Here is a 54,855-nt window from a genome sequence, read left to right on the forward strand (position 1 = left end):
ATTATGCAGTTACTTTAGCAACTACACCAGCACCAACTGTACGGCCACCTTCACGGATCGCAAAACGTAGACCTGGGTCCATTGCGATTGGGTGGATTAATTCTACTGACATTTCTACGTTGTCACCAGGCATAACCATTTCAACGCCATCTTGCAATTTGATCGCGCCAGTTACGTCAGTTGTACGGAAGTAGAACTGTGGACGGTAACCGTTAAGGAATGGAGTGTGACGACCACCTTCTTCTTTAGAAAGTACGTATACTTCTGCATCGAATTTAGTGTGCGGCTTGATTGCACCTGGTTTAGCAAGTACTTGACCACGTTGTACGTCTTCACGTTTAGTACCACGTAGAAGAACACCACAGTTCTCGCCCGCACGACCTTCGTCTAGAAGTTTACGGAACATTTCTACGCCAGTTACAGTTGTTTTAACTGTATCTTTGATACCAACGATTTCAACTTCTTCGCCTACTTTCACAATACCAGTTTCTACACGGCCAGTTACTACTGTACCACGACCAGAAATAGAGAATACGTCTTCGATTGGCATTAAGAATGCTTGGTCGATTGCACGTACTGGCTCTGGAATGTAAGTATCAAGTGCGTCAACAAGCGCAACAACTGCTTCTTCGCCATACTGACCAGCGTCACCGTTAAGTGCAAGAAGAGCTGAACCACGGATAACTGGAGTGTCATCACCTGGGAAGTCATAAGTAGAAAGAAGTTCACGAACTTCCATTTCTACTAATTCAAGAAGTTCTTCATCATCAACAAGGTCACACTTGTTAAGGAATACAAGAATGTAAGGTACACCAACCTGACGAGAAAGAAGGATGTGTTCACGAGTCTGTGGCATTGGACCATCAGTCGCTGCACATACAAGGATCGCGCCGTCCATCTGAGCAGCACCAGTAATCATGTTTTTAACATAATCGGCGTGGCCCGGGCAGTCTACGTGTGCGTAGTGACGAGTTGGAGAATCGTATTCTACGTGTGAAGTATTAATTGTAATACCACGTGCTTTTTCTTCTGGTGCAGAGTCAATTGCAGCGTAGTCTTTCGCTTCGCCACCGAATTTCTTCGCACATACAGTTGCAATTGCAGCTGTTAAAGTTGTTTTACCATGGTCAACGTGACCGATTGTGCCCACGTTAACGTGTGGCTTATTACGTTCAAACTTAGCCTTAGCCATGAGATCTTCCTTTTTAAACTACTCATGCAGGATCACTGCATGAGCACTTGGTTTTTAACTATGAATTAGTTTGGGCTTATAGTAATCGAAAGATTACTCGTCGTCACCTTTTTTACCGCCAGACTGGAATTTAGAAATGATGCCTTCAGCCACGTTACGTGGAGTTTCAGCATATTTAGCAAATTCCATAGAGTATGTTGCACGGCCTTGAGACATAGAACGCATTTGAGTCGCGTAACCAAACATCTCTGCAAGTGGAACTTCAGCTTTAATTGCTTTAGTACCGCCAGGCAAGTCATCCATACCTTGAACCATACCACGACGACGGTTTAAGTCACCCATGATATCGCCCATGTAGTCTTCTGGAGTTTCTACTTCAACTTTCATGATCGGTTCAAGCAAGATAGGATCTGCTTTCATGAAACCGTCACGGAATGCGTAAGAACCTGCCATCTTGAACGATAATTCGTCCGAATCGACATCGTGGTAAGAACCGTCAAACAATGTAGCTTTAATGCCAACAACTGGGTAACCAGCAAGGACACCATTCTTCATACGCTCTTGGATACCTTTATCCACAGCACCGAAGAATTCTTTAGGAACTACACCACCAACAACTTCTTCAGCGAACTCGTAGTCTTTACCAGCATCAGCATCCATTGGCTCTAAACGTACGTATACGTGACCAAATTTACCTTTACCACCAGTTTGACGAACGAATTTACCTTCTTGTTCAACTGACTTTTTGATCGTTTCACGGTAAGAAACCATTGGTTTACCAATGTTTGCTTCAACACCGAATTCACGCTTCATACGGTCAACAATAATGTCAAGGTGAAGTTCACCCATACCAGCGATGATTGTTTGACCTGACTCTTCATCAGTACGAACGCGGAATGATGGATCTTCCTTAGCCAAACGACCTAAAGCAATTGACATTTTTTCTTGGTCAGCTTTAGTTTTTGGTTCAACAGCCAATGCAATTACTGGCTCTGGGAATTCCATACGCTCAAGTGTGATGACATTTTTCTCATCACAAAGTGTATCACCTGTAGTTACGTCTTTAAGACCTACACACGCAGCGATATCACCCGCACGAATTTCTTCAACGTCTTGACGATCGTTCGCGTGCATTTGCACGATACGGCCGATACGTTCACGTTTAGATTTAACTGGGTTATAAACAGAATCACCTTGTTTAAGAACACCAGAGTAAACACGTACGAAAGTTAAGTTACCTACGAATTTGTCGTTCATGATTTTGAACGCAAGTGCAGAGAACGGAGCTTCGTCAGATGCTTCACGAATCGCTTTAGTTTCAGCTTTATCGTCAAGAACACCTTCAATCGCTTTAACTTCTGTAGGCGACGGTAAGAATTCAATTACTGCGTCCAACATACGTTGAACACCTTTGTTTTTGAATGCTGTACCACAAAGCATTGGTTGAATTTGACAAGCCAAAGTTTGAACACGTAGACCATTAACGATATCTTCTTTAGAAAGATCGCCTTCTTCTAGGTATTTGTCCATTAGCTCTTCAGAAGCTTCAGCAGCAGCTTCAACCATGTTTACACGCCATTCTTCAGCAGTAGCTTGAAGTTCAGCCGGGATTTCACCGTATTCAAACTTCATACCTTGTGAAGCTTCGTCCCAAATGATCGCTTTCATTTCGATCAAGTCGATTACGCCTTGGAAGTTTTCTTCAGCGCCAACAGGGATTACTACAGGTACTGGAGATGCACCTAAACGTGTCTTCATTTGTTCAACAACACGGAAGAAGTTGGCACCAGTACGGTCCATCTTGTTCACGAATGCTAAACGAGGCACTTGGTATTTGTTCGCTTGACGCCATACAGTTTCAGACTGAGGTTGTACACCACCTACAGCACAGTAAACCATACACGCACCATCAAGAACACGCATAGAACGTTCAACTTCAATTGTGAAGTCAACGTGTCCCGGTGTATCAATTACGTTGATACGGTGTTCAGGGAACTGTTTAGACATACCTGACCAGAATGTAGTCGTAGCAGCAGAAGTAATGGTAATACCACGTTCTTGCTCTTGCTCCATCCAGTCCATTGTTGCTGCACCATCGTGTACTTCACCAATTTTGTGAGATACACCTGTGTAGAACAAAATACGTTCTGTAGTCGTGGTTTTACCAGCATCAATGTGCGCAGAAATACCAATGTTACGATAACGAGAAATTGGGGTTTGACGAGCCATGATTTCTTGCATTCCTAAATTTTGTTGTTTAAAACAGGCGCTTTAAGCTGACGAACAGCTTAAAGCGATTCGATGACAGTTTGGCGTAAGCCAAGCTATCACCCTCCTGAATAGGGGCTGTTTTAGTCGCTTAGAAGCGGTAGTGAGAGAATGCTTTGTTGGCTTCAGCCATACGATGCACGTCATCACGTTTTTTAACCGCTGCGCCTTTACCTTCAGCTGCATCAAGCAACTCACCAGCAAGACGTAAAGCCATAGTTTTTTCAGAACGCTTAGCAGCAGCATCTACTAACCAACGCATAGCTAGAGCAGTACGACGGGATGGGCGTACTTCCATAGGTACTTGATAAGTAGCACCACCAACACGGCGTGCTTTTACTTCAACCATAGGACGAACTTTTTCAAGAGTAGTCTCGAAAAATTCAACTGGGTCTACTTTGTTTTTTTCTTGAACGCGGTCTAAAGCACCGTAAACGATACTTTCAGCAATAGATTTTTTACCATCTTGCATTACGTGGTTCATGAATTTAGCGATTGTTTGGCTGCTGAACTTAGGATCCGGAAGGATTTCACGAGCAGCAACTACGCGACGTCTTGGCATTTTAAACTACCTATATATATGACACTTCAGGTTAATCCAGCCGTAGCACAAAGTGTCATGTGCTTTCGCTGGCCTTACTACACGTCGCTTGAATTTCACAAAATTAATGCAGAAATCAGACAAGCGAGACGATAAAGGATTGCAGTTCTAGCGAACTAAGAAGTTAATCTCGAAAGATTATTTCTTAGGACGTTTAGTACCGTATTTAGAACGAGACTGGTTACGATCTTTCACACCAGCACAGTCTAAAGAACCACGAACGGTATGGTAACGTACACCTGGTAAGTCTTTAACACGACCACCACGGATAAGAACAACACTGTGCTCTTGTAGGTTGTGGCCTTCACCACCGATGTAGCTAGAAACTTCAAAGCCAGAAGTTAAACGCACACGGCAAACTTTACGCATTGCTGAGTTAGGTTTTTTAGGTGTAGTTGTGTAAACACGTGTACAAACACCACGACGTTGTGGACAAGCCTTCAACGCAGGAACTTTAGATTTTTCAACTAAAGTCGTACGACCCTTACGGATCAACTGATTTGTTGTTGCCATTTGGCAATTCTCCCGTTAATAAAAAACCCAAAAAAAGACGACTTTTTGAGGGCATGCAATTGTAAGCTAAGACGTAAAAATGGTCAACATTTCAAACTACATGTAATGTTGACCAAATCAGGGCTTTTACAAATTTCTATCTATTTTAAAGGGTTTATTTTTTACTTGGTGCATTTCGTCTTTTTGTAACCTTTTTTTCCGTCGGCTCTACCGCAGATTTTGCTGTGACTTTTGAAGCAGTATTAGGTTCATTTGGTGCTAAAGACTCATTATTATTCTGTGTAGCCTCCTCCACTGGATATAAATCTGCAAGATCTTCTTCCACGTGTAGGGCTGGTTGCTGCGGTGCGACAGCATCATGGGGTTCAACCATTTGATCTGCGAGCTGTTCCAGCCCTTGTTGAACACGTTCTTCGGTTGCGACAGGCGCTGTGACTTTGTCGGACTTTTTCTGAACTTTTACTTTAGCAATACTTTGATGACCATTTAACTCTACTTCAGCTCCAAGCTTCAAATCTGGGCTATCGGTCTCTGATGTACTGCGCTGTGACAATAGTCTTGGCGAGGCTTTCACCAAAAGCTCAAGTGAGCGTTCATATGCTGTTAAAGCACTCAGGCTGGTATCTTTTTGTTGAATGATATACTGGCGGGCTTGTGAAAAAACCAGTTGTGCTTTTTGATGTACATCATCAACAAGGCGCCAACTATAGGCTGCACTCACTCCTGCACTGGCAATTGGTGTGAGTTTTGCCAGCTTATTCAGTAGCGATAGATTGGCAATCGACTGTCCCCATTTCAGCTGACCATCGGCATTGGTCAACCATTTCTTTAAGGCTTCAATATCATTGCTTGAACCTAAAAGCTGTTGTAACTGAGAGACATCATGGGTTTGCAAGGTACTTGAAATGGCTTTTATCGCCATCAACAAAGTTTGTTTTTCCGCAATCAGCCCAAGATCAATCTGTTTAAAAATAAACTGGACGATGTCTTGATCAGATTCTTTAGTTAAATCAAAGCCATAAGAACGCCCCACCTGATAAATCATACGTAACGACATTACCAAGGAAGCGGGTACATCTACGGTTGAGCCCACAAAGCCCGTTGCTCCAGTCAGTGCACCTTGCAAGATAGCAATAATTTTATTTTGTTCGGACAATGCCTGACTAATCCGTTTTGAACGGTCGACATCTTGGGTCAGCATTTCTAAATCACGCACGCCTGCTTCATCTAAAACGGCATCAACCGAGCTCATACTCGAGCTAAATTGATTGAGCTGGCTAAAAAAATAATCTGCGGCTTTATCGGAAAGTTGTGGCGACACAAAATGTGCCACTCGATTTGCGTTGACATAATGACGTCCTAATAAATGACGTGATACTGTCGGCAGATGGTCTCTTAAGACTTGCTGCGGGTGTTCATAACGCTTATTTTTCGATTTTGTTTTTGTACTCGCACTATCACCAGTTGTAGCATTGGTCAGTGCTGAGGCCGTATCTGGGCTCACTTGGTTTAATATGTTTAAACCTGTATGGCTGAGCTTTTTAGCCACTCCGAAGGCATTTGAAAAGAAACCACTGCGCTGTTTATTGTTTGAATCCGCCATTCCGTACCCCGTACTTTATAATCTTACATTTCTAGCTAAATACTAGGTGTAGTACGCATTTATCTCAATAAGAATATGTGTCTTTTAGTAAAGTTGAAATGCCCTGCTCCCGATTTTAAGACAAGTCAAATTGGCATAGGATTTGCCATAAGAATTAAAAATTCTTTCTGCTATTATGATCTGCATTGAAAACATAAGAGTTGCAATTGGCTTAGAAATAAATTGTTGATTCATCTTTAAGCGCAACTCTGCAAAACCACCATATAAGGGATCTTTAAATGAAACGTGTAGTAATCACTGGCATGGGTATCAACTCATGTATCGGTAATACTTTGGAAGAAGTTACTCATGCATTACAAAACGGGATTTCTGGGACACGTTTTAACCCAACCTATGCTGAACTCAATTTTAAAAGCCATATCAGCGCTGCTGCTGAACAAGACTTTGATGGCATCGACCGTAAGCTAAAACGCTTTATGGGTGTTTGTGCCATGTATGCATACAATGCTGCGGTTGCTGCGGTTGAAAATGCAGGCTTAACAGCAGAGCAAATTGGTGGCAACCCACGCTATGGTATCGCGGGCGGTTCAGGTGGTGGTTCAACTGCGTCTGTAGTTGAAATGAAAGAATTGTTAGACACCAAAGGCGCACGTAAAGTTGGTCCGTTCTTCGTACCACGTAATATGTCGAACACAATTACGGCAAACGTTGGTGTTGCTTTTAAAATGCAAGGTGTTGCACACACCATTACCAGCGCATGCGCAACGTCTGCTGATGCAATTGGTTATGCCTATAACCTGATTCAATTGGGCAAGCAAGACCTCATGCTTGCAGGCGGTGGTGAAGAAGATCACTGGTCTCAAAGCCTGTTATTTGATGCAATGGGTGCACTGTGCTCAAAATACAATGACACGCCAGAAACAGCGTCTCGTCCTTACTCTGCTGACCGTGACGGTTTTGTGATTGCTGGCGGTGGCGGATTTGTAGTACTTGAGTCTTTAGAACATGCGCAAGCACGTGGTGCCAACATTTTGGCTGAAGTTGTAGGCTATGCGGCAAACTCTGACGGTGCAGACATGGTTGCGCCATCGGGTGAAGGTGCGACACGTTGTGTACTGATGGCACTTGAAGAAGCAAAACAACACGGCGTAAACAAAATTGACTATGTGAATACGCATGGTACGTCGACACCTGCTGGTGACATCACTGAATTAAAAGCAATGGAACGTGCATTTGGCGAAGGTCAAGTTCCTCCACTCAGCTCGACCAAGTCAATGACAGGTCATAGCTTAGGTGCTGCTGGCGTACAAGAAGCAATCTACTCTGTTCTAATGATGCAAAATGACTTTATTGCACCAAACATCAACGTGACTGAACTGGATGAAGGCGCAAAACCATTTGATATCGTGCTTGAAAAACGTGACGCAAAATTGAATACTGTGATGAGTAACAGTTTCGGTTTTGGCGGCGTAAATGCATGTCTCATTTTCAAAAAGTGGGAAGGCTAAGCCGCCCATTTTAGGGTGACTTGATGGATGCTCCTTCTGATGCTTTCTTGTGGGTAAAAGCATTACATATTATTGCCGTGGTGTGTTGGTTCGCTGCATTGTTCTACTTACCACGGCTCTATGTTTACCATGCCATGAGTGATGATGCCGTCAGTCATCAACGTTTTGAGGTCATGGAACGCAAGTTGTACCGTGGCATTATGTGGCCGTCGATGATTGCAACTCTGATCACGGCACACTTCTTGGTCGATTGGGGTGATGCAACGCGCCACTACCATGAAGCCCTGTGGTTCTACCTCAAAGTTGGTTTGGTTGGACTGTTAGTGATTTATCACTTTGTCTGCGGTTATTACCGTAAGAAATTGATTGGGCATGCGCACTACAAGTCACACAAGTTCTGGCGCTTCTTTAATGAAATGCCGACCCTCATTTTATTTGCTGTGGTGATTTTAGTCGTGGTTAAACCGACATTTTAAAATCCCACACTTAAAAAGCCCCGATTGATTCGGGGCTTTTTAATGTCTGTAAAAAAATCAACAGTACAACTCAAGATCCACGCTACGAGCGTATCCAAGATTGACGAATCTTCAAATTGAGCGGGGTCGAATAATATTTCTCAATCGCCCAACTCAAAATAAACACCGCGATAAAATAAACAGGCAACAACATCAACTTTTCAGCCGCTACAGTTTCTTTGGGGAAATACACCACTTTCATTAAGCCGAGAATAATCAAATGAAACAGATACATTTCATAGCTACGCTGTCCAATCCAAACCAAACTGCGGGCCGTGGATGAGGTAGGTTTAACTTTCGGGTCTTGGGTAAAACACAATATGAGTAACGCCGTAAGTAGCGCAAATGCACTGATGCCCCAAGTACTCACCTCTTTGATGGGTGCATAAAAATATAAAGCAGTCATCAGCAACACTGTCACAGCAACAATTACTTTTGGATTGTAAATAGCAGCTTTAAAATGTTGTGCATACATTGCGGTAAGGCAGCCAATGGCAATTCCATCGAAACTAGAAAAATAGTGATACAGATAAGCACCACTTTCCTCACCAAAATGGAGGGCACGAAAATATGGTGCATACGCGATGACAGCGAACAGAAAAACAATAAAGCCTTTACCTCGACCAAGCACTAAACACAGTATAGGAAATGCTAAATAGAAGACCTCTTCAACCGATAAAGACCACAATACGCCCAAGGCATAGTTCACCCAGCCGTATTCAATAATCAATAGATTCATCCAGAAACTCAAAGCTGAAAGAACAGTCACAGCATAGGACACCTCTTTGCCATTGGGCGACTGATTGATAAAGGGTTGCAATCCTAAGCTTCCGAGCACACTGACCATCGCGACCAATAACACCAGACACGGCATGATTCGGGCAATACGACGGATATAAAAATCTTTCAGCTTAATCTGCGCCAAAGACCCACTACGCTGTAAGGTATGCTGGGTAATCAAAAAACCTGAAATGACAAAAAACATGGTCACACCATAGTTGCCATTTCTTGCAATCAAGGTACTTAAGCTCTCACTCCCAATGGGGATGCCGAGAAAGGTATCATGTAATTTATACGGAATATTGAAATGGTGAATCAGCACCAATAGGATGGACACGCCACGTAGGATGTCGATTTTATAATTACGCATAAATCATTATTAAAATTTTAAAGTGCCTCATTTAAAGTGAAATCGCCTGATTTAGACAGCTTTTATATATAAAAACATACAATTATCTAACACTGAATTAGAACCCATTGATTCAGCTCAAGCAAAAAGAAAGCCCTGCTTTTGCAGGGCTTTCTTTCAAATATCAAAAGTACAGAATGAGTTTTAGCTATTTACTGCGGAGTCTTACTGTTTTAAGTTTTAATTGCTTAAGTTCGTTTTGTTCCTTGCGAAGTTGTACTTCTCATTCGCCAAAAGAACCAAAAACATTTGTCATCCGCAAAACCTGTTGACTTTCTGTATTTAAAAAAATTTCGTTGCAAAAACAGTCCACTTTAAATGCTAGACAGGTTACGGATGACATCGTCACGTATCGAATAAAACCCCAAACTTAAAAAGAAAATACCAGTCAGTTAAGAAACTGACTGGTATTACTACTTATGCAGGGCTTTCTTTCAAACATCACGAGTACAGAATAAATGTTACTTAGTTATCCAGTTGCTGCCCTAACAGACGTTTTTTCATACGTGGTTTGTACAGCAGCTGATACGTCACGGCTAAAATAATCACCCATAGTGGACTGATCATCAATGCGCGAAGAGTATCCACCTCTAGACTCAAAATAATCAACGTAAAGAACAAGAAGATTAAGACCACATAAGACATCCAAACACCACCCGGCATTTTAAAGGTCGATTTTGCATGTAGCTCAGGACGCAATTTACGGTAGCGGATATAGCACACCATAATAATGCTCCAGATACTGATGAACAGAATCACACACAATGAGCTGGCTAATGTAAAGGCTTCAACCGTGTTTGGTACAAAGTACTGTAGCGCCGCACCTGCCATGATAAAAGCACATGAGAAGAATAAGCCTTTTGCTGGTACCGCACGTTTTGATAGACGCGCTAGACTCTGTGGTGCTTGCCCTTCTCTTGCCAAACCAAAGAGCATACGTGATGTAGAGAACACGCCACTATTCATTGAAGACATCACTGAAGACAGCACCACCAAGTTCATAATAATGGCTGAAGTCGGAATACCTGCATGTAAAAATAGTGAAACGAACGGACTTTGATCCGCAGGAATTTGATTCCACGGCGTCACCGACATCACCACAAATAGCGACAAGACATAGAACAAAATGATACGGGTTGGAATCGCATTCACTGCTTTCGGTAAGTTCTTTTCAGGGTCTTTGGTTTCAGCAGCCATGGTTCCAATCAGCTCTACACCGACAAAGGCAAAGAGTGCAATTTGAAAACCTGCTAAAAAGCCACTGCCACCTTGAGGGAACATACCACCATGTGACCAAACATGACTGAAGCTTGCAACTGAACCGCCCGGTGCTTGGAAATGGCTAAACACCATAAAGCCACCAATCACGATCAGCCCTAAAATGGCTAAAATTTTGATTAAAGCAAACCAAAATTCAATTTCACCGAAGAGTTTCACGGTCAATAAATTTAACCCAAGGACAAACAGCACACAGCCGACACTGATTAAAGCCTGTCCCATAGGAGTAAAGGCCATGTCTGGCGGGAGCCAAAAGCCAAGATAGTTAATAATGGCTGCCAAGTCCGCAATACCGACCAAGACCCAACCGAGCCAATAGGACCAACCGATATAGTAACCCGCACCCGGCCCAATCAGATCATGAGCCATATCGATAAACGACTTATAGTGCAAATTGGACAATAAAATTTCGCCCAATGCACGCATCAGGAAGAAGAACATGGTCCCGATAATCATATAAATGATCAGAATCGAAGGACCAGCAAGAGAGATGGTTTTGCCCGAACCCATGAACAGGCCCGTACCAATCGCGCCACCAATGGCAATCAATTGCAGGTGGCGGTTGGATAATTTCCGTTGTAATTCATGCGATGATGCATTTGCACCGTCAGCTTGTGGGGTAGTCGTCATAATTTAACATCCTGTTAAAGTCCTTTTTTGCGTATAAACCAAGTTCATACAGTGCTCGTTATCCTAACGGGCGGCATTTATACGCTCATCAGCACTTCGGTTGAAACCCAAGCGCTGATATACACGGGGAGAGTTTAAAAAATTAGTTTTGTGCAGCTGTCACTGCAATTTCGATCAACCAGTTTGGATTAACCAAATCAGCCTGAATCGTGGCACGCGAAGGCGCTACACAACCCTTCATCCAATCAATCCAAATCGCATTGACTGTAGAAAAATCAGAGAGATTTTTGATGTAAAGCTGAGCTGATAACAAACGTGATTTATCTGTATTTGCCAAAGCTAAAAGCTCATCAATTGTTTCTAAAATTTCACGGGTCTGACCTGCGACATCATTGTCGGTATTTTTTGGCACTTGCCCTGACAAATACACCACTTGATTAAACACAGTGACTGCACTCATGACTTCGTTGGTGTTGAATTTTTGAATGTCTGAATGTGACATAGGTCTTTCCTTGTATGAAACTGTATAAAAATAAAATTTAATCTTGGATAAAATTGACACGTGCAGTGACAGCACACATCAGCTCATAGCCAATCGTGCCTGAACCTGCTGCGACTTCATCAATGCTGAGTACAGCACCCTGTTTCGATGTCCCCCACAGCACCACTTCGCTGCCAACTTGGGCATTTGGGAGGTGAGATAAATCGACCGCCAACATATCCATGCTGACACGCCCGACTAATCTGCTGCGTTGTCCATCGACTAAAATAGGCGTACCTGTTGCGGTAATCCGTTGATAACCATCGGCATAACCACAAGCCACAATACCCACACGCATGTCGTTTTCAGCAATGAACTTTGAGCCATAACCGACACTATCGCCTGCATTTAACTGCTGAATAGCAATCAACTCGCTGCGCAAACTCATGGCAGGTTGCAAATCCCAGTCTTGAATGGAGTGGCTTGGATAATCTGGAGAACTACCATAGAGCATGATGCCGCTACGGATCACATCCGACTGCAACTGTTCATGGCGTAAGATGGCTGCGCTATTACTGACTGAACGTGCACCCGGTAGATCATGGGTGATGGCATCAAATAACTGACATTGATGCGCAATGCCTTCACGTCCGAAACGCTCACCATCGGCATCCGAAAAATGCATCATATGGGTTAAACATTGAACTTGAGGCAAATTGGAAAGCTGCTGCCACACTTGACGGTACTGTTCAGGACGGAAACCCAAACGATTCATGCCGCTGTTCATTTTTAAATAAACATCGAACTGCGCCTCTAAAGGAAAACGCGCTAACCATTCGAGTTGATATTCACTATGAATACTGAAGCTTAGACCCAACTCATGGCAGTCAAATAGGTCTTGCTCTGAAAAAATACCTTCGAGTAACAGAACTGGACCCGTCCAGCCCAAAGCACGGATGCGTTTTGCTTCTGCCAAATCAAGCAGCGCAAAACCATCGGCAGATTTGAACGCTTGATAGACGCGTTCAATCCCATGACCATAGGCATTGGCTTTAACCACCGCATAGACTTGGCTATTCGGCATTTTAGTGCGAGCAACATTTAAATTATGCTGCAGTGATTGGCTATGAATCACTGCAGTAATTGGACGTGGCATTTTCTTCTTCCTTGAATCAATATGGCCTAAAACGGATTAGGCTGCTGAAGGGTAACGTTGAATCGATAGACCTTCAGTACTGATGTCTGGTTGATGGTTCATCACCAAGTCACTAATAAGCTTGCCTGAACCACATGCCATGGTCCAACCCAAGGTGCCATGTCCTGTATTCAAGAATAAGTTTTTAAAACGAGTCGCACCAATAATCGGCGTAGAGTCTGGTGTCATTGGACGTAAACCCGTCCAGAAACTTGCTTCAGCTAAATTTCCACCTGGGAATAAGTCTTGAGTCACCATTTCCAAGGTCGCACGGCGGTCTTGGTTTAAACCGTGGTTGAAACCACTCAGTTCAGCCATACCACCCACGCGGATACGCTGGTCAAAACGCGTGATGGCAATTTTATAAGTTTCATCAAGAACCGTCGACTGCGGTGCAAATGCTGGATCTACAATTGGAATGGTCAGTGAGTATCCTTTGACAGGGTACACAGGCAAATTCAAATTCAATGGCTTTAAGAAATCACGTGAATAACTACCGAAAGCAAGCACATAACGGTCTGCTGTAAGCACTTGACCATCAACCACCACGCCTTTGATTTCATCCCCTTCAACCACAAGTTTTTCAACATTTTGGTTAAATTTAAATTCTACGCCCATGTCTTTCGCAAGGTTTGCCAAAGCATTGGTAAATAAGTAACAGTCACCTGTTTCATCATTCGGTAAATGTAAACCACCAACCAGTTTGTCTTTGGCATAGGCTAAAGCTGGCTCGACTTTGGCTAAGTCGTCTTTTAATAATAATTCGTAGTCGACGCCACATTCTTTTAACACTTGGATGTCACGTTGTACGGCATCCAATTGAGCTTCATTACGGAAAACCTGCAAAGTTCCTTTCGCGCGGTTTTCATAGTGAATGCCTGTTTCTTTACGCAGTTCACGTAAGCAGTCACGGCTGTATTCAGCAACACGCGTCATACGCTCTTTGTTAATGGCATAACTTTGTGGATTGCAGTTTTTCAACATTTGCGCCATCCAGTTCAACTGCCACATGCTACCATCAATGTTAATCGCTAAAGGTGCATGGTGTTGGAACATCCACTTTACGGCTTTAAACGGAATACCGGGTGCAGCCCACGGTGTAGAATAACCTGGAGAGATTTGCCCTGCGTTACCAAAGCTAGTTTCTTCAGCAGGACCAGCTTGACGGTCTAAAACCGTAACGCTTGCGCCTTGTTGTGCAAGGTAATACGCACTTGCAACACCGATGACACCACTACCTAAGACAATTACACGCATGACTGATCCCTTACACACACTAGTTTATTTCACTAGTATATTTTTAGGTTAATAGTTTTTTTCACTGTTTTTAACATTATAATCTAGGTAAATCGCCATTTTTGTCGCGCTAAAATTCTAAACATAGGAAATTTATAATGCGTAAATTAGATCGGATTGATCAGCAGATTTTAGACATTTTGCAGCGCGATGGACGAATTGCGATTAGTGAATTGGCCTCTCGCGTCAACCTCTCAACCACACCCTGTTCAGAGCGTGTCAAACGCTTAGAGCGCGACGGTATTATCATGGGTTACTACGCACGCCTCAATCCACAACTGGTCGATCGAAACTTATTGGTGTTTTTAGAGATTAAGCTGTCAGCCAAGTCTGGCGATGTGTTTGATCAAGTGGCACGTGACTTGGTCGAAATCCCTGAAGTTTTAGAATGCCATCTGATTTCAGGTGAATTCGATTATTTGGTCAAAGCCCGTTTAAAAGAAATGAGTGCCTACCGACGCCTATTGGGTGATTTACTGAAGAAACTGCCCTCTTCAGCATCATCGCACAGTTATATTGTGATGGAAGAAGTCAAAGAAAGTTTTTATTTGGACATTCGCTAACAGCTTATTAAAAATACGCATTTTAAAAATGCATTCATTTTAAATATTTAAAACCTATCGATTCCCTATTGGAAGTTCTGCACCATGTTTAACAAACTCATGTCTAGCCTTGGCTTACAAGGCATTCAAGTGGATACTCGTCTACACACCACTGCGCCACAAGCGGGTCAAGCCATTCAGGGTGAGGTTATTTTTAAAGGTGCTGCGTCTAATAAAATTATCAACGGTATTTATTTAAAGCTCATGACCACAGCCGAGGTTGAGTCAGATGATGCTGAGTACAATAGCGCGTTAAGTATTGCCGAATGGCACATTAGCGGGGCTTTTGAGTTACAAGCCCATCAGTCACATACATTTCCTTTTTCGATTCAACTACCCTTTGAAACGCCAATTACAGATGTGCCTTGCCGCGTCAATAAAACCCGAGTGTGGCTACATACACATTTAGATGTGGACTGGGGGCTCGATGCAACTGACAAAGACTATTTACAAATCTTACCGACACCGGCTATGCAGGCGTTTATTCAAGCCATGCAGCAATGCGGTTTTCAGTTAATGACCGTCGATGTTGAAAAAGGTCAACTACGTGGCAACGGCTTCCATTCGAGCATTGGTTGTTATCAAGAACTTGAATTTAAACCTACGCAATTGTTCAACAGCATCAATGAAGTTGAGGTGTCCTTTGTGGCAGAGCAACATCAAACCCATGTGCTTTTAGAAGTGGATCGTAAATTTCGTGGTAATGGCTTCAACAGCCTTAGCATTCCCCATCAGCAGGCCAATCCTGCACTGTTAGCGAATGAAATTAGACGTGTATTGGGACTTTAATTTTTAATCACTGTGCACGACTGTTTCAATATAGAAAAGTCGTGCGCAGTCGAAAAAGACGTTATTTAAACCCTGTCCGAATTAAATTCTGTCTGCGTTAAATCAAGTCCAAGATATCGGCAAAGGTTTTAATTCGTGCTTTAGGTGCGGCTTCCGTCAACTCTTGATCAGAACCATAACCGTATTCCACCGCAATGGTTTCAATGCCGTTGCGACGTGCACCCAAAATGTCATGCTCACGATCACCAACCATCAGACATTCTTCTGCGTTTAACTGCTCTTTTTCTAAAATATAAGCAATCAACTCTCCCTTATTGGTGCGCTCACCGTTCAGCTCACTGCCATAAGGATGCACGAAGTATTGCAGTAAATTGAAATGCTCTAAGATTTGACGGGCATAGACTTCTGGTTTTGCTGTCGCCAAATATAAGTGATAGCCCTGCTCGGTCAGTTTTTTTAAGGTCGGTTCAACATCGGCAAATAAATGGTTTTCATATAAACCTTTCACCGCAAAACGCTCACGATAGCCCAATAAAGCTTGCTCTGCCAAAACATCGTCCACTGTAACATTTAAGAGTTTTGCCAAAGACGCTTTTAGTGGTGGCCCAATAATCCAGTCAATGTTTAGATCTTCAGCAATGGGATGTCCGACTTTGTTTAAGCCATAACGCGCACTGGTGGTAATGCCAACTTTCGGATCTGTTAATGTTCCATCTAAATCTAGCAAAATATGTTTAATCACAGCTGATCCTTCTTGGGCTTTAAATAAAATACTATCGAGAGTTCTGCTAAAGTTGCCTATACTATCGCAAATTTTCGCAACAAGGATATTTCTGTGCGCGCAACCGTACTGTGCTTTTCTGGTTTAGACCCTTCAGGTGGTGCTGGTTTACAGGCCGATATCGAAGCGATTGGTCAAAGTGGTGCGCATGCAGCCATTGCGTGTACAGCACTCACTGTTCAAAACTCGCAACAAGTGTTTGGCTTTGAGGCAATGTCAAAAGAATTGCTGTTAGCTCAGGCCCACGCTGTTGTCGGTGATTTACCAATTAAAGCCGTAAAATCTGGCATGTTAGGCACCACAGATAATATTGCAGCACTGGCTGAGTTTCTACGTGAACATCCTGAGTACAAGTATGTGCTCGACCCTGTTTTAGTGGCAAACAGTGGCGGTTCACTGGGTGATCAAGCCACATTGGTCAAAGCTTTTGTTGAACTGATCCCATTGGCGGACATTATTACCCCAAATACAGTTGAACTACGAGCGTTAACAGGTCTCGACGACTTAGACGCCGCAACACAAAAACTATTTGAAATGGGTGCCAAAGCGGTACTGGTCAAAGGTGGTCATGAAGACACACCAGACTATATTCGTAATGCCCTGTTTGTGAATGGCGAGCTCATTTCTGAAACTCGCTGCCCGCGTTTAGCAGGCGAATATCACGGTTCAGGTTGTTCGCTGGCGAGTTTTATTGCAGGTCGTTTGGCGCAAGGTGACAGTGTTAAAGTCGCAGTACATCATGCCGAAACATGGCTCTTTGGTGTATTAAAACAGGCAGAAACACCTGTTGAAGGCGGTCAAAAAATTCCAAAGCGTTTTTAAGTTAGAAAAAAACTGCAAAGGTAAAAGCCAGTCCATTTCTTCATGGACTGGCTTTTTTTAAATTCTAGATTTTATTTTCGGCACAAAATGAATGAGTCACCTTTGAAATGGAGTATTTAACCATCTTGATGGCGTTGTTTTAAATGTGCCACATGCTCACGGTTGGTTTTCCATGACTTCTCTAACACTTCTTTTTCAATCCGAAGCTGAATCCGTTTCAGTTTCATCACTGGAATCACTTCTGTATTAAAGGTCTTAACATAATCGACCCATGCTTTACCTTTAAATACCGTACTGGGCATTGCAGTTTTAAACTCGCATTCAGGCATAAACACCACAGCAGAATGGATATAATCTACATCGACAATATCGTGCAACACACTTTGCAGCACTTTGATGTGTTTATAGTTTTGATGCAGTGGATTTTGAAATTTAAAACTCTTTTTATAAATTTTCTGTGTCCACATCTTTTGTCGTTCACCACCAAAAATCCACCCCTTGTAGTTTTTGGTTTCAATCACAAAAACACCAAAAGGGCTCAATACAATATGGTCAATTTGAGTCGTCCCACCCTGCTCATCAGGCAAAGTCACATCATTAATTAGAATATAACGCTCATCCAAATATAATTTTACATGCGCTTGAACTGCGAACTCGCCAAACTTTCCTTTCAGATAGGGCTTAAACGCTTTTAAAAGGCCAATCCCGAACAAGATCAGTAGCATCCACCACAGTTCTGAAAACACATTCCCCACAATTTGACTCATCATATTATTCATCGTTATTTGAGTTAGAGACACGATTCTTTAAAAGAATATAGATTAAAAGACAAGGTACTGATTTTAAAATTATTAAACTAAAATACGAGCATAAAAACTCCGAAAAACGAACTTAATTCGTAATTTTCTCAAGCGTCAATAAAATATCTTTATTGTCCAGACCGCCTGCAAAGCCGACCAATTTTCCATTCGCACCTACCACCCGATGACACGGCGCAATAATTGAAATCGGATTTTTACCATTGGCTGCGCCCACAGCACGAACAGCTTTGACATTGCCAATCTGTAGCGCAATATCTTTATAGCTTCGGGTTTCACCAAACGGAATTTGCAGTAAAGCCTGCCAAACTTGCTTCTGAAAATCTGTCCCCGCAAAATCCAAAGGCAAATCAAAACTTTGACGCTTTGCCGCAAAATACTCGCTCAACTGTTTCTCTGTTTCCAGCAAAATCGGATGCTGATTGTGTTCGATCAGCTCAGCTAAACGTACCCGTTTGGGGTTTTCATTTTCCCACAATACGGCAACCAAAGCTTGATCATGTGCCACCAGTCTCAGTACCCCGACAGGAGATGGCATGTGTTTAAAAAATAAGCGCATGGTTCACCACAAAAATTGTCTATGTATACAATATTATGACGATGAAAGTTTCATCAGTACAAGTCCAGAAATGATTAAAACCGCTGCGAGCATCCGCATGGCATTGGCTGGTTCACCCAAAATCAAAATACCAACCAAAAATGAACCAATCGCGCCAATCCCTGTCCAAACGGTATAGGCAGTGCCCAAAGGTAAGGTCTTCATGGCATAAGACAGCAGCGCAAAACTGGCCACCATAAATACAAGAGTCAAAATACTCGGCGTCAGTTTAGTAAAACCATCCGATACTTTCATTGCATAAGCCCAAACCACTTCGAGCAAACCTACGACAATTAAAATCACCCACGCCATACGTCACACACCTTTTACATAGAGCAGAAACAACAAAGCTTCAAACGAAGGATCGCTTGAAGCTCTACATATTTGAATGAATTTAGCTTGATGAGAGTTTCATCAAAATCAGGCCCGATACAATCAGCACCGCAGCAAACATCCGCATAGCAGTTGCTGGCTCACCTAAAATAAAAATCCCCACCAAGAAAGACCCAATCGCACCAATTCCTGTCCAAATGGTATACGCGGTCCCTAGCGGCAATGTTCGCATTGCATAGGCCAGTAAACCAAAACTTAAAATCATGAACACAATGGTAATGATGCTGGGTGTGAGTTTGCTAAACCCTTCGGACAGTTTCATTGAATATGCCCAAACGATTTCAAACAGACCCGCAAAGATCAGAAAAACCCAAGCCATGCTACTGACTCCTCTTTACTAGAGTCAGGCCGTCCTGACGAATTTTCTCAATATGAGGGAGGTCGTTCCTCCTAAATATGCCTCAAATTATAGCAAAGAGTGCACCAAAATGAATTATTTTTACACTTAGAAATCATTGAAGCGCAAAAAAGAGTGATCTGAATCAGCAGATCACTCTTTCAGCACAGCCTTAGTGCAATCTTAGATATTCACTTTAAACCTAAACGTCCGACTTAAAATTTAAAGCGAAGACCCATTCCATACTGCCAACCTTTCTCTTCGTCACTTTCAGCCTGCCAAGCCGTTGCTTCATTGCCTTTGCTATATTCATAGGCAATGTCCACATAAGGCATGACTTTTTTGCTGATTTCATAACGCGTCTCAAGACCGACAGCTGCATTACTAAGGCCTGATTTTTTGGCATATTTAGAGTCATCACTGAAAATAATATTCATATCTAAATAAGGTTTAAAAATCAGCTTTTGGGTCAGCAACAAGTCCCGCTCAGTTTCTAAACTAAACGCAACATAGTTGTCTGCACCTGCATACACATAGGCATCGGTTTCAAAGAAATATGGCGCTAAACCATGTAAGCCAAGCACCCCATCTACTTTTTCTTCCGTATCCCACCCATGCTGTTCACGCTCCACTTTTTCAGCTCGGTAACGTGCACCCGTCTGTACATCCCAAAAGTCTGAAATCATACGGCTATACAGCACTTTGGCATCATACTCAGCCTTACGCGCTTCCTGCTTATCCGCATGTACTTTGATAAACAGCTTATTTTCATCTGTCCCGATACGGGTTTCAAACTCAGACTTTAAACCGCCATCACCATCTTCACTCAGCAACCATTTGTTATCGACAGTGGTGACCGCATAAATTTGCGCACCGTGCTCTTTGCGGTGATCATGCGTATGTGCTGTTGAATCATGATTCATCTGCTGTACATGTTGTGCGCTAGTCTGTGGAGCAGCTTGAGGTGGAGTGGTCATCGCCTGATGCTGTGCATGTTGTGACATCACGGACTCAGTGGTCATGGACATATTTGCATTTGCTTCAGCAGGCATATGATGCCCTTCATGCGCCATAACCGCAGCACTCATCAACACGAAAGAACTGCTCAATATGCTTTTTGAAAAAAGATTAATGGTGCGCATGATGATCTCCTTTCTGAACATTTGGCTGCTTGCTTGGTTGAGTTTGAGCTTGCTTCTCCGATGAAGACTGACCAACCGCATTTTTCTGTTTCAGCATCTGAGCATGTTCATCGGCACTATGCTGATGATGCTCATGTGCCATATCTTTGGACTGAACTTGACTTGTTGATTTGGCTTTTTGTTTTTCATGCTGTGCATGAGATTCGGCAGCCATAGCAAACGAACTCAATAAGACACTAACAGCTAGGGCAAAACCTGAAAAAAGATTAGTGATGCGCATGTTCATCTCCTTTTGGTTCAGCTTGAGCTGCTGTTTTTTGCTCTTGAATTGGGGTGGTGGACACCTGACTATCACTCACATTGGCCACAATCAGTTTATTCATCATGCCTGAGCTCATGTGATAAAGCAGATGACAGTGAATGGCCCATTCGCCTAACTCATCGGCAGTCAATAAAGCAGTCACTGTTTTGCCCGGTGGCACAATCAAAGTGTGCTTATTTGGCATATCAACTGCGGCTTGTCCATTTTCCAGTTGCATAAACATACCGTGTAAATGCATCGGATGCGCCATCATGCTGTCATTGATAAATTTGATCCGAATACGCTCGCCGTACTTCACTTTTAACGGTTCAGCATCGCTAAATTTTTTCCCATTGATAGTCCACAAATAGCGTTCCATTGTTCCACCCAAACGAATCACTAACTCGCTCGTCGCCTCACGGGTATCTTTTTGAGGCTCTAAGGATTTCAGATCGCTATATTGCAATGCCTTATCACCTTTAGGGGTAGAGGCATTCGCCCACCCATACACTGGTGTAACAGCTTCCTGTACCGAACTTGCTGTCGTATTCTGTTGCGCATGACCCATCTGTGTATGATCCATCTCAGACATGGTCTCATGATTCATCTTTGAATGATCCATACCAGCCATCGCCGCATGATTCATCTTCGAATGATCCATTTCAGGCATCGCTTCAGGGTTCATTTTGGAGTGATCCATTTCAGGCATTGTTTCATGGTTCATCTGTGAATGATCCATACCTGAATGTTCTGAGCCGTGCCCCATATCTTCCATGGTCAACAATGAGCGTGGACGTGGCGCAGGCATATGTATGCTCTGTGCCATTGGAGTCAACTCATTGTGTAAAGTTCCAATCGCGTAGCCTGAACGGTCAATCGACTCTGCTTCAATTTGATAATGCCCTGCTTTCGGTTCCACAATCACATCATAAGTTTCAGCAGTTCCAATCCGAAACTCATCCACAGGAACGGGTTTAACAGGCTGACCATCTGCACTGACTACCGTCATTTTTAAGTGAGGAATACGGATATCAAAAAATGACATGGCTGAGGCATTGATAAAACGCAACCGAACCTTCTCATTCGGCTTAAACATACCTGTCCAGTTCTGCTCAGGCGTTTTACCATTGATCAGAAAGGTATAACCCGTAACATCCGACAGATCCGTTTTTAGCATGCGCATTTGGTTCCACATGGAACGGTCTTGCCACGCGGCTTTTAAGCCATCGCGCTGTACTTGTTTCCACACGTCAGCAACGGTTTCACGCTGATTTTGATAATATTCGGCAGAAATCTTCAAATTCTTCTGAATCTGTTCACTACTCTGCTCATGGAAGTCCGATAACATCACCACATAATCACGTTCAGTTTTTTCATGCTGAGCTAAAGGCTTTTTGTCTTTGGGATAAATAACCAATGCGCCATACAGCCCATCTTGTTCCTGTCCTTTAGAATGCGCATGGTACCAATAAGTGCCACTTTGGCGCACTTTGAACTTATAGACAAATTCGCTCTTCGGCTGAATACCATTAAACCCGTTAAAACCTGGTACACCATCCATCAGCCCAGGTAAAAGCAAACCATGCCAGTGGATTGATGAATCCTGTTTTTTTAAGTTGTTTTTAACCCGAATGACCGCATCATCGCCCTCCTCAAACTCAAGCAAGGGAGCTGGAAACTGTCCGTTGACACTAATCCGCTTGAGCGACTTGCCGGTTAAATTGACGGGACTTTCATCAATCACCAATTGGTATTCTTTGACTGCGGCAAAGCTCCAAGAAGATGACATCAGACATGCCCCAAGGATGAGGCTTTGTTTAAATTGAATAGACATGGCTAAATCCTAATAATTTTAAAAATAAAGTTTTAAAAATCAGGATTAGGCTTTAGGAGGACGTAGAATTTCTTGCCAATAGCCCACTAGATGTTGAGCTTGATAACGAAAATGGGGGGATGATTGTACTAAAGCGGCTTCAAGCTGAACCACTGCAAGCGGTTCAACGTCTAAAAGCGTCAGCGTCGTTTGGCAGTGATACTGTGCACACTCCTGACACTGAACTTGCTTATTGTGCAGCATATCCGACGCATGACAATTGCTCTTTGTCATGTCGCTTTGAGCCATATGCATTTGATGTCCAGAGACTGGACTCAATGACTTCGTTTGATGACAGTCGGGCATGCTTTGCATACCTGTTGCATGCGCTGAACTTTGCTCACTGGTTGCAGTCTGCATACTGAGTTGCATCATTTGATGCACCGGTGCTGCCGAAGCTTGGGCAATACCACTCCACCCCATTACCAAAATAATGAGTAAGACAAACCAAGAATGTGTCTTGAGCAATGAACGCACAATCAATCCTATTTAGTCAGTGAAGAATGATATTTCAACGCAACAAAACGCTCTGTGCATGTAAATGCCTGACTTTTTGTTGCTGATCCCAATCTACAGGATAAGCAAAGAATGCTTTATACACAAGTTTATAAATTTAAATTCAATTACTGCGACGGTTTAGCCACTACGCACACTTAAACAATAAAGTTATTTTTTAAACAGTGCTATTTTTAAGTAAAGATGAATAAAGCATCAGTAACAATCAGGCTTTCACAGCATAAAAAAGGACTAAAATGAGTCCTTTTTATACATTTAACGTCTAAATACTAAACCCTTGCTGTGTAAACGTTTGAATATTAATCAAGTTATCCATATCGTTATCAACATAGATATCCACCAGTTTATCCATAAAGTTATCCACAAGATGTATAGCATTTATACCTATGAGCTTAAACCTTTACCGCACCCACTTTTGCAAGCTCTGCACGCATATCATCAATCACAGCTTTATAATCTGGTTTTCCAAAAATAGCTGAACCAGCAACAAACATATCTGCACCCGCTTCCGCAATCTCGCGAATATTTGCAGGCGACACGCCGCCATCTACTTCTAAACGAATATCACGCCCTGAAGCATCAATAATTTTGCGCGCTTCACGTAGTTTATCTAAAGTCATCGGAATAAATTTTTGACCGCCGAAACCTGGGTTCACACTCATCAACAAAATTTGATCGACTTTATCGAGCACATAATCTAAATAATGTAACGGCGTTGCTGGGTTAAAGACCAAACCCGCTTTTGCACCGCCTGATTTAATCAACTGTAAAGAACGGTCGATATGGTCAGAGGCTTCTGGATGAAAGGTAATAATGTCCGCGCCTGCTTCTAAGAAGTCACCAATCATGCGATCGACAGGTTTGACCATCAAATGCACATCAATTGGGGCTTTGATGCCGTAGTTCTTGAGGGCCTTACAAATACCCGCACCAAAAGTCAGGTTTGGCACATAGTGGTTATCCATCACATCAAAGTGAACCACGTCTGCACCTGCTGCAAGTACATGTTCAACGTCTTCACCTAAACGGGCAAAGTCAGCAGAGAGAATAGATGGTGCAATTAAATAAGGCTTGGACATGCGTGTACCTGGCTTATACAAAAGGGAATGAACGCATTATAGCAAATTCAGCTTTTGAACTGGGACTTGTGAAAAAAGAAAGCGCTAAGCTTTCTAAATTTGCAACGTAGCGTTGCAACATTCAACTTTTCATTTGACTTGAAACTGTTATGGTAAGAGATCAATCGACGAGGTAAATATGAAAAGTACTGCGGATATTGTCACGACAGATGCGGCTCGAATTGCAAAACGACTGGTGAATCATTGGAAACATAAGTTTGAAATCGAACAAGAACCCAGTAGTTTTACCATTATCATGCCTGAAGCCCGCATACAGTTAAGCCCTCAAGCCGAACATTTACATGTCAGCATTGAGGCGAGTGAAGAGAAACTGAGTCACTTAGAACACGTGGTCTTAGACCACCTGATCCGTATGGGACAAACGCCACTCACGGCAACATGGACACAAGTTTAAGTCAGCGGCTGAATTGAATTAGTTTGATAACCGTTGCTGTTGGTTAAATTGGCGAATAGCCGCAATACGCTCTTGGGTCGCAGGGTGACTTTGGAAAAATGAACCAATGCCACCGTCCTCCTCTTCTTCGGACTTCCCTTGCGGCTGCTTTTCTTCCTCTTCGGCACGTGCATCATCTTCCATACGCGCTAAAAAGTTTGCCAAATGTAAGCAGGAGATATGGTTTTTATCCAGCACTTGCATGGCATACAAGTCCGCATCACTTTCAAAATTGCGTGAATAACTGGCACCAACCAAAGCCACAGGCAAAGTTGTAAATAAGGCCGAACTGTCCCCCGTCACCGCAATCAATAGCACACTAAAACCTAAACTGGATAAGGCTTGCTGTAAGCTATGCCGCTCGACCAAGTGCCCTTGCTCATGTGCTAAAACCCCAATAATTTCATGATCATCTTTGGCTAAATTAACCAGTTCATCGGTCAGAATAATGGTGTTGTTTGGCAGCGCTAAAGCATTCGTTCCAATTTGTCCACCTGCACGAAACAGTACTTTGGCAGGTTGCCCATTGGCAACAAGGTCTTGATAGCTTTGTATGATTTGTTTTTGACGTGCAAGAGGGATAGTCGAAGGTCCCGTCAGCTTAAACACTTGTTCTTGCGCTTCATCGCCGAGTTTATAGATGGTATCGGCAGGTAGTTGCATCGCGACATAATGTGCTGTGCTTGGAATACCCCATCTTAAAATGGCGAAGATAAAAGCGGCAACAAACACCACACTAAACAAGATGAGACTTGGTGAGCGTTCTAATTTCCAAATCGAATGCTGTACATGCTTTTTGTTCAACTCAAACCAGTCAGGCAATGCTTGTGGAAATTCAATCCGTGCATCATCTTTCAACTCAATCACAGGTTGAATCTGCCCCAATGCCCCAATCAACTGCATATCGGCATAGTAATAACGACGCTGCTGCTGGTTATAACAGATCAACACCGTTTCTCGGTCTATCGGTGCAATCGTGGCTGGATAAGGCTTAGAAATCTGCCCATCGTAAAAGGTGATGTTTTGTTCCTGCATTTAAGCCTCGTTACAGCGAAATATCGATGTCAAAAATATCACTCAGCTCTTCAGCAATGGCATTCGGGTCATCTTGAGCCAAATTGTACATACGATCTGGATCATTTTTTAGGGTTAAAGTTAATGACTCAATTTGATACTGATATAAACGTACCGCAGCCCATGCAGATAACAAACCGAGCGAGAGGATTTTTAAAATCCAGTTGGTCATCACGATCCATGCATAATGCATCTGACCACAGTCCGTTTGGAAAGGGCTACGCCCCAACGTGGCTTTATTCCATGTGGTAATAAAAATACGCGCCATCATCAACGGCCAAATCATAAAAGCAGCAATCATATAAATCACCGCCACGATGATCCCAAACTGGGTTGGAGAACTGCTCCCAACTTGAAGGGTGAAGGCAACGAATAACCCTAAAACAAAGACAATTCCAATAAACAAAAATACGGGCACATACATGGCACGCATATAGTCAGGCCAATCGGCATGTAGCTCAAAACGTAACTGCCCGAGTTGTAAGTTATCCAGCGTGTATTTTTTAAAATACCAAAACAGCACTGGGAAAAAGATCCCAAGGGTAAAGATGTAAATCAAAATGCCTTTCAGCGCCAAGATATAGGCTTCTTTGGTCGTGCCTGTAAAATAAAAGCGGCTATTACCAAATTTACTGTTCCGCGCTCGGAAACGAATGGTTGAACGCACCAACCACGGAACCAATAAAAAGATGATGAGGAAACCAATTAAAGAAGCTTGCCAAGATACCTGAGCCAAAGCTGAAGCGCCAAAGTACACGCCCAAAGCAATAATTCGACCAATCAGGATACGTGTAGGTACACCCGTAAAATCAAACTTGCGGCGATAAAACACCGTGTTGCCATAAAAATAGCGTAAGCGTCTAACCTTCGCCCAAGGCGCATATAAACTGAAGGTAACAATGGTCAATAAGATATTCACAATCCAAATGCCAAAGTACTCTCGGGCATTACCACGGAATTGGAAACGAAAGGTCTGTCCCAAATAGGCGTTTGGCTCATCCGTGGGAACAGCTGGTGGAGGTGGCCAGCTTGCTTCAAAAGAAGCCTCTACAGGTGGCAAAGATGCCTCTGAATTTTGCATGTATACCCTATCTATTGTTTTACTGTTTTATTTTTTAAGAACAAAAAATCAATCACCCAACCATGTTAATGCCAGTGCTGGATGATTTCTAGTCAAAAATTAAGAATAAATATGACAAATCAAGATTTAAGATTCGAGCTGTACGGCATGAAACTGCAGGTGATCATCAATAAAACTTTGAATAAAGTAATAACCATGGTCATAGCCAGCATGTTCGCGAAGCATCAGTGGCTGGCCCGCAGCCTGACAGGCTTGCTGAAATAATGCAGGATTGAGCTGGCTATAAAACTGATCACTCAAACCCTGATCAATTAAAATATCGGCAAAATGGGCTGTTTTTGTTTGGACCAAAGCGCTTGCATCATGTTTCAGCCACTCAGCTTGATCTGAACCTAAATAGTTTGAAAACGCTTTTTCGCCCCAAGGACATTGGCTTGGTGCGCAAATCGGAGCAAATGCAGACACCGACTTAAACTTCTCAGGATATTTCAAGGCCAAGGTTAAAGCACCATGACCGCCCATGCTGTGCCCGAAAATACCTATACGCTCTGCTTGTACAGCAAACTGCTGAATCACCAAATCATACAACTCTTCAGCGACATAGCTTTCCATCTGGAAATGCTCAGCCCACGGTGCTTGGGTGGCATTGATATAAAAACCTGCCCCTTGCCCAATATCCCAATGATCACCTTGCGCAACCTGTTCACCACGAGGTGAAGTATCAGGCGTTACCAAAATCAGACCTAGCTGAGCTGCTAAACGCTGTGCGTGCGCTTTAATGGCAAAGGTATCTTCAGTACAGGTTAAACCTGCCAAATAAAATAATGTTGGACACGCTTGCCCTGCTAGCGCTTGAGCGGGTAAATAAATACCAAACTTGCTCTCGCCTTGAAGGCTGATGGAATTAAATCGGTAAATACGCTGTTCACCATCAAAACTACGGTTAGATTGTACTAATTCCATCAGGGTTCCTTTTTAGATCCAAATTAAGGGGTTGTAGCAACTTTAGGTGGAAACAAGCGCTGTTCAAGTTGAGGAAGCATCAGCTCCATATTTTTACCCATCGACCACTGTGGTTCAGACGGTTCAAAGCCTTGTGCTGTTTCCCATTGGCTCACAGTCTTTTGTGCTTGGCTAAAAGCAGTTTCTATACTGTTTTGTTCACGCATTGCTTGATCAAAAAACGCCCGACCAAAATAAGTATAATCTGCTTCATTGGTACAACCAAAAGACTGACGGTCTGCTGCCGAAGCAGTAATGATCAAGGTATTGTCATTTTGCAGTGCAGGCACAAAACTCCCAGAGAAACACGATGAAATAACAATCACACGCCAGCGAATGCCCGATGCATCTAAGGTTTCACGTAACCATTTCGGGTCGACCTGAGTTAAGTCTAAAGGTGCATTTTCCATTTCGAACTGGTTCGGTAAACCATGCGAGGTCATATATAAAAATAACACATCACTTTCACGGTTCATCTGCTGTCCCATACGACGCAGCGCCATTTCAATACTGTGTTTAGAAGCTATCGGAATTTCTGTCCGTGTAGCAGGGTTATTCACCAACATCATCGAACGGCCCAACGTACCAAAACGCGTATCGAACTGTTCTTTGATTCGCTCGACTTCTGAGCGAAATACATCTTGATAACTCGCTCCCGCTACACCAAGGAAATACCAATGTGACTGGGCAAATTCGCCATATTGCACAGACTCTAGTGCTTTATTGAGTAAGCGACTTTGTGCATAAAAGGCATCTTCTGCAAAGGTTGGTGGTGTTTCTTCTACTTTCCAAATCGGCTGACTGGTCACTGACATTTGCCAAACCACAAGGGTAAACAGCGTGGCCAAGACAATCAAGGCACGCTCCCACCAAGGCCATTTCAGCTCACGCGAAAACACCCACACCACAGCCAAACTCTGCCAAACAAACAGTACCATGAACACATTCGGCAGGTAGTCGTAGAAGAAATACGGCAGGACATCAATCATGCCTAAATATTGGATAAAACTTTGTAACAACGCGATATGCGTATCCAACACCAACCAGAGCAGTGCTGGTACCAACATCAAACGCGGATTATTCACCCGTTGAGACAGAAAAATCCCGACAATCAGGGCAATAAAAGGCCAAAGTGCGTAACTGACCAAACCTTGTGGGTTAAAGTCACCGATCTCTCCTGCGCTCAACCAGCTAAATAAAGTATTGGCTGAGCCACCTAAAATCCCCCAAAAAATGAGCTGCATAATCGAAGGATGGACAATTTGCAAAGAACGTCGTGAACCCAGAAACAACCACATCCCCGCAGTTTGGTTGCTTTTAAAATCATGCCAAAAGTTGATGGAGGGTTTGAAGTCGATCATAAGATTCTAATTAAATTGTGACTTGCGTAGGGACACACTAAGTTTATGCTTGATCAGCATTTTATCAATGATGTTTTTAACTATATAACAAATCTTTGCATACTTTTGAAGCAGTCTTCCACTTCAGTCTAAGCGTTCATGCTGAAAATAGGCATCAAAACGGCATGCATCCCCCAGCCACTGATGAGTAGTTTCTTGATTTGCCAAAAATACGGCCAAGCGAGGACGTTTGACCACCACCCGTTTTGCCACTTTTTGCGCTAAGCCAAGCAGATTATCGCCCAGATCCATTTCACCATCTTCAGGCAATAACATATGTAAAAGCTGCATTTGCTTTTTCACTTGTGCCTGTTTTTTCACCGCTTGCTGATTTTGATCCCGTTGCGGAAACATCGGATCTAGATAAACCACATCGACCGTATTGCCCTGCTCTGCTTGTTGCTGCAGATACTGTGCGGAATCTGAAAAAACCAAGTGAATTCGAGTCACTACAGGGTTTAAAAATGCATCTTGCAAAGCCTGTTCCTTACTTGACTCTAACAAGGTGAATAAAATGGGATGGCGTTCTACCAAAGTGACATTGGCGCCCAAATGTGCCATGAGCAGTGAATCATGCCCAAGCCCTGCCGTTGCATCAATAAGCTTAGGTTTTTCAGTCAAGTGGCAAGCACGAGCAATCATTTCAGACTTTAACGACGCACGCTTTAAACGTGGAACTTCAGCTTTCCAATCCGGCTGCATTTTCATGCCATTGGCACAAAGCCAAAGCCCATCGGCATCGGCACACAGACCCAGTTCAGGATGAAAACGGAAGAAACGTGCATTTAACTTTTCGGCGACTTCGATGCTGACCTCGACACCACGAGAAAAAAGCACAGCAACATAGTGCTGTGCTTTTTCTAAATGCTCTTGTTCCACATATAAGCGCATTGGGCTTACCATAACTTCCAACCCGTAAAGGCAAACAATAGAATCACTAAACCTGAAGCGATGCGATACCATGCAAAAATCATGAAATCACGCTTCGCCACATAAGCGACTAAAGCACGAATCAACAGTAAAGCCGAGATAAAAGAAACAATAATGCCTGTTGCCAATACCATCCAATCTTGTTGTCCGTCAAACACATGCGCACTTTGGTACAAATCTAACAGACCTGCACCAATAATTACGGGAATACCCAAGAAAAATGAAAACTCAGTGGCTGCTTTGCGCGATACACCTAAAAACATCGCACCAATAATGGTTGCCCCTGAACGTGATGTCCCTGGAATTAAAGACAGCACTTGAATCAGGCCAATCCAAATCGCATCTTTGATACTCAGGTCTTCAACTTCATGCACGCGCTCTTGTGGTGGATGCTTTTCAATCCAAATAATAATCAAGCCACCCACAATCAAACCAATGGCAATGGCAATATCATTAAATAAAAGCTCTTTCACCGTTTGACCAAATGTCAAACCAATCAGCACAATAGGAATCGATGCTAAAATTAGCCCAATCCCGAGACGGCGACCTTGGGGTTCACCACTAAAAATCCCCGTTGCTGCCCCCCACAAACGTGCCCAATATTCATAAATGACGGCTGCAATTGCCCCCATTTGAATGGCGATCACAAAGACATCACTTTTTTCTTTGGTCCAGAAATTCATGAGTTCTGAAGCTAAAATTAAATGTCCAGTACTCGAAATGGGTAAGAATTCAGTAATACCTTCAACAATACCCATAATTGCCGCTTTGAGCAGCAGTAAAAGATCCATAAAAAACCCTAATTATGCTTTGCCCTGTTCCGGGATTTTTTTCCAAGCGTTATCACGTAAATAGACTGGAAGTGCAAGTTCAGCACTCACCCAGTGTTGTTGCTGTGCATTCTTGCGCGCAATTGTGGCAATATCTTGCGCGGTTGCACTTAAATCTTTGTATTGTATTTGTGATGGGTCAATTAAGGTTGCGCCTGAACCAACTAAAATAAACGGTGTACATTCAGTAGCCGCGGCATAGCTTAAAAGCTGCTCTTCATCGACGGCTTGCATGATGCCATCTGCATCTAATTGAAAACTTGCAATATAGACTTCACTCATACGAGCGTCTAAAACTGCTGTGACTGTGGTTAGACCATACACACGATGTGCAGCTTGTGCGAGCGCTTGTAAGGTTGAAACGGGAATCACAGGCAAATCATTCGACCATGCCAAAGCTTGAGTCACGGCGGCATTAATACGAACGCCGCTAAAAGAACCAGGACCACGGCTAAAAGCGATACAAGACAAATCTTCTGTCTTAATATCCAACTGTAAAAACCCTTGTTCAATCATTGGTAGAATCGTTTGCGTTTGTGCTTTTGCGCGCGTATCCAATTGGAAAAAAAGTTCTTGATTTTCATCTACAATAGAGACGGAACACTGCTCATTTGCAGATTCCAATGCCAGCACTTTCATGCACAACCTTAATGATTTAATCTATAAAAACGTGGCTATGATACTCCACTCAAAAGCACTAGGCGAGATGTTCTCGGAACAGAGCTAAAAAAGCCTAGAAAAATCTAGGCTATATTTGAAAAAGCAGATTTATAAATATGCAGGTTCTAAGTCCGTAAACTGTTTAAAATGTTCGGCATAATGCAAGGCACTCATTTTCAAACGAGCCTCAGCCGTTTCATCCAAAGTTTTAACCGCTTTACCCGGTGAGCCCATAACCAGAGAATTATCTGGAATGACTTTACCTTCCGGAATCAGTGCATTCGCGCCAATAATACAATTTTTCCCAATCACAGCATTGTTTAAAACGACAGCATTAATCCCAATCAGACTATTATCCCCCACTGTGCAACCATGCAACATGGCTTGATGCCCAATCGTGACATAATTGCCAATATTCATTTCAATCCCAGCATCGGTATGTAAAACCGCATTTTCCTGAATATTGGTAAAGTCACCTAATCGAATCTTGCAATTGTCTGCACGTACGACCGCCCCAAACCAAATACTAACCTGCTGCCCCAATTCGACTTGACCGATCACTGTAGCATTTTCCGCAACCCAGCCATTCCATGGTTGATGCATTGCCTGTGGGGCATGACCTTTAAATTTGTACAACATATTTTTTCCTTAAAATACTCAACTTACTTTGGGAGCCGAAAAGTCGGTGAATTGACTAAAAATGGCCACTCTTTATGGTAGCCTAAACCATATTGAAATAATGCAACCAACATACGTGCTGTCAGCCCCCAAACAATTTCATTTTCCACCCGCATACTCGGAAAATAGAGAGATTGATGGGCAAAACGAACTTCATAAGGCACCGCAGGCACTTCCATCAGCTGTTTGAGTGATGCAAAGAAAATACGATCAATTTCTGTCGGCTGGGCAACCAATTCGACTTCAGGCGGAATCAGCCCGACCACAGGTTTGACTAGCATGCCATTACGGGCCTTTTGCATCGGCAAATCACCGAGCAGCTGTACATCAAAAGGATTCAATGCGGTCTCTTCATAAGCTTCACGCAAGGCAACCACGATATTACTGGTATCTTGCGGATCTCTTTTTCCGCCAGGAAAAGACACTTCACCAGCATGATTAGATAGGTAAACAGAGCGGCGGGTCAGTAAAACTTTGGGATTTTCTTCATTGGTGATCGCGATTAACACAGCTGCATCTGCCGATTTAATTTTGCTTGAAAACCGTAACTGTTGCTGCAGTATGCGTGTTAATGAATGTTCATCCATTGAACGTCGTCCCCATCATTCTTTTTTTCATCATAGCTGAATTTGATACTGAAAAAAGAGAAATGATGCCAAAATTTAATTTTTAAGTTATGCTGAGTCTGAACTTTATCATTGATGATGAATATGGACTTTTGCAGCAATTGCGGACAAAAAACAACAGAACAAATCCCTCTTGGCGACCATCAATTGCGTCGTGTTTGCACCTCTTGTAGTTCTATTCATTATGTGAACCCTAAAGTGATTTGTGGCGCACTCGCACTTTGGGAAAATAAAGTATTGTTATGCCGCCGCGCTATTGAACCGCGTTATGGGCTATGGACTTTACCAGCAGGTTACATGGAGTTGTTTGAAACCATGGAACAAGGTGCTGCACGAGAAACCCGTGAAGAAGCTGAAGCGGAAGTTGAAATCGAACAGCTATATTGCATGTACAATATTCCGCGTATTGGTCAAATTTATGTGCTCTTCAAAGCGAACTTAGTGGATGGAAAATTCGGTGCTGGCGAAGAAAGCATTGAATGTCGTTTATTTGAAGAAGATGAAATTCCTTGGTCAGAACTGGCTTTCCCAAGTGTCGAACATACCTTACGTCACTATTTTGCCGACCGTAAAAGTAATCAATTTAATCTTCATCTCGAAACCCTAGGTACACGCTTAGACCATACAGGTTAATGTTGCCTAATATCAAAAAAAGCCCATCGATGATGGGCTTTTTTTGTGTTTACAACGATATTATTTTGCTAACACTTTATAGCAATCAGCAATTTCAATTGAAACTTCGCCTTCACGGAAGTCTGCGGCTGCTTGATTGGCAATGCCATTTTTTTCATAATAGTTACTCAAATACGCCTTATAGATATTGGTCCACTTTACCCCTGCACCAGAAAAATCACTGAGGGAAATATAAGCACTTTCATTAACATTGGCAGACAATAAATTACCGAGATTAACGCGTGCCCCACCAATCACTGTAGAGGTCTGTTTTCCTTCACTATTCACATCACTCACAATATTGGTATTTGCGCCAATAACTGCACCATCAATTTTATCAAAGATAGGATTTGCCAAGAGGATACGGAAGGTTACCGCTTTATTTGAAGTATCTGTCGCACCCAGTGTCCCAATTCGGTACTGTACTTGATTGTTATCTGTCGTTAAGGTTTCACCCGTTGTTAGTAGCGGTGTACATGCCGTCGTTTTATTATTAGCGGACTGCATATCAGTACGAATATCTCCCGACTCATCAATTGCAATGCCTAAAGCCACGCTATCACTAGAGTTTTTTCCCTTAAAAATTAAGTTGGCATACAGTGGGAAAATATACTTCTGCCCAGACGCTACATTACTCTTAGACTTAAATACATCATTATCTAAATAGCCAATTGGAAAAATTTTAAAGGCATCAAATGAACCTTTGAAGGTATCTGTGCCATAATTTTGCTGCCATAAACCATAGGATGATGGGCTAGCATTTGGATCCTTGGTTAATTGCTTATAAAATTTTTCCGTCCCTGCAATTAGATAGTCATTAAACAGCTTGCCTTGGGTAATGGTGAAATCATCCGAATTTGGATCTGTCAGATTAAACTTAAATGGTTGCTGAATACTTTTAGTTAAGGGGTTAATCCAAGACGTTTGTGCTAAAGCATTCATTTTGGCAGGTTCAATATTTTTCAGTAAATCGACCGTCACACTGGTTGCCAAATCACTGCCTAATTGTTCTTTTAATGGTCCACGCCACTGTACACCTGAACCAAAGGTATAACCTTGTCGATCCGTTAGAATAATAAAGCTTCCAATTAAATGACGAAGATTAGCAGGACTAGTCTTACAGTCTGTAGCATTACAACCATATAAGCCTTGCGGTAAACCAATCCCTGTCTTGTCCGATAGAGCATTTGCAAAAATCGGGAAGTCCGCTTGATAGGTGGCAGAGTTATTCATGAGCACCAATGTTTGGACCACTTTAAAAGCATCCTCATTGCTGACTTGACTGACATCAATCCATGGCCGGATTTTATCTACGTATGCTCCTGATGCATAATCTTCAGCACTAATTGATGCCAAGAGGAGTGATAAGTCTGCTTTTTTAGAGGCTAAAATACCAAAAGGTTGTACATCGCCAGCCACGCCAGCACCACGCTCTAGACCTAAAGCTTGAAAAATTTTCGCCAAAGCCATCGCAATTTTTACGGTCTTATCATTTGGACTCAAACTGGTTGCAGCCGTTCCACCATTTAACCCTTTTGCCATATCTAAAATACTAAGGCGTGGCAGTGAAGCTGAAACCGTACTCACATTGCCAATTTCAGACAAAGGAACGGTACCGAGTTCGACTTGTTTATCCGAACTTCCAGTCAACAAGAAGTGAATTTTGTCCCCTTCAGAGCATCGGCCTGTTGCCGCATTGGTTTTCGGCTCCATCAGAGTCATATAAGTATTATCGGGGTCGCTACTACAGACAAAGTTAATCCCATCAACTGGATAATCCAAGGCAAACTCAACACAGTTTTTATCTTTCAGCAAACAGCTTCCGTTGACAGAATTCACTTGATTCGGCTCCGGATTCACATTGGCACTTTCTCCACCACAACCAGCTAAGGCAACAACCAATGTCGACAAGGTAAATGGCCATAAAATTTGTTTTTTCATTTTCATACTCTATTTATTTTTAGCGAATTGCGATTAATTTTAACTGACCGTGATTGGTTAGAACTTTATGTTCGACATCTACAGCAGAAGATAGTGGTGTCAACAATAAATAATGACTTTGTTCAGGTACATGTAAAATACCTGCGATCATTTCATGCGATAGCATAGAAGGTGAGTTTTCATCATTTTTAAATCCACCTACCCCTTCAAGTACACAGGCATTTTGGTCTAAGAACACAGCAAAAGGCCAATAAAATGTCGGATCATTTTGTGTAGATGCATACGAATTTAATTGAATATTTTGAATATTGCTGTCCACTTTGATAATTTCAAATTCAAAATTTTCTTTGATCGGCTTTTTCGGCCAAACATTAATATCGTGATTGACTTGTAAGCTTTTTGCTTTTTTCAGCTTTTTATCCTTAAAACAGCTTTTTCCTAAGCTATCGATCGTGTCTTGTTGTGACATTCGGTAATAGGTCGATGCTAAAGCAATCGGTGCCAAATTTTCTTTTTGCTTTGGTTTAAAAATAGCGTTAAGGACAGATTTACTCACCCCTTTTTCTCGCTCAATGACCTGAAAACGAGTCGCTCCAGTTTTATGATCAATCACCCCTTCAGGCATGGTATAAAAACGGCGTTTGCCTTCTAAGTTAAATTCACGGTCTTCTAAATATTCGTTGCGAACGTAATCAGTTCCATCCATTTGATTAAACATGCTTGAGAATGCAGTTGATTTCTCTGCACTTACCAAATCCGTATGAGTTATGCTTTGAGGCGTTGATGCAGACTTAATGGTTTGAGTACTACTCACTGGGGCTTGCGGGATCTGCTGAGTGGTTTCAATCACTTTTTGTTGAACCAGCACTTTGGTTTCAGTTTTGCTTAATGGACGCTCAGCCTGAATCACTGTAGAAGAAGTGACTTGCTTCTCAGCAGAAAGCTTCTTTTTTGGCGCAGGCTTTGTATCTGGTAAATGAGCCTTCATTTCGGTTACAGGCTGTATCGGCTGTGGTGCAGACTCCCGTGCGGACATCAGTACTGGTACTTTGACCTCAGAGACTTCACGCGTTCCCTTTTCTTCCTGCTTACGGCCCTGTTTCACTTGCTTTTCTGGGGGCTCACTGGCTTTGCCTTGTACCACCATCGGTCTACCATCTGGACCAATAATCGTAAAAAACTCCCCCGCAAAACTTGCATTCGAAATCCAACCCAATAAGCATAGTGATGAGGGCAATAAAATCCTTTTTATTGTATTCAATGTGCTTACCACCGTGTTCTATAGTTCAACCCTAAAATCGTAATGGTTGTATCTGTTTTTACATTTAAACCTGCATATGGGTTTAATAAAATGTTATTTACCCCAGTTTGGTTCGCTAAGCTACTAGAATTTGCAGGAATTTTATCTCGGCTTTGCAAAAAACCAATGGATAGATCTAAATCAGTATCTGCATCAAAACGATAACCAACCCCCAAACCAAACAAGCGTGCATTGTTAATTGGTACCATGGTATTCCGTTTATCATCAGGGATCGCACTAGTGCGTGGCTCATAGCCTGCACGGAGTTTTAAACGATCTGTTGCTGAATATTCAATCCCAATACCGTAGTTCCATGGTGACTCAAATGCCAAAGGCAAAGCCAAACTACTATCGGAGATATTGGCTGAAAGCAATTTTGCAATTTTGAGCGCCGAAACTTGACGGTCAAATTCAAATTTAAATTTGTCCCATGCTTTATAGTCGGTCCAACCTACATCGACATTGACTTGTAAATCGGGTAAAAGTTTATATTTAATACCCGCTTGGAAATGTGCTGGATATTCTAAATCCATTGATACCAGACCCGACTCACTGGCTGGTACTGAACTTGGAAAACCTAAAACTGCAGCCAGAATCTGCCCTGTTGGGGAGGACATCAATCCCTTAATGAGTTCTTGTGGTGCTTTAGCATTGTCTATGTGATATTTACCTTTCATCCGCATTTTTGCGGCACTTTGGTAGACCACACCAAAACTAAAATCTTCTGTCGGCTCCCACAGTACACCTAAGTTATAGCTTGGACTCAGAGATTGTTCTGCTGAAAGTTCGAGTTGGCCAAAACGCCCAAAGGGATTCATACCCTCTTGTGCATTACACATTCCCAGCAAGAGAATGTCGGTAATCACATCAGAGTTTTCTTTGAACGGGGTACAAACGACATCATCAATCATACGCAGCATCCCAATCAACTCATTGGGAAAACGTAGATCATTTTTTAATGCCAAAGCTTGATAAGACATCCCAATTGAACCACCAATGGAAAGTTGATCATTGATTTGGTAGGCCATAGACGGTGATAAATAGGTGATCCGTTCTAGCGCAACTTGTTGACCCATAAAATTGCCAGGATTGCCATCTTCCGCACCGAATCCTGCAATTAATGGCGCATACATAGCTGTTGCAAACGTCATTTTAGAGCCAGGCGGATTATATGCTATACCCGCAGTCGGGGCAGCCACAGGCATACCTTTACCCAAGTCCACCATTTTCTTTAAACCAGGGACATATAAGCTCGGGTATTCAACATCACCGCGGACAGGCCCTTTAAAGTCGGTACAGATATCAGCATCAACTTCAGGCCCATCATTACAAACAATTGGGTCATCTGAATAGCCAAATACGTTATAACCTGCGGGAACTGAGAACTCGCGCTCGATATTAAAATCAGCGAGAATACCCTGCACATCCGTTTGCAAACCTTCAATTTTGGTTAGTGCTGCTGGGTTAAAGTGAATAGCACTAATCCCAGGTGGATCAGCAGTGACCGCATTTCCCATTGCCAAAGAGCGAATATCAACTGATAAGTTTTGTCCTAAAGCAGCAAAGGTAACACTAGAATAGCCCGTTAATAATATGGCAGACACCAAAGGGCTAAGTCGGATATTTTTCATACGACTCCCCCTATTATTTAAGCTTTTTTCCAAAACCAAGAATATCTAACGGGAAAGACAACCCTAATGAAACATCAGGCGCATCTTCTGTTAAACCAAGGCCAACCGTCCCATTCACAATCGTTTCAGGTGAAACACGTACACCTAAAGAAATCGCAAAAGTTGAACTGGTTTGATCTGCTGGAGAGTAGCTTTCCCCTGAACTGTAAGTAAATTCAGCCCCAGTATTGAAACTTTGTTGGTATGACATCGTCATTGAGACATCATAGTTAAAGGAATAGGCAAAACCGAAGGCAAAACCACCACTAATCCCTGGTTCAAACGCTTCAATCACACGACTACCACGGCGCTGATCTAAGCCCGATTCTTTGAAACCATAGTTTGCAGAGACCGATGCAAACAGCACCACGGGATCAATATATTTACGCGTACTTGCCCCAACACCTGCTGAATAATACCCCTTGCCTGTTGCTAAGTCTGAAGTAGCATTAATTTCATAAGGACTATCCCCAGTTTTAGTAGATACGTTACCAAATAAAATTAAAGGCAAACGGCCAGCTTTGAGTGGAAACGGTTCCCAACGTGCACCAAAGGAAATGTCCCCAAGACCCGCTGTAGAGGTATCTTTTAATAAGTCAGTTTTGGCAACCAAAGGCAATGATGCTGTTAAGGTTAAGTTATCTCTTAAACCATATTGTGCCGTAAAGGTATTGGTTAGACTGTGTGTTGCATTTTCTTGTACCCGCAGTTGATAGAGCTGACCTTGTGCCATCTCTAAATCCAGTTGAGTATCTCGGTAATAGGTATAATCGATGTCGTAATAAGATGAAATCTCACCTTGTTTAATTAATGAATACTGACGTTCATTTGAGGTAAAAACTTCTTCTAAGTTGGTCTCTTTAGTTGCATCACCCTCTTGCTGTTGCAATGCAGACGACGCTGCTTGCTCAACACTTCCAGTGTTTACAGATGCTGGCTTTTCTGGTTGTGCGGGCGCAGTGGTTTGATCCGACCCAACTTGATCTTGTGCTTGCTCAGTAGTTTGTTCTACCTCAACGGTTTCATATCCTCCTAAGCTCGGTTCTTCCGCAGCATAGGCCACCCCAAGAATCATCTGCACACTCACTGCGAGCAGTGTTTTATTCATCCATGTCTTCATCATTGTCCCTTAGCTACACCTTTGTTCTTGTTTTATTTTTTTCACACTTTATTTGTTTTTATAATAAAGCCTGAGAAAATTGTACGTCGGCTGCCCATAGTATTCCGACTCTTTATTTTTATTACGCTCTAGGCGAATTGTAGATGCACGATCGGCTATTTTTTCCATATAGTGTTGCGGATATTGAATATCGACGAGTGCATAGCGATTGACCGTAGCATCATCTACATGTCGCAGATCGGCTTCCTGTAAAGCCAACATATTTTTTCGCATTTCAGTCGGAACATTAATTAAAAACAACGTGTTATTTTCCCAAACATCCTTGAAACGTTGTTCATCAAAACTAATATTTCCTAAAGCAGGATCTGCAACATAGACCCGTCCATCTTTATAGCCCTTATACACCACAAAATGCTTAAAACCAGCATAAGAAATTGGAACAATGGCAGGTTGACCTTGCTTGACCAAATCTTCAAATTCCCCCTTGTAGCCTCCACTTTCTAAGCCAAGTGCAGTCACAAAGCGTTTCATGTCCAATAAAGAAAAACTACGACGCTCAATAATTCGCTCATATTCGCCATAGCGAAGCAAGCCATCCATGGTTTGTTGTTCTGTAAGTTGAGCACCGACATAGCCATTGATTAAGGTGGTCAGTGCTGCTGAACCACAACTATAGTCATAAGCTTGACGGACAATGCCTCGAAATTGATCTTCTACAGCAGGGTTAATTAGGACAGGTTCATGATGCATTCTGGTAAAAGATGCATTCCGAGAGTCTAAAACTTCAGTATAGTAAACTGCTTCCGCTGGTTTTTTCTTAATATCAAAGGCTTCGGTGGCAAAGTAATACATCATTGCTGAGCCTAATGCGATCTCTAACATAGCTTTTTACTTTTTTTAATAATATAGGCATCCCGCCCATTTTTTGTTTTTAGAGTTAATACTCTATATCCATACATTCAAGAAGATACTGTGTTTTATCTAAAAAAAATAGTCTTTTTTGCATTTTTTATGAATAAATTTTAGAAAAAAAGCGCGTGAATTCACGCGCTTTCTTAAAGGCTAATTTTAGTGACCAGAGATAGTAATCACAGCACCTGGTGTATACACTCCTGCAGCAGGACTAAAGTATGTTTGCATACCTTGAACTTCTACATCACCAATAGATGCAGCATTACGGCTACCCAAATGTACACCTTTAACATAAGTATCGTGCGCGCCACTTGTGCTAATCATACGAATATAGCCCTTATTCGCACCCTCTTCACCAATCACACTAATTTTTTGATTCAGTGTTAAGTCTAGAGAATTTGCATCTGCAACTTTAATGCTTTCAACAAAGATTTCGCCTGCAGCACGCGTTGCTGTTTTAGTTGAATTATCTAAAATACCTAAGTTTTTAATTTCTAAACCACCAACCATCGTCGCATTTAATTGGATCATTGCGCCTTGCGGTGCAGCACCTAGTTGGATGTTTGCAGACATTGGACCTGTTTTCAGTGATAAACCACTTAAAATCGGATTCACCGTACCTGTACCACCACGACGGATAGAGGTTGCTCCTGTTGTAGGAACATCAGCCGAAGCAACTACACCAATTTGACCAATTTTAATATCTAAACCTGAAACTTGAGCTGCAATGTTAATAAATGCATTACCACCGTTTGCATCTGTGTCAATTTGCAAATCAGCTAAGTTACGAGATGGAAGTAAATATGCTCCTGCATTATCATAGTTCGCACCAATAACAATACCGTGATTTTCCAGCGTATCACCCGCTATACCATTACCTTGGATAACGATAGCACCAGCAGTTGAAGTACCACCTAGAGATGTAGTCGCTAAACCATCATTATCATGAACAAAAACCTTACCAATTTCGATTTTAGAAATACCGATACCGATATTTAGACCATCTTGACCTGTAGCGGCACTGAGCGAAGCGTCATCCATTGCTTGCATTGCCATCGCATTTGCACTGATTGCCATTGAAGAAACTAAAGCAAGTTTAGTAATAATTTTCATCTTGTTCCTCTCCTAAGAGCTTTATTTTTGTGATACCAATCACTCGATGTTAACTACTGCTTTTTTTATTTTGACCCAGTATTAACATCTATCCTTGAGTGACTTCATTGCCTGAACTAAGTTATATGCGAGTGATTTTTTGATCAACTGCTGTTGGTCGCAATCCATAGCTTACCGATAAACGGTATTTCCTCTATACGTACACGTACAATGAGGTAAAATAGCCTGAATTTTTTAATCCTATTTGCGTCAGCATGACTCTAAGCCAATCATTTAAAAAGATAATTTGTGATTCAAGCCTCTCTGTATCTCATATACTACAGGCATTGAATGAGCTCACACAGTTAGTCTATTTACAAAATGTCGATGCACCTGTCATTGCTTTTTTACCCGAGCGTTATCAAGTTTTTCAAAAAAACCAGCACTTTTTCTTTCAACGCACTCAGGATTTTTGTTACATCCACGATGACAAAGAAATAGACATTTCCAGTAATATTCAGCCAAACTCAGAACAAAAAGAAGCATCTTTTAGTGGCGGACTCATTGGATTCGTCAGTTATGATTATGCCGCCCAGCAACACGTTCCTGTTCAAATTAAGCCACAGCCAAGCCTATTTTTAGGTTTATACAGCAGTTATCTACAATGGACTGATGCAGGCTGGCTATTTTGCAGTAGTGATTCACAAGCGGAACGTATTTATCTCAAAATTAAATCGTATTTATTACAACCATCGGCCTTACCCCATCCACTCAAACTTGAGTCGATCTGCCAAGCACGTTGGACTGAAACCGAATACAAACAAGCCTTTCAGCAGGTACAGGAATACATCAAAGCTGGGGATTGCTATCAAATCAATCTGACACAAGAGTTCACTGCCAAGGCACACGGTCAACTCCTAAGTGCAATCGAAGAATTTTGGCAATTGACCGATACACCTTACTCGGGGTATCTCCGTAGCGATGATTTTGAACTCTTAAGTTGTTCACCCGAGTTGTTTATTGATTTTCAAGCTCATCGAAAAATCATTACCAAACCGATTAAAGGCACCATGCCGCGCTATGCTGATCCAGTCTTAGATGAACAATCTAAACAACGCTTAATGGATTCGGAAAAAGACCAAGCTGAAAATGTGATGATTGTCGATCTACTGCGTAATGACTTGAGTGTTTACGCAGAAACTGGCTCAGTCAAAACGCCTAAACTGTTTAATATTGAAAGCTTTAATCAAGTCCATCATATGGTCAGCGAAGTCGAAGCAACACTGAAAGCAGAAGTTCATCCCTTTCATGTGCTGCTCTCTGCGCTACCTGGCGGGTCTATTACAGGTGCACCTAAAATTCGAGCAATGCAGATTATTAAAGAACTCGAAGGTGCACCACGCGGAGCGTACTGTGGCTCAATGGGTTATTTTAATTTCGATGGTACGGGTTCTTGGAACATTCTGATTCGTTCTATTCAAAAATTCCAAGATGAGGTTTCGCTTTGGGCTGGCGGTGGAATCACTATTGCATCAGAGTACGAGGCTGAATACCAAGAATGTTTTGACAAGGTCTCAGCACTGCTTAATTTACTCAATACCTTTGTGCAAACGGACACTGAATAACCACCAAAATAAAAAATTGAACCTTCACATCAGTGAAGGTTCACTTTTCAAAGATCACAACTGTTGAAAGTTTATTTTAAAATATCATTTTTCAATGTATCGACTAAGCGTTGATTTTGTTCATCAGTTCCAACCGTGATACGTAAAAACTGGTTAATACGCGGTTTATTGAAATAACGCACAATAATGCCTTGTTCACGTAATTCAGCCGCTAATTCACCTGCATCTTTGCTAGGTAATGATGCAAAGATAAAGTTGGCACTTGATGGCAAAACGTTAAAGCCCAGTGCGGTCAATTGTTCAACCAAATGTTCACGGCTTTGAATTACTTTTTGATTTTGTGCTTCGAAATAAGCTTGATCTTCAAATGAAGCGACCGCAGCAGCTATCGCAAAACGGTCCATTGGATAAGAGTTAAAACTATTCTTCACCGCTTCAAGTGCCGCAATCAAATGCGGTTGAGCAATCGCAAAACCAACACGTAAACCCGCCAGTGAGCGAGACTTAGACGTGGTTTGGCACACCACCAAGTTCTCATATTTTTCCACCAAACTGACTGCCGATTCAGCACCAAAGTCGACATAAGCTTCATCAATCACCACCACTGAATTTGGATTGGCCTGAAGCACTGCTTCTATTGCAGCTAAACCAATATCAATACTGGTTGGTGCATTTGGATTGGTGATAATAATGCCGCCATTGGCTTGTTTATAGTCATCCACCACAATTTCAAAGTCATCATTGAGTGGTAAAATTTTGGTTTTGACCCCAAAGAATTGGCTATAAACAGGATAGAAGCTATAGGTAATATCGGGGTAAAGTACAGGCAGCTCTTGCACAAAAAAAGCTTTAAAAATATGCGCTAAGACCTCATCTGAACCATTGCCAACAAAGACATTTTCAACAACAACATTTTGTTGTTTCGCAATCGCCTGCTTTAACGCAGAAGCATCTGGATCTGGATATAAACGCAGTACATCTGCTGAGTTTGCCAAGACTGCTTGAACAGCTTCCACCACTTTTGGTGAGGGTGGATATGGGTTTTCGTTGGTATTGAGCTTCAATAAATTTTGAATTTTCGGTTGTTCGCCTGGCACATACGGTTCTAATGCACGTACTTCAGGACTCCAAAAACGCATTTGTTCTGTAGTAATGTTAAACATTGTCTATCTCATTTATGCACTCAACTTACTTTTATATAAGCCCTCTCCTTCTAGGAGAGGGTTTGGGAGAGGTTTATGATGTCCCAAACTGAATTAAATATTTTCCCCTCTCCTAACCTCTCCCATAGGGAGAGGAACATTCATTACTGAACAAATGAGGGATCTAAATTTATATTATTGATAACGATAACGTGCCGAACGCGCATGGGCATCTAAGTTTTCTTGTTGCGCTAAGATATCCGCGGTTTTCGCCAAAGTTTTCACACCTTGCTCAGAGCACATAATCAAACTTGAACGCTTTTGGAAATCATATACACCCAGCGGCGAGGAAAAGCGTGCTGTACCTGAAGTTGGCAAAACGTGGTTGGGCCCTGCACAATAGTCGCCAATCGCTTCTGGCGTATAACGCCCCATAAAGATTGCGCCTGCATGGCGAATATCTTCAGCCATTTCCTGTGCTTCATCTAAGCAAAGCTCTAAATGCTCAGGGGCAACTTGATTAATCAGCTCAACTGCTTCAGCGCGGTCTTTCACAAGCACTAATGCGCCACGATTGGCAATCGATGTACGCGCAATCTCCGCCTTAGGTAAAGCTTGTAAATGCGCTTCAATAGCGAGTTCTACTTCATTTAACAACTGCTCATCTGGTGTAATAAACACTGCTTGTGCCACAGTATCGTGTTCAGCTTGGGACAATAAATCCATTGCCAGCCATTCTGCGCTATTCACGCCTTCGGCATAAACTAAGATTTCAGACGGCCCTGCAATCATGTCGATACCGACTTGACCGAATACTGCACGTTTCGCAGCCGCGACAAAACGGTTGCCCGGCCCTGTAATCTTATCTACCGCTGGAATCGTTTCTGTACCATAGGCTAAAGCCGCAACCGCTTGTGCCCCACCAATGGTAAAGACACGGCTGACACCAGCCAAATAAGCGGCTGCTAATACCAAAGGATTCAACTCACCATTCGGTGCAGGCACGACCATAATAATTTCAGGTACACCCGCCACATGCGCAGGTACAGCATTCATCAGTACAGAAGACGGATAAGATGCCAAACCACCAGGTACATAAATACCAACGCGATCTAAAGGCGTTACTTTTTGCCCAAGTGTGTTCCCCAAGGCATCCACATAGATCCAGCCTTCTTGTTTTTGCGCTTGGTGAAACTCACGAATGCGGTTTGCAGCAAGCTCTAACGCCTCGCGGACTTCGGTACTCAAACCCTCAAAAGCGGTTTTTAATTGTTCTTGAGTCAGTTCTAAATCGGAGAATTGATGCGCGGGATGTCGATCGAACTGTTGAGTGAGTTTAAGAACATGAGCATTACCATGCTGACGAACATCAGCGATGATTTGATCTACGGTTTTTAAAAGTTCTGGGTCACTCACGGTTTCAAAAGCCAACAAATCAGCAAAGACTTGTTTAAAGTTCTGATCTTGAGTCGATAAACGTCGCATCAATTTATCCACAATGAAAATAAAGGGAAGCTTTAGTTTACCTTGTTTCCTGTATTTTGTGGGCAACAATCCTCCAGCTAAACACGGAGTGTAATGAAAAATTACTTTTAACTTCATCGGGAAATGAATCTGATTCAATATTTTTAAACTAGAATCATTAAACATGACTAAAAAACAGGCAAAACAAAATGACCCTCACGGACATAGCCATATGCTTTTCAACGGGGCAATTTAGCCGAATCCAACAGCATTTTTCAGAAACCATTACATGGGAAATTGTGGGTGAAAAACGGCTTTCAGGTTTTGATCAAGTGCTGAAGCATTGCCAATCTATCGAACATTATTTTACGACGGTCGCGCATGAGTTCCATATTCAAGCAATTCATGAAACGGGTCATCATGTGATTGTTCAAGGTGAAGCGCAATTTCATGACACCCAGCAGACATCGCGAATTTCTGCTTGTGATGTCTATAATTTTAACAATTTGAATCAACTGGCCCAAATTCAATCCTATTGTATTTCAATCCAATAAAAATATTAAAAAATGAGCAGGTACAAAAAAACCGCCATCATCGATAGCGGTTTCTTTAAAAAAAAAAGATCAACTTATTTGTTTTTTAACGCTTCACGTTCAGCGACTGCTGTTTCTAACTGTGCAAGAATTGGGTTTAACAATGCTTGCTTACGTTTGAAACTTGCCTTGTTCACGATCAGACGTGAAGACACTTTACAAATTTCTTCCAAAGGTTCTAAACCATTGGCACGTAAAGTATTCCCAGTATCGACCACGTCAACAATGTAATCGCCCAAACCCACCAACGGTGCAAGCTCCATTGAACCGTACAACTTAATCACATCGACTTGCTCACCTAAGCTTGCATAGTACTGACGGGTTAAGTTTACGTATTTAGTGGCAATTTTTAAACGCCCTTTTGGACGTTCCATACCAACTTTTCCCGCGGTCATCAGTTTACATACTGCGATTTTTAAATCGAGCGGTTCATAAACGTTTTGCGCGCCATGTTCCATAAGCACGTCTTTGCCCGCAACACCGATATCAGCCGCACCATTTTCCACATAGGTAGGTACGTCAGAAGCACGTAAAATTAAAATACGGACTTGTTTATGGGTGGTTGGGAAAATTAACTTTCGTGACTTATCAGGATCTTCCAGTAAGTTAATTCCAGCCGTTTCAAGTAAAGGCAGGGTTTCTTTTAAAATACGACCTTTACTCAATGCCAATGTTAAACCATGATCAAAATTGCCCATTACGTCAAAATTTGGATCATCGTTTCTCATATCGCTCATGAACTTACTCGCTTAATTTGGGCGCCTATACCTTGTAATTTCGCTTCGACATCTTCATAACCGCGGTCAATATGATAGATACGATCAATCAGCGTCTCACCATCCGCAGCAAGTGCAGCTAACACCAGTGAGAAAGAAGCACGTAAATCTGTTGCCATCACAGGTGCTGCAGAAAGTTTCTCTACACCCGTCACGACAGCATCATTACCTTCGACCTGAATATTGGCACCCATACGTGACAATTCAGGTACGTGCATAAAACGGTTTTCAAAAATCGTTTCAGAAATAGTAGCAAAACCACGACCAATAGCATTGACCGCCATAATTTGTGCTTGCATATCAGTTGGAAAATCTGGATGTGGAAGCGTTTGGAAACTCACTGCTTTCGGGCGTTTACCCATCATATCCAGTTCAATCCAATCATCACCACGGGTCACTTCCGCGCCCATTTCTTCAAACTTTTCTAAGACCGATTCCATCAACGTTGGATCAGTATGTGTGGTTTTTACACGACCTCCGGTAATGGCCGCAGCAGCCAAATACGAACCTGTTTCAATACGGTCAGCAACCACAGCATATTCACAGCCATGTAGTTTTTCAACACCTGTGACCACTAGGGTATCTGTGTCTAATCCTTCAATTTTTGCACCCATCGCGATCAACATTTTCGCAAGGTCCGTAATTTCAGGTTCACGTGCCGCATTACGAATCGTGGTCACACCTTCTGCCAATGCCGCAGCCATTAAGATATTTTCGGTACCACCCACGGTCACCATATCAAAAATGACTTCGCCACCTTTCAGACGGCCATCAACTTTGGCATGTACATAACCCGCTTCAACTTCAATCTCTGCACCTAAAGCTTCTAAAGCTTTTAAGTGTTGATCGACTGGGCGCGAGCCAATCGCACATCCACCCGGCAAAGACACTTTTGCACTACCATAGCGCGCCACCAATGGGCCCAGCACTAAAATAGATGCACGCATGGTTTTCACCAACTCATACGGTGCAAACTGATTGTCCAGTGTTGATGTATCCGCAGTAACCGTGTCGCCTTCGTAGGTCATGGTAATGCCTAGACCACCAATCAACTGCACCAAGGTATTTACATCTTTTAAATGCGGCACGTTGGTGAGCTTGGTTGGAGTTTCAGGCAAAATCATTGCTGCAAGCAACGGCAAGGCAGCATTTTTAGCACCCGAAATACGAACTTCGCCTTCGAGCTTCGTGCCACCTTGAATTAAAAATTTATCCATCTAATTTTAAGCTCCGAATAAGCTTGCTTTACGCCATTCTTCTTTAGTCATTGCACGAATAGTCACCGCATGCACTTCGCCACTTGCGATATAAGAATTTAATGGTGCATAAACAGCTTGCTGACGTGCAACAGGACGTTTGCCTTCGAATTGGTCGTCGACAATACGTAAGTCAAACTTTCCGCCTTGCCCACTAACTGCAACTTCAGCTTCAGGAAAAGCAGCTTTTAAAATTTCAGTGAGCTGTTCACTATTCATCACAAAGACCTCTTATAGGACCAACGGTGTAAAAACCTGCCATTTTACTATAAATCTGAAAAATAAATCATAAACCCGCACACTTTATATATAAAAAAAGAGGTTTTAAAAAACCTCTTTTTGCATAAAAATCAAACTAAATGGCGATCGGTTGGTAAACTTGCTGCATTTTACGGTGCTTATCGAGCTGTCTTTTTAGTTTTTCTGATAATTTTTTAATCGACGTATACATATCATCTGCTGAAGCCTGAGCAAAAAATTCAATGCCCGGCAAACGGATAATTGCTTCTGCAATATGATTGCTACTGCCTTTTTTAGTATGTTTATCGACCTGATGATCCTTGGTTAATTTCACCTGCATACTGTTCACCTGATCAATATGCTTGGTCATTTCTGCAAATTTGCAGCGAATGGTATCTTCAATAGCTGGGGTAATGCTCAAATGATGTCCACGAATTGTTATTTGCATATATCTATCCCTCACCTTCATTAGGATTAATGAGGAAAAGCTAAGACGATTTAATGACTGCAAAATAACCAGCGCGCATAGAAACATCAAATCATTTTCGCTATTCCTTAAAGAAAAAAGAGGTTCATTATGTTGTCATAATGAACCTCTAGAATAGTCAGATTTTAAATTTTAGATCAAGACTTTTCGTTCAGAAGATGACGGAATATGTAACGATTCGCGATACTTTGCCACTGTCCGACGCGCTACATCAATTCCATCGTCCTTTAACAGATTGGCAATTGCGTTATCAGACAAAGGCTTACGTGCATTCTCTTCAGCAATCAATTTTTTAATCTTGGCACGAATTGCAGTTGAAGATGCTTCACCGCCTGAAGTAGTCCCCACATGGCTTGAAAAGAAATATTTCAACTCGAACAAGCCGCGCGGCGTCAGCATATATTTATTGGTGGTCACCCGAGAGACGGTCGACTCATGCAATTCAACTTCTTCTGCAATATCCCGAAGTACCAAAGGCTTCATCCCTTCAGCACCAATTTCTAAAAATGCACGCTGATGTTCAATGATACACGTCGCCACTTTCAGTAAAGTTTTATGGCGTTCATCGACACTTTTAATAAAGTTCTTCGCATCCAACATTTGATTACGTAAGTATTGATTATCTTCACTTTGATCAGCACGCTTAATCATATTGGCATAAAACGAGTTCACACGAAGTTTCGGCATCACATCAGGATTTAAAGCCACTTGCCATTGTTCGTTTTTCTTCATTACCACGACATCAGGAATTTGATAATCCGAGTCTTTATCTTCAAACTCAAGACCCGGGTGCGCTTTTAGCGTTTTCAATAAATCAACCGCACACTTGAGCTGCTCTTGATTTAAACCCGTTTGTTTAATCAGTTTCGCCAGCTCATTGCTGATCAATAGTTCATAATTTTTCAGCAGATTCATGGCATCATTTCGACAAGCGGTCTGCATTGGTAAGGCTTCCAACTGCACCATTAAACACTCTGCAAGATTCCGCGCCCCAACGCCAAGTGGGTCTAAACGCTGAATATGCTTGAGCACCACAACCACTTCGTCATCTTCAACTTCATCGTCATAGTCCATGCTTGTTAAAAGATGTTGAACTGAAGTCGTTATTTCTGAAATATCACTGTCTAAAAAACCTTTATCGTCCAAAGAGTCAATAATGCAATAAGCAATCAACATATCTACTTGCGAAAAATGCAACAGATTGATTTGCTCGAGCATATGCTCTTTTAAGCCCAAATGACCTTGGCGATTATCTTCTCGTTCTTCAAATTCTGCTGCGCCCAAACTGGTCGGTTGATGGGTGTAAACATCATCCCAGTCGGTATCGACGGGTAAATCATCGGGTAAATGGTCGGCGTTGAGTTCGTTGGTTAAATCCTTCTTATCCTGTTCTTGCTCTTGCACACTGGATAAGCTTTCGATAGATGACTGTTCTTCTACTTTTTCTAAGAGTGGATTGCTGTCGAGTTGAATCTGAATTTCTTGTTCAAGTTCAAGGCTCGACAATTGAAGCAATCGAATAGCTTGTTGTAATTGGGGGGTTAACGACAAAGAGTTCGAAACTTTCAATCCAACCGATAACTTCATAAAACTCTACTCATCAATACAACTATTTTTAAAGCACGCTTTATAAGCAATTTTTGTGCCGTTTTATTTTTTATAGCATATAAAATTCAAAAAACCTACATTTTTTGAGCAGATTGTTTTTCATTTCCTACCTAGTTTTAGATTTTATGGATGTATTAATGCATATCAATTATTGAAAAGGCTCATTAAAACCTTCACACAGTCCAGAGTTACACGAAAGATTGCTTCAGCTACTTTCACTTACTTACAAGAGTCTGTTAAATCAAAACATCAGGATTATTCTGCTTTGTTAGGCTAAAGCATAGACATTTTTTAGGTGATTTACATGACTCAAAAAGTATTGTTCATAACCTCAAATGTAGCTGTAGAGCATGATGAGCTAATTCAGCCTCTCCATTTTCTACAGTCCAAAGGCATAGAATGTATTCATGCCGCGATTGAAGCTCAAGATGTTCGAACTGTCAAAATGGACTCGGAATCGGCAGCAAGCTATCCTCCAGACGTCGATTTGGATCATGTTCATTATGAAGACTACGACTTGCTGATTATCCCCGGCGGTGCAGTTAATGTAGATCTATTACGCCACCATCCTAAAGCGCTCGAAATTATCCAAAGTTTTAGCAACCAAGCCAAACCAATAGCTGTGATTAGTCATGCGCCTTGGGTTTTGATTAATGCTGAGCGGATTCAAGCTAAACATCTGACTTCGCATCAAAGTATACGACTCGATCTGGAAAATGCAGGTGCTGTATGGGTCGATGAAGCCGTTCACAAATGTAAAGTAGGTGGCTGGACGCTCATCAGCTTACGTAGTCCAGAGGATCTTCCCGCTTTTAATCAAGCGATATTGAAAGAACTTGAATCTAATTCGTCCATTTAAGATGCCATAAAATAAAAAGAGCCTGATATTGATCAGGCTCTTTTATTCATTATAAAAGTTACAGACTTTTTAAATATTCAATAATTTCTACTTGTTCTGCCATTTCAGCCAGTTGAAGCGCTGTGTACTCACCTTTGTAGTGGACATTCGCACCTTTTTCAACCAGTAGTTTCACCACATCTAGATAGCCATTTTCAGCCGCCGCTTGGAGGGCGCTATAACCTTCATCATCAGTAGAGTTCACATCTACACCATTGGCGAGACTTTTTTCTACTTCAGCGAGTTCACCTAAAGACGCCCAATACACCAATTCAGGTAAATGCAGTTCATCATCGTTTTCAGGAATTGGAGAGAATGAGTTGAGTTTCATAATAAGTTACCTAATTAAATCGAATTTCAGACCAAAGTGTAATCCTGATAACTGTTCAGATAACTCTTTTAGAACTTCATGAATCTCACTTAACACTTCATTATCGCTTACGTATGATTCGATGATTTCATCGTTCCCATTATGGACAAGTAAGAAAATCTTAGATTTTGATTCACTTTTCGACTCTTTTGGAGTTTTTCCTTTAACAAGATTACATTTTTTAAAAGTAGATTTTTGATAATCTAAATTTTTATCCATACTAATAGGATATCTAAACATAGTTGAATTACTATCATATTCTTCTAATTTATTAATTAATATAGGTATTTCTTCAGGAATATCAAACCAGTTATATCCTGTTCTACTATCTATAGAATCACGGTTATTTTCTAAAATAATTAAAAAATTTTCAAATAAAGTTTTAATTGAATGGACATTAAATATTTTTTTCTCTTTACCATTTTCAACTAATTTTGGGAAATCATCATTTCCAGTTTTTGATTTTTTAAAACTGATCTTATATATGAGAGTAATTGCTGATTTTAGATATAGTTCAATCGAATGCCTATAAAGATATAGAATTGGTAATTTACCTCCACCGATACCAAAACCATATTTTGTATCTTGATTATCATCTAGTGCCTGTGCCGCATAATAGAAAGAATCCGCTGTTGCCCCCAATCCTAAATCTGTCTGCAAAGCTAAAGGTTTAAAATAATCCTCGATCATAATTTCAATAATACTTAATATTTATAATCAATAATATACATCTACTAGATAAAAAAAGCCTCCTTTCGGAGGCTTTTCTTTTTAAGGAATCACAACTTATGCTTTAGCTATAGACGCGTCTTTAAGATCAATCTTATCGCTGTCACTATCATGCATAATCAGAGCAACCGCAATAGCAGTAATCAACACAGGCAAACCCACTGCAATAAAGTTAAAGTGCGCTGGCAAATTCATTCCCAACAAACTCCCGATTAAAATTGGTCCAATGATTGCACCCATACGGCCAATCGCAGACGACCACCCGATCCCAGTTGAACGAACAGCAAGCGGGTAGTACTGAGCAACATAGCTATAAAGCAGCATTTGCGAACCAATGGATGCAGCACCCGCCAAGAATACTAAAATATATAAAAGGAATTGATTCGATTGGAAGCCCATCAAGCTCATCACAACAGCACCCATCATCCCCAAGCACATCAGCACAGGTTTCAAATGGAAGCGATCTGCCAAGATCCCTCCACCCACAATACCAATCACAGCACCAATATTCATCACCATCATAAACATCAAGCTATTGTCCATTGAGTAGCCTGCTGCCATCATTAACTTCGGCAACCAACTGCTTAAAGCATACATAGTCAGTAAACAGGTGAAGAATGCCAGCCAAAACAACAAGGTATTTATCGCACGCCCGCGCTTAAATAAGCTCACAACATTTGCAGACTCTGGCACATCAACCTGATGCAACTCAAAAGTTGTATCTTCTTTTACTGTCACCGTTGGTGCTAAACGACGAACAATTTTACGTGCTTCCGCCTGACGGTTTTGTTGCACAATAAAAGTCAAAGACTCGGGCAAAAACTTCCAAATAACAGGTAATAACAACAAAGGAATACCTGCAATAAAGAACATAATTTGCCAACCAAAACTTGGAGTAAACCACACACCTAGCAATGCAGCCATTACACCACCCACGGCATAACCACTAAACATCGTAGTCACCAAAGTACTACGCATTTTTTGTGGTGCATACTCAGATGTCAGCGCAACAAGGTTTGGCATTACCCCACCAATTCCAAGTCCTGCAAGGAAACGTAAAACCGCAAATTCCGTTGGATTTGATGCAAAACCACCTGCACAGGTAAGCCCGCTAAAAAGTACAATACAGATCATAATGACTTTTTTACGGCCAATTTTATCCGCCAAAGAGCCGAATATCATTGCACCAAACATCATGCCTGCTAGGGCAGTACTGGCAAGCATACCTGCCTGCACAGCACTTAAGCCCCAGTCTTCCATTAATAATGGTAATACCACACCATTAATTGCCAAGTCATAACCATCAAATAAAATAATTAGTAAACACCAAGCAACAACTTGAAAATGGAAACCCGAAAATTTTGCACGATCAATAATATCATTCACATTAACTGCTTTAACTGACATTATTCACCTCCTATGAGCTATTGTTTCATTGCACTTTAACTAGCGCCCTTCAGTTTTTATAATGTGCTAATTCAGCCCAAACAGAAGTCATTCACCAAAGTAATTTGGTGTTATATTTACACAATTTATAGTGATATAAAAATTCAACATTAGTCTAAATAAGTGATTTAATTCGCATTAAAAATAAATAAAACCAACCATTAACAACTTGGCTTTTTGATATGAAATAAAATAATAATTAACAATAAAGGCCTAATTTAAATTAGATACAAATATAGTATTTAGTTGATAGTAAAAATTAACTCATAGTAAAAAAGAAAAATAAGTATAGAAAGGTTCATTTAAATAATAATTACGACTATTTAGTTTTTTTATTTAATTACAATATATCTCAAGTAGACGATTGATTCGTATATTATTTTAATCTTTTCAGCATAAAAAAATCCCCCTAACCGTTAA

55 protein-coding genes are annotated in these 54,855 nt (G+C 41.9%); 10 read left to right on the forward strand and 45 right to left on the reverse strand.

The window, feature by feature from the left end:
- Nucleotide 1: 1 nt before the first annotated feature.
- The 5 genes from tuf to PTT44_RS16310 all read right to left on the reverse strand — a co-directional run bounded on the left by tuf (nt 2) and on the right by PTT44_RS16310 (nt 6,177).
- Nucleotides 2–1,192 (reverse strand): elongation factor Tu, encoded by a 1,191-nt coding sequence (tuf, locus tag PTT44_RS16290; RefSeq protein ID WP_010325730.1) that lies wholly within the window; start codon nt 1,190–1,192, stop codon nt 2–4.
- A 93-nt stretch (nt 1,193–1,285) separates the two neighbouring features.
- Complete coding sequence (gene fusA / locus PTT44_RS16295) at nt 1,286–3,421, reverse strand: elongation factor G (protein ID WP_010326001.1); 2,136 nt, start codon at nt 3,419–3,421, stop codon at nt 1,286–1,288.
- A gap of 130 nt (nt 3,422–3,551) precedes the next feature.
- The gene (gene rpsG / locus PTT44_RS16300) at nt 3,552–4,022 is read right to left on the reverse strand and encodes a 30S ribosomal protein S7 (protein WP_004694929.1); all 471 of its coding nucleotides are present in this window, start codon (nt 4,020–4,022) and stop codon (nt 3,552–3,554) included.
- 177 nt (nt 4,023–4,199) lie between these two features.
- Nucleotides 4,200–4,574: a 30S ribosomal protein S12 gene (gene rpsL, locus PTT44_RS16305; protein WP_002050319.1), complete on the reverse strand. Its 375-nt coding sequence runs from the start codon at nt 4,572–4,574 to the stop codon at nt 4,200–4,202.
- A gap of 154 nt (nt 4,575–4,728) precedes the next feature.
- Nucleotides 4,729–6,177: an EcsC family protein gene (locus tag PTT44_RS16310; protein WP_168159390.1), complete on the reverse strand. Its 1,449-nt coding sequence runs from the start codon at nt 6,175–6,177 to the stop codon at nt 4,729–4,731.
- 278 nt (nt 6,178–6,455) lie between these two features.
- Between PTT44_RS16310 and PTT44_RS16315 the strand changes: the two genes are divergently transcribed.
- Together PTT44_RS16315 and PTT44_RS16320 are read left to right on the forward strand one after the other, a co-directional pair.
- Nucleotides 6,456–7,685 carry a beta-ketoacyl synthase N-terminal-like domain-containing protein gene (locus PTT44_RS16315; RefSeq protein ID WP_005400178.1) on the forward strand — a complete coding sequence of 410 codons (1,230 nt, stop codon included), beginning with the start codon at nt 6,456–6,458 and terminating at the stop codon, nt 7,683–7,685.
- A 23-nt stretch (nt 7,686–7,708) separates the two neighbouring features.
- Nucleotides 7,709–8,161: a CopD family protein gene (locus tag PTT44_RS16320; RefSeq protein WP_005011820.1), complete on the forward strand. Its 453-nt coding sequence runs from the start codon at nt 7,709–7,711 to the stop codon at nt 8,159–8,161.
- Nucleotides 8,162–8,243: 82 nt separating this feature from the next.
- Here the strand turns inward: PTT44_RS16320 and PTT44_RS16325 are convergent, their stop codons facing one another.
- The 5 genes from PTT44_RS16325 to PTT44_RS16345 form a co-directional block, all read right to left on the reverse strand.
- Nucleotides 8,244–9,350, reverse strand: a complete 1,107-nt coding sequence (locus PTT44_RS16325; protein ID WP_168159391.1) for an acyltransferase family protein — start codon at nt 9,348–9,350, stop codon at nt 8,244–8,246.
- Between the two features lie 504 nt (nt 9,351–9,854).
- Nucleotides 9,855–11,297, reverse strand: coding sequence for an amino acid permease (locus tag PTT44_RS16330; RefSeq protein ID WP_168159392.1), 1,443 nt, complete (start codon nt 11,295–11,297; stop codon nt 9,855–9,857).
- Between the two features lie 142 nt (nt 11,298–11,439).
- Entirely contained in the window at nt 11,440–11,799 is a 360-nt protein-coding gene (locus PTT44_RS16335; RefSeq protein WP_168159393.1) for a RidA family protein, read from the reverse strand.
- Nucleotides 11,800–11,836: 37 nt separating this feature from the next.
- Complete coding sequence (gene alr / locus PTT44_RS16340; protein ID WP_168159394.1) at nt 11,837–12,934, reverse strand: alanine racemase; 1,098 nt, start codon at nt 12,932–12,934, stop codon at nt 11,837–11,839.
- 36 nt (nt 12,935–12,970) lie between these two features.
- Nucleotides 12,971–14,230: a D-amino acid dehydrogenase gene (locus tag PTT44_RS16345; RefSeq protein WP_004694945.1), complete on the reverse strand. Its 1,260-nt coding sequence runs from the start codon at nt 14,228–14,230 to the stop codon at nt 12,971–12,973.
- 137 nt (nt 14,231–14,367) lie between these two features.
- Here PTT44_RS16345 and PTT44_RS16350 point away from each other — a divergent pair, with 137 nt between their 5' ends.
- Nucleotides 14,368–14,832, forward strand: a complete 465-nt coding sequence (locus PTT44_RS16350) for an Lrp/AsnC ligand binding domain-containing protein (protein ID WP_004694947.1) — start codon at nt 14,368–14,370, stop codon at nt 14,830–14,832.
- Nucleotides 14,833–14,916: 84 nt separating this feature from the next.
- Nucleotides 14,917–15,660: a sporulation protein gene (locus tag PTT44_RS16355; RefSeq protein WP_168159395.1), complete on the forward strand. Its 744-nt coding sequence runs from the start codon at nt 14,917–14,919 to the stop codon at nt 15,658–15,660.
- A gap of 97 nt (nt 15,661–15,757) precedes the next feature.
- On the opposite strand, the gene PTT44_RS16360 is transcribed toward PTT44_RS16355, so the two are convergent.
- The gene (locus PTT44_RS16360; RefSeq protein WP_168159396.1) at nt 15,758–16,402 is read right to left on the reverse strand and encodes an HAD-IA family hydrolase; all 645 of its coding nucleotides are present in this window, start codon (nt 16,400–16,402) and stop codon (nt 15,758–15,760) included.
- Between the two features lie 93 nt (nt 16,403–16,495).
- Between PTT44_RS16360 and PTT44_RS16365 the strand changes: the two genes are divergently transcribed.
- Complete coding sequence (locus tag PTT44_RS16365) at nt 16,496–17,263, forward strand: hydroxymethylpyrimidine/phosphomethylpyrimidine kinase (RefSeq protein WP_168159397.1); 768 nt, start codon at nt 16,496–16,498, stop codon at nt 17,261–17,263.
- Nucleotides 17,264–17,379: 116 nt separating this feature from the next.
- On the opposite strand, the gene PTT44_RS16370 is transcribed toward PTT44_RS16365, so the two are convergent.
- The 9 genes from PTT44_RS16370 to rpe form a co-directional block, all read right to left on the reverse strand.
- A complete protein-coding gene (locus tag PTT44_RS16370; protein ID WP_252726144.1) occupies nt 17,380–18,033 on the reverse strand; it encodes a nuclease-related domain-containing protein in 654 nt (217 codons plus the stop codon).
- A 121-nt stretch (nt 18,034–18,154) separates the two neighbouring features.
- Complete coding sequence (locus tag PTT44_RS16375; protein ID WP_168159399.1) at nt 18,155–18,640, reverse strand: methylated-DNA--[protein]-cysteine S-methyltransferase; 486 nt, start codon at nt 18,638–18,640, stop codon at nt 18,155–18,157.
- A gap of 33 nt (nt 18,641–18,673) precedes the next feature.
- On the reverse strand, nt 18,674–18,991 hold the full coding sequence (sugE, locus tag PTT44_RS16380; protein ID WP_168159400.1) for a quaternary ammonium compound efflux SMR transporter SugE: 318 nt from the start codon (nt 18,989–18,991) through the stop codon (nt 18,674–18,676).
- 82 nt (nt 18,992–19,073) lie between these two features.
- On the reverse strand, nt 19,074–19,391 hold the full coding sequence (gene sugE / locus PTT44_RS16385) for a quaternary ammonium compound efflux SMR transporter SugE (RefSeq protein WP_005400191.1): 318 nt from the start codon (nt 19,389–19,391) through the stop codon (nt 19,074–19,076).
- Nucleotides 19,392–19,624: 233 nt separating this feature from the next.
- Nucleotides 19,625–20,551, reverse strand: coding sequence for a copper resistance protein B (locus PTT44_RS16390; protein WP_168159401.1), 927 nt, complete (start codon nt 20,549–20,551; stop codon nt 19,625–19,627).
- Complete coding sequence (locus PTT44_RS16395) at nt 20,538–20,831, reverse strand: hypothetical protein (protein WP_168159402.1); 294 nt, start codon at nt 20,829–20,831, stop codon at nt 20,538–20,540. The genes PTT44_RS16390 and PTT44_RS16395 overlap by 14 nt, the downstream gene beginning before the upstream one ends.
- Nucleotides 20,818–22,686: a copper resistance system multicopper oxidase gene (locus tag PTT44_RS16400; RefSeq protein ID WP_273795705.1), complete on the reverse strand. Its 1,869-nt coding sequence runs from the start codon at nt 22,684–22,686 to the stop codon at nt 20,818–20,820. Before PTT44_RS16400 ends, PTT44_RS16395 begins: the two co-directional genes overlap by 14 nt.
- A gap of 45 nt (nt 22,687–22,731) precedes the next feature.
- Nucleotides 22,732–23,202 carry a hypothetical protein gene (locus PTT44_RS16405; protein ID WP_273795706.1) on the reverse strand — a complete coding sequence of 157 codons (471 nt, stop codon included), beginning with the start codon at nt 23,200–23,202 and terminating at the stop codon, nt 22,732–22,734.
- A 431-nt stretch (nt 23,203–23,633) separates the two neighbouring features.
- Nucleotides 23,634–24,320, reverse strand: coding sequence for a ribulose-phosphate 3-epimerase (gene rpe, locus PTT44_RS16410; protein ID WP_004694978.1), 687 nt, complete (start codon nt 24,318–24,320; stop codon nt 23,634–23,636).
- A 178-nt stretch (nt 24,321–24,498) separates the two neighbouring features.
- On the opposite strand from rpe, the gene PTT44_RS16415 reads away from it, so the two are divergent.
- Nucleotides 24,499–24,774 (forward strand): DUF2218 domain-containing protein, encoded by a 276-nt coding sequence (locus PTT44_RS16415; RefSeq protein WP_273795707.1) that lies wholly within the window; start codon nt 24,499–24,501, stop codon nt 24,772–24,774.
- 18 nt (nt 24,775–24,792) lie between these two features.
- Here PTT44_RS16415 and PTT44_RS16420 read toward each other — a convergent pair whose 3' ends face one another.
- The 9 genes from PTT44_RS16420 to PTT44_RS16460 form a co-directional block, all read right to left on the reverse strand.
- Nucleotides 24,793–25,848, reverse strand: a complete 1,056-nt coding sequence (locus PTT44_RS16420) for a M48 family metallopeptidase (RefSeq protein WP_273795708.1) — start codon at nt 25,846–25,848, stop codon at nt 24,793–24,795.
- Between the two features lie 10 nt (nt 25,849–25,858).
- Nucleotides 25,859–26,968: a YjgN family protein gene (locus PTT44_RS16425; RefSeq protein ID WP_004694984.1), complete on the reverse strand. Its 1,110-nt coding sequence runs from the start codon at nt 26,966–26,968 to the stop codon at nt 25,859–25,861.
- A gap of 126 nt (nt 26,969–27,094) precedes the next feature.
- Nucleotides 27,095–27,931: an S-formylglutathione hydrolase gene (fghA, locus tag PTT44_RS16430; protein ID WP_273795709.1), complete on the reverse strand. Its 837-nt coding sequence runs from the start codon at nt 27,929–27,931 to the stop codon at nt 27,095–27,097.
- Between the two features lie 23 nt (nt 27,932–27,954).
- Nucleotides 27,955–29,331, reverse strand: a complete 1,377-nt coding sequence (locus PTT44_RS16435) for a C13 family peptidase (protein ID WP_273795710.1) — start codon at nt 29,329–29,331, stop codon at nt 27,955–27,957.
- Between the two features lie 123 nt (nt 29,332–29,454).
- Nucleotides 29,455–30,273 carry a class I SAM-dependent methyltransferase gene (locus PTT44_RS16440; RefSeq protein ID WP_159153699.1) on the reverse strand — a complete coding sequence of 273 codons (819 nt, stop codon included), beginning with the start codon at nt 30,271–30,273 and terminating at the stop codon, nt 29,455–29,457.
- A complete protein-coding gene (locus tag PTT44_RS16445; protein WP_238893908.1) occupies nt 30,267–31,091 on the reverse strand; it encodes an undecaprenyl-diphosphate phosphatase in 825 nt (274 codons plus the stop codon). Before PTT44_RS16445 ends, PTT44_RS16440 begins: the two co-directional genes overlap by 7 nt.
- Nucleotides 31,092–31,103: 12 nt before the next feature.
- Nucleotides 31,104–31,769 (reverse strand): tRNA (adenosine(37)-N6)-threonylcarbamoyltransferase complex dimerization subunit type 1 TsaB, encoded by a 666-nt coding sequence (gene tsaB, locus PTT44_RS16450; RefSeq protein WP_273795711.1) that lies wholly within the window; start codon nt 31,767–31,769, stop codon nt 31,104–31,106.
- 129 nt (nt 31,770–31,898) lie between these two features.
- On the reverse strand, nt 31,899–32,429 hold the full coding sequence (locus PTT44_RS16455; RefSeq protein ID WP_273795712.1) for a gamma carbonic anhydrase family protein: 531 nt from the start codon (nt 32,427–32,429) through the stop codon (nt 31,899–31,901).
- A gap of 23 nt (nt 32,430–32,452) precedes the next feature.
- Complete coding sequence (locus tag PTT44_RS16460) at nt 32,453–33,055, reverse strand: NUDIX hydrolase (RefSeq protein ID WP_273795713.1); 603 nt, start codon at nt 33,053–33,055, stop codon at nt 32,453–32,455.
- Between the two features lie 123 nt (nt 33,056–33,178).
- Between PTT44_RS16460 and PTT44_RS16465 the strand changes: the two genes are divergently transcribed.
- Complete coding sequence (locus PTT44_RS16465; RefSeq protein ID WP_010325974.1) at nt 33,179–33,727, forward strand: NUDIX hydrolase; 549 nt, start codon at nt 33,179–33,181, stop codon at nt 33,725–33,727.
- Between the two features lie 60 nt (nt 33,728–33,787).
- Here PTT44_RS16465 and filF read toward each other — a convergent pair whose 3' ends face one another.
- The 6 genes from filF to filA form a co-directional block, all read right to left on the reverse strand.
- Nucleotides 33,788–35,707: a putative pilus system protein FilF gene (filF, locus tag PTT44_RS16470; protein WP_168159411.1), complete on the reverse strand. Its 1,920-nt coding sequence runs from the start codon at nt 35,705–35,707 to the stop codon at nt 33,788–33,790.
- Nucleotides 35,708–35,726: 19 nt separating this feature from the next.
- Complete coding sequence (gene filE, locus PTT44_RS16475; RefSeq protein ID WP_168159412.1) at nt 35,727–36,944, reverse strand: putative pilus assembly protein FilE; 1,218 nt, start codon at nt 36,942–36,944, stop codon at nt 35,727–35,729.
- A 29-nt stretch (nt 36,945–36,973) separates the two neighbouring features.
- Nucleotides 36,974–38,638 (reverse strand): putative pilus system OmpP1/FadL family transporter FilD, encoded by a 1,665-nt coding sequence (gene filD, locus PTT44_RS16480; RefSeq protein ID WP_159153701.1) that lies wholly within the window; start codon nt 38,636–38,638, stop codon nt 36,974–36,976.
- Nucleotides 38,639–38,651: 13 nt separating this feature from the next.
- Nucleotides 38,652–39,785 carry a putative pilus system protein FilC gene (gene filC / locus PTT44_RS16485; RefSeq protein ID WP_010325971.1) on the reverse strand — a complete coding sequence of 378 codons (1,134 nt, stop codon included), beginning with the start codon at nt 39,783–39,785 and terminating at the stop codon, nt 38,652–38,654.
- 60 nt (nt 39,786–39,845) lie between these two features.
- The gene (gene filB / locus PTT44_RS16490) at nt 39,846–40,679 is read right to left on the reverse strand and encodes a putative pilus system C39 family peptidase FilB (RefSeq protein ID WP_004695004.1); all 834 of its coding nucleotides are present in this window, start codon (nt 40,677–40,679) and stop codon (nt 39,846–39,848) included.
- 186 nt (nt 40,680–40,865) lie between these two features.
- Nucleotides 40,866–41,822: a putative pilus system protein FilA gene (gene filA, locus PTT44_RS16495; protein WP_168159413.1), complete on the reverse strand. Its 957-nt coding sequence runs from the start codon at nt 41,820–41,822 to the stop codon at nt 40,866–40,868.
- Between the two features lie 254 nt (nt 41,823–42,076).
- Here filA and PTT44_RS16500 point away from each other — a divergent pair, with 254 nt between their 5' ends.
- Nucleotides 42,077–43,426 (forward strand): anthranilate synthase component I family protein, encoded by a 1,350-nt coding sequence (locus tag PTT44_RS16500; protein ID WP_168159414.1) that lies wholly within the window; start codon nt 42,077–42,079, stop codon nt 43,424–43,426.
- A gap of 71 nt (nt 43,427–43,497) precedes the next feature.
- Here PTT44_RS16500 and hisC read toward each other — a convergent pair whose 3' ends face one another.
- Nucleotides 43,498–44,589 (reverse strand): histidinol-phosphate transaminase, encoded by a 1,092-nt coding sequence (gene hisC / locus PTT44_RS16505; protein ID WP_168159415.1) that lies wholly within the window; start codon nt 44,587–44,589, stop codon nt 43,498–43,500.
- A gap of 174 nt (nt 44,590–44,763) precedes the next feature.
- Nucleotides 44,764–46,065, reverse strand: a complete 1,302-nt coding sequence (hisD, locus tag PTT44_RS16510) for a histidinol dehydrogenase (RefSeq protein ID WP_168159416.1) — start codon at nt 46,063–46,065, stop codon at nt 44,764–44,766.
- 176 nt (nt 46,066–46,241) lie between these two features.
- Here hisD and PTT44_RS16515 point away from each other — a divergent pair, with 176 nt between their 5' ends.
- Nucleotides 46,242–46,586: a nuclear transport factor 2 family protein gene (locus tag PTT44_RS16515; RefSeq protein WP_168159417.1), complete on the forward strand. Its 345-nt coding sequence runs from the start codon at nt 46,242–46,244 to the stop codon at nt 46,584–46,586.
- Between the two features lie 74 nt (nt 46,587–46,660).
- Here PTT44_RS16515 and hisG read toward each other — a convergent pair whose 3' ends face one another.
- The 5 genes from hisG to PTT44_RS16540 all read right to left on the reverse strand — a co-directional run bounded on the left by hisG (nt 46,661) and on the right by PTT44_RS16540 (nt 50,971).
- Nucleotides 46,661–47,362, reverse strand: a complete 702-nt coding sequence (gene hisG / locus PTT44_RS16520; RefSeq protein ID WP_004984172.1) for an ATP phosphoribosyltransferase — start codon at nt 47,360–47,362, stop codon at nt 46,661–46,663.
- On the reverse strand, nt 47,359–48,618 hold the full coding sequence (gene murA, locus PTT44_RS16525; RefSeq protein WP_005400214.1) for a UDP-N-acetylglucosamine 1-carboxyvinyltransferase: 1,260 nt from the start codon (nt 48,616–48,618) through the stop codon (nt 47,359–47,361). Before murA ends, hisG begins: the two co-directional genes overlap by 4 nt.
- A 6-nt stretch (nt 48,619–48,624) precedes the next feature.
- On the reverse strand, nt 48,625–48,876 hold the full coding sequence (ibaG, locus tag PTT44_RS16530; protein WP_004695019.1) for a BolA family iron metabolism protein IbaG: 252 nt from the start codon (nt 48,874–48,876) through the stop codon (nt 48,625–48,627).
- A 136-nt stretch (nt 48,877–49,012) separates the two neighbouring features.
- Nucleotides 49,013–49,345 carry a ribosome hibernation-promoting factor, HPF/YfiA family gene (hpf, locus tag PTT44_RS16535; RefSeq protein WP_004695021.1) on the reverse strand — a complete coding sequence of 111 codons (333 nt, stop codon included), beginning with the start codon at nt 49,343–49,345 and terminating at the stop codon, nt 49,013–49,015.
- Between the two features lie 171 nt (nt 49,346–49,516).
- Nucleotides 49,517–50,971 carry an RNA polymerase factor sigma-54 gene (locus PTT44_RS16540; RefSeq protein ID WP_005400217.1) on the reverse strand — a complete coding sequence of 485 codons (1,455 nt, stop codon included), beginning with the start codon at nt 50,969–50,971 and terminating at the stop codon, nt 49,517–49,519.
- 325 nt (nt 50,972–51,296) lie between these two features.
- On the opposite strand from PTT44_RS16540, the gene PTT44_RS16545 reads away from it, so the two are divergent.
- The gene (locus PTT44_RS16545; protein WP_168159418.1) at nt 51,297–51,851 is read left to right on the forward strand and encodes a DJ-1/PfpI family protein; all 555 of its coding nucleotides are present in this window, start codon (nt 51,297–51,299) and stop codon (nt 51,849–51,851) included.
- Nucleotides 51,852–51,909: 58 nt separating this feature from the next.
- Here the strand turns inward: PTT44_RS16545 and PTT44_RS16550 are convergent, their stop codons facing one another.
- From PTT44_RS16550 to PTT44_RS16560, 3 genes are all read right to left on the reverse strand, one after another.
- Complete coding sequence (locus PTT44_RS16550; protein WP_004695027.1) at nt 51,910–52,221, reverse strand: ankyrin repeat domain-containing protein; 312 nt, start codon at nt 52,219–52,221, stop codon at nt 51,910–51,912.
- A gap of 6 nt (nt 52,222–52,227) precedes the next feature.
- Nucleotides 52,228–52,950 (reverse strand): hypothetical protein, encoded by a 723-nt coding sequence (locus PTT44_RS16555; protein ID WP_227555006.1) that lies wholly within the window; start codon nt 52,948–52,950, stop codon nt 52,228–52,230.
- A 96-nt stretch (nt 52,951–53,046) separates the two neighbouring features.
- The gene (locus PTT44_RS16560; protein ID WP_168159419.1) at nt 53,047–54,396 is read right to left on the reverse strand and encodes an aromatic acid/H+ symport family MFS transporter; all 1,350 of its coding nucleotides are present in this window, start codon (nt 54,394–54,396) and stop codon (nt 53,047–53,049) included.
- Nucleotides 54,397–54,855 lie beyond the last annotated feature (459 nt).

Origin of the sequence: Acinetobacter sp. Gutcm_16 (assembly GCF_028649355.1) — a bacterium.
Taxonomy (GTDB): Bacteria; Pseudomonadota; Gammaproteobacteria; order Pseudomonadales; family Moraxellaceae; genus Acinetobacter; species Acinetobacter johnsonii.

What these genes read in the sequence shown, in the direction of transcription:
- rpe (WP_004694978.1), bottom strand. Translation starts at nt 24,320, where the DNA reads ATGTCCAAGCCTTATTTAATTGCACCATCTATTCTCTCTGCTGACTTT.
- PTT44_RS16355 (WP_168159395.1), top strand. Translation starts at nt 14,917, where the DNA reads ATGTTTAACAAACTCATGTCTAGCCTTGGCTTACAAGGCATTCAAGTG.
- PTT44_RS16375 (WP_168159399.1), bottom strand. Translation starts at nt 18,640, where the DNA reads ATGCGCTTATTTTTTAAACACATGCCATCTCCTGTCGGGGTACTGAGA.
- PTT44_RS16390 (WP_168159401.1), bottom strand. Translation starts at nt 20,551, where the DNA reads ATGCGCACCATTAATCTTTTTTCAAAAAGCATATTGAGCAGTTCTTTC.
- PTT44_RS16400 (WP_273795705.1), bottom strand. Translation starts at nt 22,686, where the DNA reads ATGTCTATTCAATTTAAACAAAGCCTCATCCTTGGGGCATGTCTGATG.
- rpsL (WP_002050319.1), bottom strand. Translation starts at nt 4,574, where the DNA reads ATGGCAACAACAAATCAGTTGATCCGTAAGGGTCGTACGACTTTAGTT.
- PTT44_RS16345 (WP_004694945.1), bottom strand. Translation starts at nt 14,230, where the DNA reads ATGCGTGTAATTGTCTTAGGTAGTGGTGTCATCGGTGTTGCAAGTGCG.
- PTT44_RS16465 (WP_010325974.1), top strand. Translation starts at nt 33,179, where the DNA reads ATGGACTTTTGCAGCAATTGCGGACAAAAAACAACAGAACAAATCCCT.
- PTT44_RS16440 (WP_159153699.1), bottom strand. Translation starts at nt 30,273, where the DNA reads ATGGTAAGCCCAATGCGCTTATATGTGGAACAAGAGCATTTAGAAAAA.
- PTT44_RS16420 (WP_273795708.1), bottom strand. Translation starts at nt 25,848, where the DNA reads ATGCAGGAACAAAACATCACCTTTTACGATGGGCAGATTTCTAAGCCT.
- PTT44_RS16395 (WP_168159402.1), bottom strand. Translation starts at nt 20,831, where the DNA reads ATGCGCATCACTAATCTTTTTTCAGGTTTTGCCCTAGCTGTTAGTGTC.
- PTT44_RS16350 (WP_004694947.1), top strand. Translation starts at nt 14,368, where the DNA reads ATGCGTAAATTAGATCGGATTGATCAGCAGATTTTAGACATTTTGCAG.
- sugE (WP_168159400.1), bottom strand. Translation starts at nt 18,991, where the DNA reads ATGGCGTGGGTGATTTTAATTGTCGTAGGTTTGCTCGAAGTGGTTTGG.
- PTT44_RS16435 (WP_273795710.1), bottom strand. Translation starts at nt 29,331, where the DNA reads ATGATCGACTTCAAACCCTCCATCAACTTTTGGCATGATTTTAAAAGC.
- PTT44_RS16370 (WP_252726144.1), bottom strand. Translation starts at nt 18,033, where the DNA reads ATGATGAGTCAAATTGTGGGGAATGTGTTTTCAGAACTGTGGTGGATG.
- PTT44_RS16310 (WP_168159390.1), bottom strand. Translation starts at nt 6,177, where the DNA reads ATGGCGGATTCAAACAATAAACAGCGCAGTGGTTTCTTTTCAAATGCC.
- filB (WP_004695004.1), bottom strand. Translation starts at nt 40,679, where the DNA reads ATGTTAGAGATCGCATTAGGCTCAGCAATGATGTATTACTTTGCCACC.
- alr (WP_168159394.1), bottom strand. Translation starts at nt 12,934, where the DNA reads ATGCCACGTCCAATTACTGCAGTGATTCATAGCCAATCACTGCAGCAT.
- PTT44_RS16335 (WP_168159393.1), bottom strand. Translation starts at nt 11,799, where the DNA reads ATGTCACATTCAGACATTCAAAAATTCAACACCAACGAAGTCATGAGT.
- hisG (WP_004984172.1), bottom strand. Translation starts at nt 47,362, where the DNA reads ATGAGCGATATGAGAAACGATGATCCAAATTTTGACGTAATGGGCAAT.
- tuf (WP_010325730.1), bottom strand. Translation starts at nt 1,192, where the DNA reads ATGGCTAAGGCTAAGTTTGAACGTAATAAGCCACACGTTAACGTGGGC.
- PTT44_RS16330 (WP_168159392.1), bottom strand. Translation starts at nt 11,297, where the DNA reads ATGACGACTACCCCACAAGCTGACGGTGCAAATGCATCATCGCATGAA.
- filF (WP_168159411.1), bottom strand. Translation starts at nt 35,707, where the DNA reads ATGAAAAAACAAATTTTATGGCCATTTACCTTGTCGACATTGGTTGTT.
- PTT44_RS16555 (WP_227555006.1), bottom strand. Translation starts at nt 52,950, where the DNA reads ATGATCGAGGATTATTTTAAACCTTTAGCTTTGCAGACAGATTTAGGA.
- PTT44_RS16315 (WP_005400178.1), top strand. Translation starts at nt 6,456, where the DNA reads ATGAAACGTGTAGTAATCACTGGCATGGGTATCAACTCATGTATCGGT.
- PTT44_RS16550 (WP_004695027.1), bottom strand. Translation starts at nt 52,221, where the DNA reads ATGAAACTCAACTCATTCTCTCCAATTCCTGAAAACGATGATGAACTG.
- PTT44_RS16500 (WP_168159414.1), top strand. Translation starts at nt 42,077, where the DNA reads ATGACTCTAAGCCAATCATTTAAAAAGATAATTTGTGATTCAAGCCTC.
- PTT44_RS16455 (WP_273795712.1), bottom strand. Translation starts at nt 32,429, where the DNA reads ATGTTGTACAAATTTAAAGGTCATGCCCCACAGGCAATGCATCAACCA.
- sugE (WP_005400191.1), bottom strand. Translation starts at nt 19,391, where the DNA reads ATGGCTTGGGTTTTTCTGATCTTTGCGGGTCTGTTTGAAATCGTTTGG.
- rpsG (WP_004694929.1), bottom strand. Translation starts at nt 4,022, where the DNA reads ATGCCAAGACGTCGCGTAGTTGCTGCTCGTGAAATCCTTCCGGATCCT.
- PTT44_RS16445 (WP_238893908.1), bottom strand. Translation starts at nt 31,091, where the DNA reads ATGGATCTTTTACTGCTGCTCAAAGCGGCAATTATGGGTATTGTTGAA.
- fusA (WP_010326001.1), bottom strand. Translation starts at nt 3,421, where the DNA reads ATGGCTCGTCAAACCCCAATTTCTCGTTATCGTAACATTGGTATTTCT.
- PTT44_RS16540 (WP_005400217.1), bottom strand. Translation starts at nt 50,971, where the DNA reads ATGAAGTTATCGGTTGGATTGAAAGTTTCGAACTCTTTGTCGTTAACC.
- filC (WP_010325971.1), bottom strand. Translation starts at nt 39,785, where the DNA reads ATGAATAAAACACTGCTCGCAGTGAGTGTGCAGATGATTCTTGGGGTG.
- fghA (WP_273795709.1), bottom strand. Translation starts at nt 27,931, where the DNA reads ATGGAATTAGTACAATCTAACCGTAGTTTTGATGGTGAACAGCGTATT.
- PTT44_RS16460 (WP_273795713.1), bottom strand. Translation starts at nt 33,055, where the DNA reads ATGGATGAACATTCATTAACACGCATACTGCAGCAACAGTTACGGTTT.
- hisC (WP_168159415.1), bottom strand. Translation starts at nt 44,589, where the DNA reads ATGTTTAACATTACTACAGAACAAATGCGTTTTTGGAGTCCTGAAGTA.
- PTT44_RS16560 (WP_168159419.1), bottom strand. Translation starts at nt 54,396, where the DNA reads ATGTCAGTTAAAGCAGTTAATGTGAATGATATTATTGATCGTGCAAAA.
- PTT44_RS16320 (WP_005011820.1), top strand. Translation starts at nt 7,709, where the DNA reads ATGGATGCTCCTTCTGATGCTTTCTTGTGGGTAAAAGCATTACATATT.
- filA (WP_168159413.1), bottom strand. Translation starts at nt 41,822, where the DNA reads ATGAAAATTATTACTAAACTTGCTTTAGTTTCTTCAATGGCAATCAGT.
- hpf (WP_004695021.1), bottom strand. Translation starts at nt 49,345, where the DNA reads ATGCAAATAACAATTCGTGGACATCATTTGAGCATTACCCCAGCTATT.
- PTT44_RS16325 (WP_168159391.1), bottom strand. Translation starts at nt 9,350, where the DNA reads ATGCGTAATTATAAAATCGACATCCTACGTGGCGTGTCCATCCTATTG.
- ibaG (WP_004695019.1), bottom strand. Translation starts at nt 48,876, where the DNA reads ATGAATAGTGAACAGCTCACTGAAATTTTAAAAGCTGCTTTTCCTGAA.
- PTT44_RS16415 (WP_273795707.1), top strand. Translation starts at nt 24,499, where the DNA reads ATGAAAAGTACTGCGGATATTGTCACGACAGATGCGGCTCGAATTGCA.
- PTT44_RS16425 (WP_004694984.1), bottom strand. Translation starts at nt 26,968, where the DNA reads ATGCAAAATTCAGAGGCATCTTTGCCACCTGTAGAGGCTTCTTTTGAA.
- filD (WP_159153701.1), bottom strand. Translation starts at nt 38,638, where the DNA reads ATGAAAAATATCCGACTTAGCCCTTTGGTGTCTGCCATATTATTAACG.
- tsaB (WP_273795711.1), bottom strand. Translation starts at nt 31,769, where the DNA reads ATGAAAGTGCTGGCATTGGAATCTGCAAATGAGCAGTGTTCCGTCTCT.
- murA (WP_005400214.1), bottom strand. Translation starts at nt 48,618, where the DNA reads ATGGATAAATTTTTAATTCAAGGTGGCACGAAGCTCGAAGGCGAAGTT.
- PTT44_RS16515 (WP_168159417.1), top strand. Translation starts at nt 46,242, where the DNA reads ATGACCCTCACGGACATAGCCATATGCTTTTCAACGGGGCAATTTAGC.
- PTT44_RS16545 (WP_168159418.1), top strand. Translation starts at nt 51,297, where the DNA reads ATGACTCAAAAAGTATTGTTCATAACCTCAAATGTAGCTGTAGAGCAT.